Source organism: Mesocryomonas lacus (genome assembly GCF_055730105.2).
This window is the reverse complement of sequence record NZ_JBUZWF020000002.1, coordinates 340,626-395,894: the sequence shown is the minus strand read 5'-3', so window position 1 is coordinate 395,894 and position 55,269 is coordinate 340,626. Positions and strand designations below refer to the sequence as shown.

Sequence of the window (55,269 nt, the reverse complement as noted above, 5' to 3'; positions counted from 1 at the left end):
AAAGGCGCTCGCCACCGACATCGAGCGCAACCTGCAGAAGCCAGTGGCCGAGATCGGCATAGCGGTGACCCTTGAGACCCGCACCGGCGACACCAGCCAGTCGAAGCGGCAGCGCCAGAAGCTGAAACCGCCGGATATCCTTTTGACGACGCCCGAGCAGCTGGCGCTGCTGATCGCCTCGAAGGACGCGCGCAGCTTCTTCTCGGACCTGCGCTACGTCATCTTCGACGAGCTGCACTCGCTCGTCACCTCGAAGCGCGGCGAGCTTCTCTCCCTCGGTCTGGCGCGCCTTCGCATGCTGCAGCCGGCGCTCCAGACGATCGGCCTGTCTGCCACCGTTGCCGAACCGGACGATCTGAGGGCCTGGCTGGTCGCGCAGGCCCCGGGTACGTCGCCGCTGTCCGACCTCATCACCGTCGAAGGCGGCGCGCGGCCGGAGATCACGATCCTCAAATCGAAGGAGCGCGTGCCGTGGCAGGGGCATACCTCGCGCTATGCGATGCCGGAAGTCTATGAGGCCATCAAGGCGCACCGGACGACGCTGCTGTTCGTCAACACCCGCAACCAGGCGGAAAACCTCTTCCAGGAACTCTGGCGCATCAACGAGGAGACGCTGCCGATCGCGCTGCACCACGGCTCGCTCGATGTCGCGCAGCGCCGACGTGTTGAGGCGGCGATGGCGGCGAACAAGCTGCGCGCGGTGGTCGCGACCTCGACGCTGGACCTTGGCATCGACTGGGGCGATGTCGATCTCGTCGTGCACATCGGCGCGCCGAAGGGCGCCTCGCGACTCGCGCAGCGCATCGGCCGCTCCAACCACCGGATGGACGAGCCATCGAAGGCGATCCTCGTTCCCGCCAACCGTTTCGAGGTGATGGAGTGCCAGGCGGCGCTCGACGCCAACTATCTCGGCCACCAAGACACGCCGCCGATCCGTATTGGAGGCCTCGACGTGCTCGCACAGCACGTGCTCGGCATGGCCTGCGCCGAGCCTTTCCGGACCGAGGACCTCTACCGCGAGGTGACTTCGGCCGCGCCCTATTGCGATCTCAATACCGAGACCTTCGAGCGTGTCATCGACTTCGTCGCGACCGGCGGCTACGCGCTGAAGGTCTACGAGCGCTACGCCAAGATAAAGCTCGCCGAAGACGGTACCTGGCGCATCGCGCACCCGCGCGTCGCCCAGCAGTACCGGATGAATTCGGGGACCATCATCGAGGCCGAGTCGCTGAATGTCCGGCTGATCGGCAAGAAAACGCGCGCCACCAACAGCCGCGGCGGTATGGTGCTCGGCAAGATCGAGGAGGGTTTTCTCGAGACGCTGTCGATCGGGGATACGTTCCTGTTCGCCGGCAAGGTGCTGCGCTACGAGGGCATTCTCGAGAACGTCTGCCTGGTCACCAAGACGGTCGCCGACGACGCGAAGGTCCCGTCCTATGCCGGCTCGAAATTTCCGCTGACGACCTTTCTAGCGGCGAAGGTCCGGCAGATCCTCGCCGATCCCGAGCGCTGGGGTGCCTTGCCCGAACAGGTGGGTGACTGGCTGAAGATCCAGAAGCGCAAGTCCATCATCCCGCGCGCCGACCAGCTGCTGATCGAGACCTTTCCGGTCGGGCGGCGGTTCTTCATGGTCGCCTACCCGTTCGAGGGCCGGCTGGCGCACCAGACGCTCGGCATGCTGCTGACGCGCCGTCTGGAGCGCGCGCGGGCCAAACCCCTCGGCTTCGTCGCCACCGACTATGCCATCTCGATCTGGGGGCTCGGCGACATCGGCGGGATGATCTCGAGAGGCGCGATCTCGCTCGACGAGCTCTTCGACGAGGACATGATGGGCGACGATCTCGATGCCTGGATGGCCGATTCCTACCTGCTGAAGCGGACCTTCCGTCAGTGCGCGGTGATCGCCGGGCTGATCGACCGTCGGCATCCCGGACAGGAGAAGACCGGGCGGCAGGTGACCGTCTCGGCCGACCTCGTCTACGACGTGCTGCGCCAGCACGAGCCGGACCATATTTTGATGCGGGCGACATGGGCAGATGCGGCGAGCGGGCTTCTCGATGTCGCGCGGGTCTCGGACCTCCTGGCGCGCATCAAGCACCACATCGTCCATCAGGATCTTGCGGAAATTTCCCCGCTGGCGGTGCCGATCATGCTGGAGGCCGGGCGCGAAAGCATCGTCGGCGAGGCGCAGGACGAGCTTCTGTCGGTCGCGGCGGAGGCAGCGATGATCGAACGCGCGTTGAGCTGAGATACAGCGTTACAATTCGCCTCGGCCCGTTACCCGAAATCCGCCACTGAAAGGCAGATCGAAGGATGTTTCCGGACGAAAAGCGCGTCTCTTTCGGCTGCGATTGAGACTTTCGGGAATCGTTAATAGGCTTCTGGTTGTCGCCGTATTGCCGTATTATTGGGCGCGCCGATGACCGGCGCGCCGGATCAGGCCTTGCCGGCCTGAAGCTGTTCGCGCACGAAGGCGATCGCCACGTCCATTGCTTTAAGCGAACGATCGATCTCTTCCTTCTGTTCGAGAAGCACCTCCTGCTGCTCCTCGAACCGGCTCAGCGCCGTCTCCATCTGACGGCGCTTGCCATTGGCCTCGTGGTAGATTTCGATCAGCTGCTTGGCTTCCGTCAGCGAGAAGCCGAGTGTTTTAGCCAATAATATCAAGCGCAAGCGCGCCCTGTCACGGCGCGAATACAGACGCGTGGTCCCGCGACGCTCGGGATTGAGCAGGCCCCGATCCTCGTAGAAGCGCAGCGTCCGCAGCGTCACGTCGAACTCGCGCGCGAGGTCGCCGATCTTGAAAACACTCTTCTGGGGCTGCTCCTCGAGATTGCGCCCGAGGAGAAAGTCGATGTCGAGAGGCACGGCTTGAGCGTCGCTCATCTCATTTTCGGTCAATTTTTTCATCAGCAGTCCAGAACGCAGCACTGACAGGAGTCGGGAGAACCTGTGAGCGATAGGGGCGGGAAATCAGGCAGTCCCCGGGACTATTGCAGCAATTGCGGCGCTTACAAGACAGGTTGCCGTCTACGGCAATCCAGCTTCGCTCCTTCCTCGCGTCCTAAACCCGCAGAATGTAATGGTCATTAACCGACTGTTTACCCTGTTCGAAGATTTCTGGTTTCGGCGGGTATCGATGCAAAAAAATGTCTGTGGCGAGAGTCAACGGGCTCGAGAGCCTCAAGGGATCTGACGATGGTCAAGTCGAATACACCTTTGAAACTGCCACAGAGAGACGACGACCATTCGCCCCTGGCATCGCTCAGCCGGACCCTCGAAGCGCTCGAGATCCGGCTCGCCAAGATCACCCCTGCCAAGACGAGAACGGAGACCGGCTCGGTCGTGCCGTCCTTCGCACCGACGGTCGATGCCGCTCCGGCCGGCCAGCCTGCGCCTGCGCCCGCCGCCGCCGGCGAGAAGCGCCGCTCGACGCTGGCGGACGCCGTTTCCGAGATCGTCATGCGCCGGCAGATGCTGGACCAGGCGCCGCATCTGGCAGCGCCGGTGCGCCAGCCTGAGCCGCGCTCCCAGGCCAGCGTCGCGGCACCGGCAACCGGTGCCGGCATCGGCCAGCGCTTCGAGGCGCTTGCCGGTGATGTCGAGGCACTGCGCCGCGAAGGCAGCAATTATTCGCTGATGGCCGAGGTCGCCGAGGAACTGCAGCGCCTTCGCCAGGAGATGAAGGCCGAGGCCACGCCGCGCAGCGACCCGCGCTTCGATGCGATGCGCGAGGCCTTCGACGCGCTGCGCCAGATGATCGAGACCCGGCAGAGCCCGGAAGCGATCGACGGCGGCATGAGCGAGATTTCCGAGTCGCTCGCCCGCATGACCGAGGAAGGCGCCGACCGCTCGACGCTGAACACACTGCGCGCCGAGCTCGAGGAGTTGCGCGGCCTCTTCGGCGAACTCGCCAAGGAGCGCACGCTGGCGGCCGTCGGCCGGCGCTGGGACGCCTTTGAGAACCGCTTCTCGGTGCAGGCCGAGCGCGAGACCGAGTCCCGCAGCGATCTGAAGAACGAGCTCGAGCGGCTGCGCGAGTCGCTGCGCTCGCTCGCCAGCGAGGATCAGGTCCGCGCCGTCGAGAAGCGCTGGGACGAGTTCGAGGACCGCTACCTCGGCGCCACCCTTGCGGCACCGCAGGATCCGGCGATCTCGCAGCACCTGCGCGATGAACTCGAGGGCCTTCGCGAGAAGCTCGAGGGCATGAGCGATGCCGCCGCCGTCTACGGCGATCCCGACCGCTGGGGCGCGATCGAGAAGCATCTCGACTCCAAGGATGTCGAGCTCAGCATCCAACGTCTCGCCGACCGCATGGCCGACATTGAGACCGTCCTCGCCCGTCTGCCCCAGAGCCTTGGCATCGGGCCTCTGGAGGAGCGGATCCACTCCCTGACCGTCGGCGTCGACGCGCTGGCCCGCCGCAGCAACGAAGCCGACCTCGAGAACTTCGTGTCCCTCGAGGAGAGGCTCGACGAGATCTCGCGGGCGATCGTCGCGACCTCGCTGCAGCCGGCCCCCATGCTGGACATGGCCCCGATCGAGCGGATCGAAGCCCGCATCGCGACCTTGACCTCACGGGTCGACCGGATTGCCGACGAGGGCGACGCGGAAGTCCTGTCGCTGCGCATCGCCGAACTGTCCGATCGCGTCGAGGAACTGGCCATCAACCCTGCCGCCGATGCGCTGGCGCAGCGGATGACGGATCTTGCCGACCGGCTGGAGCTCGCCTTCACCGAGATGGAGCAGCCGCGGATCGACACCGAGGCCATCGAGCAGCGCCTCTCGGCCCTCGCGCTGCGCCTCGAAGATGCGGTGCAGCCGCGCGCCGACAACGAAATGATGCGCTCGCTCGAGGCCCAGATCGTCCGCCTGTCGGAGCATCTCGGCAACTCGGCTGGCCTGTCGGACGAGTTCGAGATCGAGTTCGATCGCCGGCTTGCCGCCGTCGAGCAGCGGATGGAGGAAAACCGCGAGGCTCTGATCATCGCCGCCCGCGAGGCCGCCGACGAGACCGCCTTGCGCATGCAGGCCGCCGGCGACCGCCGCCAGGGCGAACACGTCGCCCAGCTGTCGGAGAACCTGCGGTCGCTGGAAGCCCTGTCGCGCGAGACCGACGACCGCTCCAACAAGGTATTCGAGGCGGTCCACGCGACACTCCTAAAGATCGTCGACCGGCTGGAGCAGATCGAGACCGACATCAGCGGCAAGGCCGAAAGCGAAGACGACCTCGAGGACGCCCGGCATGACCGCGTCGCCGCGCACAAGGCGGCGGCAAGTCTCGACCTTGCGGCCGAGAGCCGCGAGCCCGCCGGCTTGCGCAGCCCCCCGATGCAGCCGATGCGGACGCGTCCCCAGGAAGCGTCCGAGACGATCGTCGCCGAGCGCACGGTCGGCCTTTCGGCCGGTACCGCCGACGACCGTTCGCTGGAACAGGTGTCCGCGCCGTCGATCGACGCGTCCGACATGATCGACCGGAGCGAGGTCAACCGGCCGCTGGAGCCGGGCTCGGGCGCGCCCGACATCGGCGCCCTCCTGGAGCGCGTGCGCCTGCAGCAGCGCAGCAAGCTCGAAGGCACCAACGAGCCAACGGGCGAGGCCGAGACCCGTGCCGCCGCCCGGCGCGCGGCGCAGGCCGCTGTCGCCGAGGCCGAGATGCTGCGCTCGCCGGCCGGCGGCATCGGCGCTGCCAGCGGCAAGCTCTCGCTGGTGCAGCGCATTGCCCGCCGCCGCAAGACCATCCTCACCGGTGTCGTCGCGGTGCTGGCCGCGCTGGCAGCGCTGCCTGTCGGAAAGACGCTGATGGACAATTATGGATCGGGCGAAGGCGTCCGCGTCGAAAGCAATGCCGCGCCGACGCCGACGTCGATGCAGACCGCCATCGTCGAGACACCCTCTTCGGTTAGCGTCCCGACCGTGGCTGCTTCCGACACGATCGAAACCGCGTCGGTCGCGGCACCGCCTCAGGCGATCGCTGGACCGCTGGCGCCGACCGTCAGCGCCCGCGGCTCCGCTTCCCCTTCCGCCCGCAGCGCGGCGACGGTCAGCTATCCCGCTGCCGCCACCGTGGCCCCGCAGGGAGCGGCAGACACAGGAGCAACGGTGCTTGCATCTGCCAAGACCGAAATGACCGGCAACAGCGATCCCCAGATCATCCTTGCCTCGGCGGTGGCCAAGCTGCCGGCCTCGGCGAGCGGCGCCGCCCCTGCCTTGCCGGCAAGCATTACCGCGCCCGCGCTCATCGAGGCCGCGGGTAAGGCCGATCCGATGGCGCAGTTCGAGATCGGGCTGCGGCTGCTCGAAGGCCGCGGTGCCGAGCCGGACGCGCCTGCCGCGCTGAACTGGTTCGCGCAGGGTGCCCGCAACGGCTTCGCGCCGGCGCAATACAGCCTCGGCACGCTGTTCGAGAAGGGCAACGGCGTCACCCGCGACACCGGCGCCGCCCGCGACTGGTATCTCCTCGCTGCCAAGCAAGGCAACATTCGCGCCATGCACAACCTCGCCGTCCTCTACGCCACCGGCATCGAGGGCAAGTCGGATCCGGAAACCGCAGCCACCTGGTTCGAGAAGGCCGCCGACTACGGCATGCGTGACAGCCAGTACAACCTCGGCATCCTCTACGCCCGCGGCTCGGGCGTCGAGCAGAGCCTCGTCCAGTCCTACAAGTGGTTCGCCATCGTGGCCGCGGCTGGCGACAAGGATGCCGAGTCCAAGCAGAACGAGATCGGGGCATCGCTGTCGGCGGACGAGCGCAAGGCGGCGGACGCCGCGGTCGTGTCCTGGACGCCGATGGAGCGCAACGAGCGTGCCAACACGGTGGAAGTGCCGCAGGAATGGACCGAACTGAAGGCGGAGAAGACCGCCTCCGTCGACATGAAGCGCGCCGTGCGCAACATCCAGGCGATCCTTTCCAAGCTCGGCTACGATGCCGGAACACCCGACGGCGTGCTCGGCGGCAAGACCGTCAGCGCGATCTCCAAGTTCCAGAAGGAAGCCGGCCTCGACGCCACCGGCAAGATCGACGAGCCGCTGATCCGCGCGCTGCTCGCCCGCAAGAACGGTTAAGGCTCGGGGCCTCCCGGTTAACCCTTGGGGCACACCGGAGACCCGCTGGAAATTGACATGTGGAAGGGGTCAGGCCAAGACGGTCTGGCCCCTTTGTCGCATTGCGGCAAAGCACCGAGACCGTGCCCTTGAACCTTTACCTGCCGATTGCCGAGATCTCCGTGAACATGCTGGTCATTATCGGCATGGGAGCGGCCGTCGGCTTTTTGTCGGGCATGTTCGGGGTGGGCGGCGGCTTCCTGATTACCCCGCTCCTAATCTTCTACAACATCCCCCCTGCGGTCGCGGTCGCCACCGGCGGCAACCAGGTGATCGCCGCATCCTTCTCGGGGGCGCTCGCGCACTACAAGCGCGGCACGATCGACCTCAAGCTCGGCAGCATGCTGCTGATCGGCGGTGCGCTCGGCTCGGTCGTCGGCGTTGCGATCTTCACCCTTCTGCGCCGGATCGGCCAGCTCGATCTCGTCGTGTCTATCCTCTACGTCGTGATGCTCGGCACCGTCGGCGGGCTGATGCTGGTTGAAAGCATTAACGCCATGCGCCGGGTCGGCGCCGGCGGCTCCGGCGAGGTGGCGGGGCATGGCCGCAACAACTGGGTCAACAAGCTGCCGCTGAAGATGCGCTTCCAGCGCTCCAAGCTCTACGTGTCGATCATTCCCGTGCTCGGCCTCGGCTTCGCCATCGGCATTCTCGGCGCGGTGATGGGCGTTGGTGGCGGCTTCATCATGGTGCCGGCGATGATCTATCTCCTGCGCGTGCCGACGAGCGTCGTCATCGGCACCTCGCTGTTCCAGATCATCTTCACGGCGGCCATCTCGACCGTGCTGCAGGCGGCGACCAACACGACGGTCGACGTGGTGCTGGCTTTCCTCCTGATGGTCGGCGGCGTCGTCGGCGCGCAGTTCGGCGCGCAGGCCGGCCGCAAGCTGCGCGGCGAGCAGCTGCGGGCGCTCCTCGCGATCCTGGTCCTTGCCGTCTGCGCGCGCCTCGGCGGCGAACTCATCGTCGGTCCCGGCGACATCTACTCGATCAGCCTGCCGAGCGGCGAGGTGAAGTGATGCGTCCGGTGGTCGGCAAGGCGCTTTTCACCCTCGCGGTCCTGCTGCTGCCTTCGACCCTTGCGGATGCTGAGACGCCGGCCCCGTCGACGCCGCCGCCGCCAGCCGCGCGGGCGCCCGGCGCGCCGCCGGTCAGCAGCCCCTCGTCGCCCGAGGTCACCATTCGCACCACGCCGAAATTTGTTCCGCAGTCACTGCCCGAACCCGGCAAGTCGGCAGCAGCGGCAGGCCTTCCCGAGACCTTCGAGATCGGCCTCTCGACCGAGCAGATCGTCATCGCCTCCAACTTCAGCGGCGCCCGTCTTGTGGTCTTCGGCGCGCTCGACAATGCTGACGGGCGGGTGCTGCGACAGGGCGGCTACGACATCGTCGTCGCGCTGGAGGGCCCGAAGACGCCGCTGGTGGTGCGCGAGAAGGAACGCGTGCTTGGCCTCTGGATCAACCGCGGCTCGGAGAGCTTCTCCAGCGCCCCGGCCTCCTACACGCTTGCATCGACCCGGCAACTGAACGACGTCGCCCCGCAGAAGACGCTGGAGCAACTGTCCATCGGCATCGACAACCTGCGCACCGATATCGGCCGCGACCCGCTGGTCAACTCGCCCAACCGCGACGAGTACGCGACGGCCCTGCGCCGCATCCGGATCAGCCGCGGCCTCTACGCGCAATCCTTCGGCGCCGTCGAGTTCGTCAGCCCGACGCTCTTCCGCGCCGACTTGGCGCTGCCTGCCGATCTGCCCGTCGGCCTGCACACGGCGCGCGCCTTCCTGTTCCGCAACGGGGTCTTTCTGCGCGAGCGCGACGAGAAGCTCTGGGTGGTGAAATCCGGTTTTGAGACGACGGTATCGAACCTTGCGGAGCGTTACGGCGTTCTCTACGGCGTGTTTGCCGTGGCGCTGGCCATGGTGACCGGCTGGCTCGGCCGGCTGATCTTCAAACGGGACTGATGCCATGACCTTGACTGCCGACGACGCCGCGCCGGCCCAGAGCCGGATGCTCTGGATTCTTGGGCTGGGTGGCCTGATCCCGTTCATCGTGATGACGGGGCTGCTCGCCTATGCCGGGACCGCGTTCATCGCCTTCGACATGCTGATCAAGGCGCTGTCGGGTTACGGGGCGGTGATCCTGTCCTTCCTCGGCGGCATCCGCTGGGGCGCCTCGCTGATGCGGGCGAGCCGCGGGCGGCTGACGCTCGGGCTGTCGGTCCTGCGCTCGCTGTTCGCCTGGTTCTGCCTGTTCCTGCCCGCGCCTTGGTTGTTTGCGGCCCTTGCCGTCGGCTTCCTGGCGCAAGGCGCATGGGACGTCACGGCAATCCAGCGCGGCAAGCTGCCGCTCGCCTTCCGCACCTTGCGGATCGTGCTGACGGCCGTCGTCGTCCTCTGCATGATCGTCGCGTTCTTCTCGACCTACTGACGCGTCAGCGGCAGAGGCTCGAGAAGGCGATGGGATAGATGCTGCGGATGCCGATCACGTAGGCCTTTGCGCAGCCGGCCCGGAACAGGCCGTGAAACGCCCGGTCCAGGACGTTCAGGCCGCCGGTGGTGACGCCGAAGGACGGCATGATCATCCGCTCGCCATCCGAGGCGAAACAAGCCCCCCGAACGCTGCGACCGCCGCCGCCGACGCGGGCGACGGGATGGAGATGGCCTGCGATCTCACCCGGCACATGGCCGGCGCTCGGCTCGTGCCGGAAGGTCCAGGGACCGATGGTAACGCATTCCAGCGTCTCGCCACCGACAAAGGCCGGCGGCTCGGGATCGTGGTTTCCCGAGATCCAGATCCATTCGCGTCCAGCCATCAGGCTCACCAGCACCTCGCGAAACTTCGCGGGCATGAAGGCGGCGCCGTGCCGGTCGTGAAAACTGTCGCCGAGGCAGACGACGCGTTTCGGCTGGTAGCGCTCCAGCGCCAGACCCAGCAACTCGAGCGTTGCCGCCGTGTCATAGGGCGGCAGCATCATGCCGCGGCGCGCGAAGGCTGCCCCCTTTTCGAGGTGCAGGTCGGAGACGATGAGCAGGCTCTCCGCCGGCGCAAAGAGAACGCCGGAGGGGTCGCAGACCAGCGCACCGCCGTTCAGCGATGTCTCGATTCCCTCGCACTCCGCCTGCCGCATCCGGCGCAGGATCGCATTCATCCGCTGTCGCATATCCGTTGATTCGTCGGGGCACAGTCGAATCCGCTTTGCTTTTCAAAGCAAGTGCGACCGAAAGGCTCGCCGCGTCGATAGAGGCTGCAGCAGGCGCTGTCACGGGCGATGAGAGCACAAGTCGGTCATCCCTCCAGCCGCATTGCGCACAGACGAAGGTCGGGCATGCGGCGCAGCCCGTTGTTTTGGTCAATGATTTCCCTTCGAAGTCGTCATCCATGGTCATGGGGGAAATCCCGTATCTGGGGCCCGGCGCCCCGCCTGCGCTTAACTCCGTCGGAAGCACGCCTCCCCGCTTGCCACGGTCCTGCCAGCCCCCACCGGCTCCCATTTCCATCCCGCCCTTGAAAGCGCCCAACCGAAACGGTATGTCTTGCACGTTGACGTAAACGTCAAAGTTTGCGCCTTGGAGGAGGACAAGCATGCCGGTCTACCAGGCCCCCGTCGCCGATACGCTCTTCGTGCTGAACGACGTTCTTGGCATCGATCGCCATTCGAACCTTCCGGGCTTTGCCGATGCCTCCCCTGATATCGTCGAGGCCATTCTCGGCGAGGCCGGACGCGTCGCCTCCGAGGTCTTTCACCCGCTGAACCAGATCGGCGACCGCGAGGGCTGCACCCGGCATGCCGACGGCTCCGTGACGACGCCTGCGGGCTTCAAGCAGGCCTATGCCACCTTCCGGGAAGGTGGCTGGGGCGGCCTGTCGGCTGAAGCGGAGTACGGCGGCCAGGGACTGCCGCACACCCTGTCGGCGGCCGTCAACGAGTTCATGTCCTCGGCCAACATGGCGTTTGCGATGTATCCCGGCCTCACCGCCGGTGCGATCGCTGCCATCACCATCCACGGCACGGACGCGCAGAAGCACGCCTACCTGCCCAGCATGATCGACGGCATCTGGACCGGCACGATGAACCTGACGGAGCCGCATTGCGGCACCGATCTCGGCATGCTCCGAACCAAGGCCGTTCCGAACGGCGACGGCAGCTATGCGCTCTCCGGGCAGAAGATCTTCATCTCGGCCGGCGAGCACGATCTGTCGGAGAACATCATCCACCTCGTTCTCGCGCGCATCGAGGGATCGCCTGCCGGCACCAAGGGCATCTCGCTGTTCATCGTGCCGAAGTTCGTGCTCGATGCCGACGGCAAGCCCGGGGTACGGAACGGCGTCTCCTGCGGATCCATCGAGGAGAAGATGGGCATCCACGGCAACGCGACCTGCGTGATGAACTACGACGGCGCCACTGGCTATCTCATCGGCGAGGCCGACAAGGGCCTGCGGGCCATGTTCACGATGATGAACGAGGCGCGGCTCGGCGTCGGCATCCAGGGCCTCGCCATCTCCGAGATCGCCTACCAGAACGCCGTCGTCTATGCCCGGGACCGCATCCAGGGCCGCTCGCTTTCGGGCGCAAAGGCGCCAGAAAGACAGGCCGACCCGATCATCGTCCACCCCGACATCCGCCGCATCTTGATGAGCATCCGCGCCGTCAACGAGGCCGGCCGGGCGCTGGTGCTGTGGACGGCGCTGAAGGGTGACCTGTCACACCGCGCGGCAGACGAGAAGGAGCGCCAGGCCGCCGACGACTGGATGGGCCTGATGACCCCGGTCATCAAGGGCGTGCTCACCGACAAGGGCTTCGACAACGCCGTAATGGCGCAGCAGGTCTATGGCGGGCACGGCTACATCCAGGAATGGGGCATGGAGCAGTTCGTCCGCGATGCCCGCATCGCCCAGATTTACGAGGGCGCCAACGGCATCCAGGCGCTCGACCTCGTCGGCCGCAAGCTGGCCCTGAACGGCGGCCGTGCGATCCAGGCCTTCTTCGCCGAGGTCGGCGCCTTCTGCGAGGGACACCGCGCCGACGAGAAGATGGCACCCTTCACCAAGGGCATCCACAAGGGATTGAAGGACCTGCAACAGGCGACGATGTGGCTGATGCAGAACGCCATGATGAAGCCCGACAATGCCGGCGCCGCCTCGACCGACTACATGCACCTCTTCGGCCTCGTTTCGCTCGGCTACATGTGGGGCCGGATGGCGAAGGTCGCGCAGGACAAGCTCGCAAGTGGCGACGGCGATGCTGCGTTCATGGAAAAGAAGCTCGTCACCGCCCGCTTCTTCATGGAGCGCCTGATGCCCGAGACCGCGGCACACCTCGCCCGGATTTCTTCCGGCGCGGACACGATGATGGCGCTGGACGCGGAGGCGTTCTAGGGGCGCGGCATGCGGACGCCAAGCCGTGAAGCGCGAGGCGTTCTTGCGGGAACTGCGCAAAGAGGCCCGGCGACGCGGTCTGGATTTCCGGATCGTTGAAGGAAGTGGCAAGGGTAGCCATTATCGTGTGCATCTCGGGGCTCGGTTCACGACGGTTCAAAGCGGCGAACTGACCCCGACGATGGTACGAAACCTTCGCAAGCAACTGGGACTGGAGGACGGCCATGCATGATTACCGCTACCTCGCCATTCTCACGGACGACCCGGACGGTGGCGTCAACGCGACATTTCCGGACGTGCCGGAAGCGATGACGTTCGGGCGCGACCGGGCCGATGCGCTGCGCGCTGCCGCCGAAGCGTTGGGCTTTGCGCTCCGCGGGTATCTTTCTGCTGGTCTCGCCTTGCCGAAGTCCTTCTCTCAGGGAGACATCATGGTGTCTCCTCATGCCGATGACCTTCTGAAGATCGCCTTCATTGAGGAATTCCGGCGCTCCCATTTGTCGAAGGAAGCGTTTCACGGGCTGTCCGGCCTAAAACCGTGGCAACTCGATGCGCTTCTGGATCCGGATCATGCCGATGCCGTCAGCGATCTTGAAAATGCGCTGACGGTGCTCGGACGCAAACTCCGCCTCGTCGTCGAGGCAGCTTAAGTAGAGGCCGCGGGCGAGCCTGCGGCAATGCCAATCAGCCTGGGAGGCTCCAACATGGCCGAAGCTTACATCTACGATCACGTCCGCACCCCCCGCGGCCGCGGCAAGAAGGACGGGGCGCTGCACGAGGTGCCGGCCGTTCGGCTCGGCGCCAAGGTGCTCGAGGCGCTGCGCGACCGCAACGGCATGGACACGTCGAAGGTCGACGACATCGTCTATGGCTGCGTCGATCCGGTCGGCGAGGCCGGTGCCGTCATCCCGCGCGCGTCCGCCTTCGAGGCCGGCTACGACGTCAAGGCGCCGGGCATGCAGATCTCGCGCTTCTGCGCCTCGGGCCTCGATGCGGTGAACATCGCCGCCGGCGGCATCGTCCAGGGCGCGCATGACCTCGTCATCGCCGGCGGCGTCGAATCCATGTCGCGCATCGGCATGGGCATGGCCGGCGGCGCCTGGTTCATGGACCCGTCCGTCGGCATCCCCTCCTACTTCATGCCGCAGGGCGTCTCGGCCGACCTCATCGCCACCAAATACGGCTTTAGCCGCGACGATGTCGACGCCTATGCCGTCGAGAGTCAGAAGCGGGCGGCGACCGCTTGGTCGGAAGGCCGCTTCGACCGTTCCGTCGTGCCGGTGAAGGACCAGAACGGCTTGGTGATCCTCGCCAGGGACGAGCACATGCGCCCCAGCACCGACATGCAGTCGCTGGGCGCGCTGAACCCCTCCTTCGCCATGCCGGGCGAAATGGGCGGCTACGACGCCGTCGGCATCCAGGCGCATCCGGAGGTCGAGGCGATCCACCACGTGCACCATGCCGGCAATTCCTCGGGCATCGTCGATGGCGCCGCGGGCGTCCTCCTCGGCTCCAAGGAAGGCGGCGCGATCCTCGGCGCCAAGCCGCGCGCCCGCATCCATTCCTTCGCCAATATCGGCTCCGATCCGGCGCTGATGCTGACCGGCCCGGTCGACGTCACCAACAAGCTCCTCGCGCGCTCAGGCATGACGCTCGCCGACATAGACCTGTTCGAACTGAACGAGGCCTTCGCCGCCGTGGTGCTGCGCTATATGCAGGCCTTCGACATCGACCACGCCCGGATGAACGCCAACGGCGGCGCCATCGCCATGGGCCACCCGCTTGGCGCCACCGGCGCCATGATCCTCGGCACGGTGCTCGACGAGCTGGAGCGCACGAACAAGACGACCGCGCTCGTGACCCTGTGCATCGGTGCCGGCATGGGCACCGCGACCATCATCGAGCGCATCTGATGGCCGGCACAGGATCCATCTCCGAAGAGTTCGGCGCGGTCACCGATCACTGGTCGCCGCGGGTCATCGCCGACCTCAACGGTCAGAGCGTCAAGGTCGCCAAGATCGAGGGTGAACTCGTCTGGCATGCGCACGCGGAAGAAGATGAGCTCTTCCTGGTCTGGAAGGGTGAGGTCACCATCCGCTACCGCGACCGGCCCGACGTCCACTTGCGGGAGGGCGATTTCCACGTCGTGCCGCGGGGCATCGAGCACCACCCGCTGGCCCCGTCGGAATGCTGGATCCTGCTCTTCGAGCCTGCGGAAACCAAGCATACCGGCGATACGGTTAGCGACAGGACGCGCAGTCTCGGCTCGCAGCGGGCGCACCTGACGATGGATGCATAAAGTCCGAGATCGGATGCCGGCATCCTGCCGCCGGCAGGCCGACGCATCGCAAAAACATTCGACAGACACCGCCGTCGCCTGACGGCCAGGAGATCGCCATGACGAACTTCACCATCTATACCGATAGCGACGGCATCGCCCTCGTCACCTGGGACATGCCGGACCGCTCGATGAACGTCTTCACCGAGGAGGTGATGGGCGAACTCGACGCGCTGATCGACCGCTTCGCCGGCGACGCCGCCGTCAAGGGCGTGGTGATCACGTCGGGCAAGGAAGGCAGCTTCACCGGCGGCGCGGACTTGAAAATGCTGCGCGGCATGTTCGACCAGTTCGAGGCGAAGAAAGCGGCCGATCCCGAGGGCGCGATCGCCGAGCTCTTCGAGCGTGCGGGCCGCATGTCGTGGATCTATCGCAAGCTCGAGACCGCGGGAAAGCCGTGGGTAGCCGCGATCAACGGCACCTGCATGGGCGGCGGCTTCGAACTGGCCCTGGCCTGCCACGGCCGCGTCGCCGCAGCCACCGCCAAGATGGGTCTGCCCGAGGTGAAGGTCGGACTCTTTCCAGGGGCCGGCGGCACCCAGCGCGTGCCGCGCATGACCGACACCCAGTCGGCGCTGCAGATGCTGCTGAAGGGGGAGACGCTCTCGGCCTCGAAGGCGAAGGCGATGAAGCTGATCGACGAGGTCGTGCCGCAGGCCGAACTCGTCGCCAAGGCCAAGGAGATGCTGAAGGCCGGCCTCTCGCCGGTAAAGGCTTGGGACCAGAAGGGCTTCAAGCTGCCGAACGGCATGGTCTATTCGGCGCAAGGGGCGCAGCTCTGGCCGGCCGTTTCCTCGCTCTACCGCAAGGAGACGTCCGACAACTATCCCGGCGCGCGCGCGATCGTGAAATGCGTCTATGAAGGCCTGCTGCTGCCGATCGACCTCGCGCTGAAGGTCGAGCAGCGCTGGTTCACGAATGTACTGCAGACCACCGAGGCGGCGATGATGATCCGCTCGCTCTTCGTCTCGCTGCAGGAGTTGAACAAGGGCGCCCGCCGGCCGAAGTCGGTCGCGCCGCAGACGCTCACCACCATCGGTGTCGTCGGCGCCGGCTTCATGGGCGCGAGCATCGCCTATGTCACCGCCAAGGCAGGCTTGAAAGTCATCCTCGTCGACCGCGACCAGGAAGCGGCCGACAAGGGCAAGGCGCACAGCCAGGGCCTGATCGAGAAGCTGGTTGGCCAAGGCCGCGCCACCAAGGACGAGGCCGCCGCCCTCCTCGGCCGGATCACCCCGACGCCGGACTATGCCGCGCTTGGCGAGGCCGATCTCGTCGTCGAGGCGGTGTTCGAAGACCGCGAGGTGAAGGCCGATGTCACCCGCAAGGTCGCCGCCGTGCTGAAGCCGGGTGCGATCTTCGCGTCGAACACCTCGACCATCCCGATCACCTCCCTTGCCGAGGCCTTCCCGGATGCGGCGCGGTTCATCGGCATCCACTTCTTCTCCCCGGTCGACAAGATGATGCTGACCGAGGTGATCATGGGTGAGAAGACGGGCGATACCGCTCTGGCGGTTGCGCTCGACTTCGTCCGGGTGATCAAGAAAACCCCGATCGTCGTCAACGATACCCGCGGCTTCTTCGTCAACCGCTGCTTCCTGCGCTACATCTCTGAAGCCTACGACATGCTGATCGAGGGCGTGCCGGCGACGATGATCGAGAACGCGGCGAAGTTCGCGGGCATGCCGGTCGGCCCGCTCGCCCTGAACGACGAGACGGCCGTCGACCTCGCGCAAAAGATCATGAAGGCGACGATCCGCGACGAGGGCGAAGGCGCGGTCAACCCGGCGCATTTCGCGCTGATCAACAAGCTCGTCGACGACGAGGGACGGCTGGGGCGCAAGAACGGCAAGGGATTCTACGACTACCCCGCCAAGCCCGCCAAAAAGAGCCTGTGGCCGGGCCTGAAGGCGCTCTACCCGCAGAAGAAGGCAGAGGACGTCGACTTCCCCGAACTGAAGCAGCGCTTCCTCGTCACCATGGCGCTGGAAGCCGCACGGACCATGGAGGAAGGCGTCGTGACCGATCCACGCGAGGCCGATGTCGGCTCCATCCTCGGCCTCGGCTTTGCGCCCTATACCGGCGGCATGATCTCCTACATCGACGGCATGGGCGTGAAGACCTTCGTAGCCCTTTGCGAGCGGCTGGCGGCGAAGTACGGCACGCATTTCGCCCCGACGCCGCTGCTGCGCGACATGGCCGCCAAGGGCGACAGCTTCTACGGCCGCTTTGCGCCGGCGGAAGCCCAGGCCGCTTGAACGCAGACGCAGACTGCAGGCACAAACAAAAAGGGGCGAGCCACCCGGCTCGCCCCTTTTTGTTGAACAGTCCCGCGGTCTTTAAACGCTCTGCGTCTTGCGCACCCGGCGGAAGAGGCCGCGCTTTTCGCTGGTCGCCGGCTTTCCCCGAGAAGCGCTCTTGCCGATGGTATCGGCGACCCGCGCCCCGCGCTCGCCGAGCGGCTTCGCCGGCAGGTCCGTGGTATCGAGCGCCGTCTGGTGCTCGAGCTCGGCGTTGATCTCGGCGCCGATGATGAAGATCGTCGAGGACACCCAGACCCACATCATGAAGCCGATGACGGCGCCGAGCGAGCCGTAAGTCGCGCCGTAATTGGCAAAATTCTGGAGATACCAGGAGAAGGCGATCGAAGCGGCCAGCCAGACTACGGCGGTCAACAGCGCCCCGAGAATCACCCAGCTCCAGCGGGCGCGGTTTCGGCTGGGACCATAGCGGTAGATCATGGCGATGGAGCCGACAATCAGCGCGAACACCACGGGCCAGCGCAGCGAGGCGATCAGCACGTCGCTGAAGCTCGACAGGCCGAAGATCTTCATGATCACGGGCACCACGCCGACGGTGACGATCAGCATGATGCCGATGAACACGGCGCCGAGGGTGAAGCAGAAGGCGACGAGGTTCAGTTTGATAAAGCTGCGTTGCTCCTGTTCGCCATAGGCGACGTTCATCGCCTCGAACAAGGTCTTGATGCCGTTGTTCGCGCTCCACAGCGCGACGGCGAGACCAATGATGAAGCCACGCGACAGCGAGGCCGGGTCCTGGCTGACCAGCGTCTCCAGCTGATTCTGCAGAAGCTCGGTTCCCGCCTGCGGCAGGAACTGCCCGATGAAGGCGATGTGCTCGGAAATGGTCGAGGGATCGGCGACGAAGCCGTAAGCGGAGACGAAGACCGCGAAGGCCGGGAACAGCGCCAGCAGCAGATAGAAAGTCGCACCCGCCGCGATCAGCAGCACACGGTCTTCGAAGAACGAGACATAGAGCCGGACAAAAACGTCCTTCCAGCCCTTCCAAGGGATTGCCGTCGGATGTGCAGCATCCCTCCCCCGTCCGGGCTCGCTCGCCCGCCGGCGCATTTCCTCGCTGGTACTGGTGCCGAAACGAAGGCTCATGATCTGTTACTGTCCTGTTTCGGCGCGTCTATCGCACATGCGCCTACAGCTCATTGCCCACAGAGCACAGCGCAGAACGCTCCACAACAATGCCATAATTCGGCCGAGGTTCCTGGAGGAAACACTTGCTGTCACGGCCCCGAGAGGGATAAGGCGAGCGGATTGACCGGCAACGAGGAGCGACCGATGACGATCGACTACTATTACAGCTCCTCCTCCCCCTACGCGTATCTCGGGCACGAGGAAATTCGCTCCGTCGCCGGCCGGCACAATGCCAAGCTCAATCTCATCCCGGTCGATCTCGCGGCGATCTGGGCGGTATCTGGCCAGGTCCCGCTCGCCAAGCGGCCGAAGATCCGCCAGGACTACCGACGAATCGACCTGCAGCGGGTGGCCCAGCGCCGCGAGTTGCCCTTGAATATCGAGCCCCGGTTCTTCCCGGTCGATGCTTCCTTCGCCGACCTCTGCGCTGTCGCGCTGATCGCGCTGGGCGAGAACCCGATCGACTTCGTCGAGAAGGTGTTCACCGGCGTCTGGGTCCGCAACGAGGACATCGCCGACCGCGTGCAGATCGAGGCCTATCTGAGAGAGCTCGGCTTCGACGCCGCGACGGTCATGGCGAAGGCCCAGGCCCCGGAATCGGCGGCCACCCGCAAGGCGAATGCCGACGCCGCAGTCGCGGCCGGCATTCCGGGCGTTCCGGGCTATGTCCTCTCCGGCGAGCCCTTCTTCGGCCAAGACCGCATCGACGACCTGGAGCATGCGCTGGACAGCGGACGCCGACCGCTGCGCATCGGCGAGTAGCGGCCGCGCCGAAACGTGGTTGGCAATGAATCCCGCCACTGGACAAGCTGAGTTGCGGCCACTACACAAGGGTTCTCGGAGGTATATATTCCTCCATTCTTGTAGCGACGGACGGTCACGATGTTATCGCATGAGCGCATCTGGGCAGCGATAGATACCCTTGCCAAGCGGCACCGGCTGTCGCCGTCCGGCTTGGCCAAAAAGGCCGGCCTCGACCCGACGACGTTCAACAAATCGAAGCGGAACAGCGTCGATGGTCGTCCGCGCTGGCCCTCGACCGAGTCGATCTCCAAGATCATGGCGGCCACCAGTTCGACGATCGAGGAATTCCTGACAGCCATGCCGGGTCCCAGCGCCGGTTCGAGCGGGTCGCGCGCGCCCTCCTCGGTGCCCCTGCTGGGCTTCGCCCAGGCCGGTGCCGGCGGCTTCTTCGACGATAGCGGCTTTCCCGTCGGCCAGGGCTGGGACGAGATCGTGCTGCCGCAGGCGGGCGGGACGGAGCCTGTCTATGCCCTGGAGGTCGCGGGCCAGTCGATGACGCCGCTCTACCGCGAGGGCGACATCGTCATCGTTTCGCCCGGCACGTCCGTGCGCCGGGGTGACCGCGTGGTGGTGCGCACCAAGTCCGGTGAGGTGATGGCGAAGATTTTGCAGCGGCAAACTGCACGAACGATCGAGCTCGCCTCGGTCAACCCTGACTTCCCGGACCTGCAGTTCGGGGTCGACGAGATCGAATGGGTTGCCCGCATTGTCTGGGCCAGCCAGTGATCGCTGGCAGTTCTCTCCTCGCCCACAGACGGGCGCAGACGGACCCCAAGGCCTGATGTCTCTGGATGCCGGCAGCGCCTCTTCGCGCGCGGACGTCGAGCGCGGCCTGAAGATCGCACTGGCCCTGGCCGTTCTTGTGATCCTGGTGTTTTCGCTGGTCGGTCCAGAGGGCCGGCGGGCGCAAGCCACGGCGGAGGCGCAGGCAGCAGCAGAAAGCCGGCCTCCAAATACCGACACCCGCAGGCCATCTACCTCGACAGCCCCCAAGGCAGGAGCGGCACCACCGGCCTCGCTGGCGGAAGCCCCCGCCGGCCGCGTCCTGCCGCCGCCCCCTGTGGCAATGCCAGCGCCCTCCTCCAACCGGCTTGGCGGCCCGCGTCCGACCAGCGTCACCGCACAGGCCGAAATGATGGGGCCGCCGGCGCCGCGCCTGCGGCTCCTGCCGCGGCCGATCGCCGTCGACAGCGCGACCTTCCAGGTCGGCAGTGGCAGGCTCCGCCTGGTCGGCATCGAACCGCTGGCGACGTCGGCGGTATGTGGCGAGGGTGGGAGCGCCTGGCCCTGCGGCATGCAGGCCCGCACCGCCTTGCGCGGCTGGCTGCGCTCGCGTTCGATCCTCTGCAGCGTGCCAGATGGTTTCGGCCGGCGCGACGAGACCATCGCCGCCCGCTGCCAGCTCGGCGACGCGGATATCGCGCTGTGGCTGGTCGAGAACGGCTGGGCCCGCGCGCGGGACACCAGCCGCTATACGATCGTCGAGGACAATTCGCGCAAGGCCGGGCGCGGCATGTGGCGGACGGGTGGCCCCGCCGCTCCTTGAAGCGCCGTCCGTAAGGACGCTCTAGGCGGAAAGCGACTTCAGCCGGCGGCCAGCTTGCCGTCCAGCGCGTCGCGGATCAGCCGGCGCGTTTCCGGAATGCCGTAGAGTGAGACGAAGGAGCCGAAACGCGGGCCCCGCTCCTGGCCGATCAGCGTCTGGTAGAGCGCCTGGAACCAGATGCCGGAAACGCCCGGGCCGCCGTTCGGACCGGTCTTCCTCAGGTCCTGGTAGCGCTCGATCGGGCGGGCGACGTCGAGGATCGCATCCTGGATCGTGTCACTGTCGACCGTCCCGCCGCCGGCCTCCTCCTGCAGGACGCCGAGCTTCCCGTCCAGCGTCTCCAGCGCCGCGCGCTCGACCTCGTCGGGGGCACGGAACACCTTGGACGGCGCGACGAAGTCGGTGAAGTAGCGCAAGGCATAGCCGACCATGCGGTCGAGTTCCGGCGCGGTCTCGGCGGTGACGCCCGGGGCGTAGCGGGTGATGTAGCCCCAGAGGGTGCCGGCGTCGCCGGCGTTCGACGCCGAGACGAGGTTCAGGAGCATGGCGAAGGGGACCGCGATGCCCTCCGTCGGCGGCACGCCGCCGTGGATATGCCAGACCGGGTTCTGCAGCTGCTGCTGGAGCGTCTGCCGGCCGAAGGCGTCGAGGAAGGAATAGTACTCGTCGACCGCCTTCGGGATCACGTCGAAATGCAGGCGCTTGGCGGCTCGCGGCTTGCCGAACATGTAGAAGGAAAGGCTCTCCGGCGAGGCGTAGGCGAGCCAGTCCTCGATCGTCAGGCCATTGCCCTTCGACTTCGAGATCTTCTGGCCCTTCTCGTCGAGAAAGAGCTCGTAGTTGAACCCGTCCGGCGGCAGCCCGCCGAGCGCCCGGCAGATCTTCGAGGACAGCGTGACGCTGTCGATCAGGTCCTTGCCGGCCATCTCGTAGTCGACGCCGAGCGCTGTCCAGCGCAGGGCCCAGTCGGCCTTCCACTGGCACTTCACGGCGCCGCCGGTGACTGACGTCTCGATCCGCTCGCCGGTGTCGGGATCGGCATAGGTGATGGTGCCGCGGTCGGCGTCGCGGTCGATCATCGGCACCTGCAGCACGATGCCGGTGCGCGGATGGATCGGCAGGAAGGGCGAATAGGTGGCACGGCGCTCGGCCCCGAGCGAGGGCAAGATCACCTCCATCACCTCGTCATAGCAGCGCAGCATGGTCAGCAGCGTCTCGTCGAAGCGGCCGGCGGCGTAGTAGTCGGTGGCCGAGGCGAACTCGTAGTCGAAGCCGAAACGGTCGAGGAAGGCGCGCAGCCGGGCGTTGTTCGCCGCGCCGAAGGACGGGTACTCGTTGGAGAACGGGTCCGGAATGCGGCTCAGCGGCTTGCCGAGATGCGTCAGCATCATCTCGCGGTTCGGCACGTTCTCCGGCACCTTGCGCAGGCCGTCCATGTCGTCGGAGAAGCAGAGGAGCCGCGTCGGCACGGCGTCGGCGGTCAGCGCCCGGAAGGCGGTGCGGACCATTGAGGTTCGAGCGACTTCGCCGAAAGTCCCGATATGCGGCAGGCCGGAGGGACCATAGCCGGTCTCGAACAGAACTGGACCCGTCTTGCCGGTCTTCTCCCGCCGCTCGACCAGCTTGCGGGCCTCCTCGAACGGCCAGGCGTTCGAGGTCTGAGCCTGCGTGACCAGCTCGTCGGTGACAGTCAGAAATTCGTGCCGGGCAGCGGCCATGAGATCCTCGGTCTTGTCGGTCGGTGAACGGCACCGATGCGAACCCCGGCGGGGCCGCAGCGCTCCAGCCGCTGGGATCGTCTATGGCGGGGCGGGCGCGCCGTCAACAAATCCGGAGATCGATCGCCGTCAGAACGCGCTGAGCGGGAAATAGCGCAGCATCAGCTCCGAGAACCGCCGCTTGGCGACGACCTGGCCGATGGCATAGTCGAGCGCCTTGGCGAGATCGGCGTTCTTCTTGTCGACGGCGATGGCCAGCCCTTCGCCGAGGAAGCGCTCGGAGAAATACGGCCCGCCGGAAAAGCTGCAGCAGTTCTCGGCCGCATCGCTCTCCAGCCAGAACGCGAAGCCAACGCCATCGCCGAAAACGGCATCGACTGTCCCGCCTCGGAGGGCGGCGAAGGCCAGGTCGCGGCTGTCGAACGGCACCGGTTCTGCCACCGGGAAATAAGCCTTCAGCATGGCCTCATGGCCGCTGCCGGCAACGACGCCGATGCGCTTTTGCGCAAGCGTCGTGGCGAACGGTGCGGCCAGCGGCCGATCGTTGCGCGTGACGAAGCGTGCAGCGAAACGAAAATAGCTCTCGGTGAAGGCGAGTGTGCCGCGGCTTTCAGGCGTGACCGCGACGCCGGCGATCACCGCTTCGGCCTCGCCCCGCCGCAGCGCCGGAAGAAGGTCAGCGAACGGCCGCGCCTCGATCTGGCACCGATCGATCAGGCCCAATTCCTCGCAGGCAGCGCGGACGAGATCGACGTTGAAGCCGCCGAGCCTGCCGCGCGCATCGAGGAAGTTGAAGGGCGGATAGTCAACGCTGGTCAGGAACCGCACCCGCTCCAACGCCGGCAGGGCAGGTTTAGCAAGGCGCTGGCGCTGATCCCAGAAGTTCGGCGTGGCTGCTTCCTGCGCGCCGGCAACAACCGCCGTTAGCAGAAGCATTCCCGCACAAGCAACCTTGAATAGAAGTCGAGACACCAATCATTCCCTCAGCGGTTTGTTCACGCCATCCGCGCTTCAGTGGAGGATCACCGCCGTAGGGTTGCGTCAACGAGCGGTGGCACACCATGCCGTTTTCAGCAGGATACGCTGATATGCGTGACGAGGGGACCCTCACAAGGCCCTCCTTGCGATCTCTCGACGATCCGTCCCCTGCAAGATCTGCCACGCTAGCGGCAGAAGAGGCGCCCAACCAGGCCGATGGCGCATCTAGCCTTCCCGCCGGCCGACTGCCGAGCCTTCTCGGCCAGCTCGGCATTACCCCCGCCGACCTCGCCAATGCACGCCTTGCAGCTCGGCTGAACGGCTCGGACGTCGGGCTGGAGTTGATTTGCGCCGGCAAGGCGAGCGAGGAGGACCTTGCCGAGGTCATCGCCAGGGCGCTGTCGATCCCGGTCGCGCCGATCACCTCGGGCGATGCCATCGTCGGAAAACCGAGATGGCCCTCCCCCGAAATTGCCGCCTGCCCGAGATCGCTGCGGACCTGCGACGAGGATCTCAGCGGGAAACTCTTCGTTGCGCCGCGCTTCGAGGACATCGGCACCTTGCGCGGAATCCTCAGCCGCCATCCCGCACGCCGGTCCTCGTTGCGCGTCACGACGCCGACGGCAATCGCCCGCCATTTCGCGGAAGCATCGGCAAAGTCCCGCAGCGACGCTGCCCGCCTCAGCCTTGCCGCCTGGTCACCGGCGCTGTCCGCGCGCGAGGTGCTCACCGGACCACAGGGGCTGGCCTGCGCGGGCGCACTGGCGCTTCTCATCGCCGCCCTTTGGTTTGCTACCGGCGCGGTGATCCTTGCCGTTCACCTGCTGATCGTGCCGCTGTTCCTCGTCGGCAACCTCTGGCGGTTGAGGGCGGCGGCCGACATTTTCCGCGGTCGCCCGATCGCCGCCGACCGCGACGATCACAGCCCGCCCCCGCGGCATCCCGTCTACTCCGTCCTCGTCGCCCTTCGCCGGGAAGCGGAGATGGTACCAAGGCTGGTTGCCGGCCTGGCGGCGCTGCGCTGGCCGCGCTCGCGCCTCGAGGTGTTGCTGGTATGTGAGGCCGACGACCCGGAGACCATCTCGGCCGTCGAGGCAGCCATTCGCGGGCAACCGGGTTTCCAGATCGTCCAGGTGCCGCCCTCCTTGCCCCGCACCAAGCCGAAGGCGTTGAACGTCGCGCTGCCGCTCGCCACCGGCGAATTCCTGGTTCTCTATGATGCCGAAGACCGGCCCGATCCCGAACAGCTGCACGCCGCCTGGCAGGCGTTCCGGCAGGGCGGCCCGCGCCTTGCCTGCGTTCAGGCGCCGCTGGTCATCGGCAACGGCAGCTGCAGCTGGTTGTCGGGGCATTTCGCGCTGGAATATGCCGCCCTCTTCCGGGGCTTTCTGCCTTGGCTTGCCCGCGAGGGCCTTCCGCTGCCGCTCGGCGGGACCTCCAACCATTTCCGGCGAGAAGCGCTGGTTGCGGTCGGCGCCTGGGACAGCCACAACGTCACCGAGGATGCCGACCTTGGCATCCGCCTCGCCCGCCGCGGGCTGATGGTCGGAACGATCGACGTGCCGACCGGCGAGGATGCACCGGAGCGCTGGAGTATCTGGCTGCGCCAGCGGACCCGGTGGATGAAAGGCTGGATGCAGACCTGGCTGGTCCACATGCGCCAACCCATCCGGCTATGGCGCGAACTCGGTCCCCGTGGGTTCCTCGCCTTTCAGGTCCTGTTCTTCGGCATGGTGGGGTCCGGGCTCGCCCATCCGCTCTCCCTCGTGTTCATCCTCTATTCCTTGAGCTCAGCCGTTGGTTCTACTCTGCTTCTAAAGGCGCTGGTCGTGGCGGACTCCGTCATCCTGGTCCTCGGATATCTTGCCTACGGCGTGCTACTCCTGAGATCGCTCTCTCCGAAGGAAAGATACCTGTTTCGGCCACTGTTCGTGTCGGTCTATTTCTACTGGATGCTCGTCAGTCTTGCCGTGCTGCGCGCCATGGTCCAACTGGTGGCCGCCCCGCATCGTTGGGAGAAGACGCCGCACGGCATGGCCGCCAAGGCAAAGGCCGGGCTCCCGTCAGCTCCAAGGTTGGCCGCTCCTGCAGCAGACTGAACCGCCGCGTTCCGCCATTTTCGCCCGGCCAAACGCCGGCTGAACGCCCGAAGCGCTTGCCTCGCCCGTCGCATCGACGCTTGATGCTCCAGAACGGCGCATGACGAGATGGGCATTCGGGTGAACGTTCTACCTCGATTGGGGGAGGCCAGATGATCTCTTGATGCCCCGCACGCGCGGACGGAAAGAATTGCACGGGCGGCGTTCGGGAGGGATCTGCTGCGGCGGCTGACGCGTGTTATCCTTCAGCTGTCGCCTGAGCTCGTTCGACCTTACCGTTCCTCCAGCAAGACAGGGCTTGCTGTCCATTGGTGTCGCAACGGACTTCGAAAACGACCCAGCAAAATGCAATTTCCGCGCGCTGTTGGCGACAGCATGCATCCGGCGACGAGAATGAACGTACCTGATTATTCGACAACGAGAATGATCGACATGACGCCTCGGCTCAACCCTTTACAGATCCTCCACCTGATCTCGCGGCTACGAAGGTCCGCCGAGGAAGGTCAGCAACGCGTTGACGACTATGATGATGACGGCCTGCAGTTCTGCCTTGCCGCCGGGTTGATGGTCGATGCCGCCGATACGCTGGAGGCTTTGCTGTCCGAGTGGCCCGCCAACGACGACCGGTCGGAGAGGAAGCTGGATGATCTTCAGCAATAGCACCGGGCGAACGTTGAGCGGCGGCATCCCCGCGTCAAGCCGAATGGCCGCGTCCAAAATATCGACCTTCGTGCGCTCCCGTTTGCGAATGACGGCGCTTCATGTCCGCCCCCGCATCGCCGCGCAAATTTAGTCGACCGCTATCTCCGTTATTCCTGCTGCCACATGGGCTCGTTCAGCCGCGCTGAAATCCACTCCTGCGCGTGATCGATATCATCGAAGACCTGGTCCGGCGGATAGGGCAAGGTCCCGAAGGTCGCCTCAAGGTTCCACTTGCCGGCATAACGAACGCCATGGACGTGTTCCTCCAAACGCACGATCACCGCCACGAGGTGGTCGCCCTCGTAGACCAGAAGGCCGTTCTCATCCGTGCTGGTCGTCGCGACCTTTACCGGCTGCAAGCGCAAGGCCTCTCTCCCCAGCCATAGTGTGACAAAGGACGCCTCGAACCATTGAGCGTCTGTCTGTCCTCACGGGGGATACGGATGATAGGCAGCAACAGATGCGCTGTCACGAGAACGTGTTTCCGAGGGTGCACGTCGAAGTCCGGGGGTAGCAAACCTAACCTTCCACGTGCGGTGATGCTCTTCTGAAACGTGTCCGGCGAATTTCACTCCTGGACCAGCTGGATATGAAAACGGGGGCCTCAGCCCCCGGATGTCATCGCCTGGAAAAGGCCTCGGTTAAGAAGAGACTTCCTCGTCTTCCATCTCTTCGCTCTTCGAAGCTTCAACCTTGGCCGCCTTTTCGGCCGCAACCGCATCGCGCTCGACTTCGCGCGCGGACGACTGGTCAGCCATCAACAGCCAGGCAGCCTCGGCGCGCTTGCTGCGGTCCCTGACGTTCTCGAGCTTTGTCTCGGACGCCTCGCGGGCACATTCGGCCGCGCGTGCCAGATAGAATTCGCTAGCCAAAGCCACCGCATGCTCCTTGATCGACGAACCCAACACAACCCGGAAAACCCGCCGATCAGGGGTCCAAGGCGACCGTCGCTCGCAGCGTGGCCTGCACACCGAGATCCCATAGGTGCAGATCTCGTGTGTTCAAGAGTAAGAGATGGGGCAATCGGCAGAAAAAACAAGCATGACGATCGATTGACCGTCCCGGCATTGCCTTAATTACCGGAGGGCAGCTTCGCGGCGTCGCTATCTCAGATCATCGGTCCGGATGGAACCGGAAGCGCCAGCCCCAGAGAAACTCTCCGATAAAATGGCTGAATGTCGGATGCCGTTGATCTGCGCGCGTGTGCGTTTTCTCAGTCGAAGGCTGCCGAAGCTGAGCAGACCGCCAGGCATGCCCCATTCGCTGTAAGGTCAAGCGGGTGCCCAACCCCGACGGCAAGCCGCCGAGGCTGGGCGGAACTTCAGGCCGCGCCGTAGCCGACGACGCCCTTGATCTCCAGAAACTCGTCGAGGCCAAAATCGGCATATTCCCGGCCGTTGCCGGATTGCTTGTAGCCACCAAACGGGGCACTGGCGTCCCAGGCGGGGTAGTTGATGTAGACGTTGCCGGCGCGCATCTTGGCCGCCATCCGGCGTCCGCGGGCGAGATCTGCCGTCTGGACATAGGCTGCAAGGCCATAGACGGTGTCGTTGGCGAGCTCGGCCACTTCGTCCTCGCTGTCATAGGTCAGGATCGACAGGACGGGACCGAATATCTCCTCCCGCGCAATGGTCATGTCCGGTGTGACGTTGCTAAACACCGTCGGCTTGACGAAATATCCTCGGTTCAGACCGTCCGGACGGCCGAGACCGCCGGCGACGAGGTTCGCCCCTTCGGAAATGCCGCTCTGGATGAGCTTCTGGATCTTGTCGTACTGCACCTGGCTGACGACCGGGCCGAGCGTCGAACTGTCGGCATCGGCCGGCCCCACCTTGAAACCCGCTGCAGCCTTCGCCGCGATCGCCGCCGCCTCGTCGGCGCGTGCCGCGGGGACGAACATGCGCGTCGGCGCATTGCAGGACTGGCCGGAATTGCCGAAACAGCCGGCAACCCCTTTGCTTACCGCCGCATCGAGATCGACGTCGTCGAGGAGGATGTTGGCCGACTTGCCGCCGAGCTCCTGGTGAACACGCTTGATCGTATCGGCGGCGGCCTTGGCGATCAGGATGCCGGCCCGCGTCGAGCCGGTGAAGGAAACCATGTCGATGCCGGGGTGCTTCGAGATCGCCTCGCCAACGCCGGGGCCATCGCCGTTGACGAGATTGAACACGCCCTTCGGCACACCGGCCTCGTGCATCATCTCGGCAAACAGCAGACCGCTCATCGGAGCGATCTCGCTCGGCTTCAGCACCATGGTGCAGCCGGCCGCAAGCGCCGGCGCGACCTTGCACATGATCTGGTTCATCGGCCAGTTCCACGGCGTGATCATGCCGACGACGCCGATCGGCTCCTTGGCGATCAGCGTGGTGCCTCGAACTTCCTCGAACTGGTAGGTCTCGAGCGTCTCGATCATCTTCTCGAGGTGCAGCGAGCCCATGGCCGCCTGCGAAGAATTGGCCATCGCCAGCGGCGCGCCCATCTCCTGGCTGATTGCCGACGCCATCTCGCCATAGCGCGCCTTGTAGACCGCCAGCAGCCGGCGCATCAGCGCCAGGCGCTCTTCCCGGCTGGTCAGCGAAAATGTCGCAAAGGCACGGCGCGCGGCTGCAACCGCCTTGTCGAGGTCGGCCGCGGTGCCGATGGAGATCTCGGCAAAGGCCTCCTCGCTCGACGGGTCGATCACGGCGAGCGTTGCCGGGACGATCGGGTCGACCCATTCTCCGTCGATATAGAACTTCAGCGCGTTGGCCATGGCTGTTCCCTTCCGGTGACGATCTAGCCCCCATGGCGTAGCGCGCGCCCGGCTCGGGGGTCAACGCATCGCCGCAGCCGCCTGCGTGGCGGCACTTCGATCGAAACCGTACCAGACCGGATTTGTCGATGGCCGGCTGCATCCCCCGCCGCCGGATCCCGTAGCTGCCGTCATGACACAGCAGAGCAGCATGATGACGGCAGACGAGGAAAGCATTTCGCAACGAGCGGCGGCAGCCCTGGCGGAGGGGGCTTCGCCGACACGGGTGTTTCGACTGGAAGCCGGACTTCCCCTCGCGCACCTCGCGGCGCGCGCCAACCTGTCGATCGAGCGCCTGGAGCGGATCGAAAGCGGGTCTCCCCCGCGTCTTGATGAGCTGCTGGCGCTGGCGAGGGTTCTTTCGATTCCGGCCGAATGGCTGTTCGACGAAGAGCGCGAGTACGGGCCTGCCTAGCGCCTTCCCAGAAGTGAATGAGCGCAGTCGCTTTGCCAACGCCTCACGGGTGGTTGCGGCCTACCCCGCGAGCGCGCCGAAACCCTTGCGCTGGAATGCCTGACCCTTTATGAAAATCTGGCGAGCGCGGGCGTAGTTCAGTGGTAGAACGCCAGCTTCCCAAGCTGGATGTCGTGGGTTCGATCCCCATCGCCCGCTCCATACTTTGCTGAACGACACACCTGCTGTGATAAAACGACAGATGGTGTGATATGTTGACAGGATGCGCGCGGTATGCCTGTGCCGAATCCCCTCGGTCAGTTTGCGCCCGCCAGTCATATGCTGAATGCATATCCGCCCCAAAGTTTGCGGAGTATTCGCCTGTATCAGGTCCGCTTGTCAGCGCTTTCGCGGAAGCATCCTCGACACGACCCCGTCGCACCTGACGAGATGGTACGCCGCACCAGCAACGTGGAGCGCCACCAGAACGAGGATCACGTTCCAGAGCAGCACATGGATGCGAGCGGCGCCTCCGAACAGGTAGGTCGCCGTAAATCCGGTGGCGGCCTGCGCCAAGAGGGCGACGTACAGTCCAGAATGGACCGTCATGGAGAGCACTCGTCGCCAGCCCCGGTCCAGCGAAGGCGGCGAGCCCCGCAAGAACCTGATCCCAAGGAGCGTAACCATCAGCGCCCCGATCGCGATGCCGGAATACGTGTGCACGGCATGCTCAATGAGATCGATGCGCCTAGGCGGGAGAATCGTCCGGTGGGTGCGATGGATTGCGTCGAAGGTCATCCATTGCACGAACACCAGCGGGACCACGGTCCAGTGGATCACCATTTGGGAGAGTGAGTAGGCTCCGTCAGCCGGGCCGGAAGGTTTCTTTCGATCTACGATGCCCGTTCGCTCCCCCACTGCGACCATGATCCCACCTGAAGGTGAACATCCAGGGACCGTCTACTCTTTATGCGACGGAGAGCAGCCGCCTGCGTCGTGGTTCCTCGTCGGTGCTCGGGACCACGCGACCGTCGCCGATACCTGCGCTCGACTACGTTCCAACGGACAAAAACCTGCCGTAGGAAATGTGCAGGTTTTCAGGTAGGTCCCGGCCACCATGCGGCGATCGTCTCCATCGCGATCGCACGCCGACTGCCGCTCGAATCCTACAGGGCCAAGTTCTCGCATATCCATGACCTCTCCCACCTCACGATTGAGGTCGAGGCCCGTTCGGCGGCCTGAAGCGTGACGCCCCGATGCGTAGCGTACGCCGCTGAGGGTCGACGGCAGCAAGAATCACGGCTAGCAGACGCGCTTCCATTACACGTTCGAGTGCCATGACCGTTCCAGCAGACGCACCCAGAACAACTCGCCCCCCAATCCCAGGCGGCATTTGGGCGCTTGGCTTCGTCAGCATGCTGATGGACATTTCGTCGGAGATGATCCACTCGCTCCTGCCCGTCTACATGGTCGCCGTTCTAGGCACGTCGGCCTTCGCCGTCGGCATCATAGAGGGGATCGCCGAGGCCACCGCTTCGATCGTCAAGGTCTTCTCCGGCGCCCTCAGCGACTGGCTCGGCAAGCGCAAGCTCCTCGCCGTGATCGGCTACGGGCTGGGTGCCCTGACGAAGCCCGTCTTCCCGATGGCCTCGGGACTGGAGGCGCTGGTGGCGGCACGGTTTGTCGATCGCGTCGGCAAGGGCATCCGAGGTGCGCCCCGGGACGCACTAGTGGCGGACCTCGCGCCGCCCGAGATCCGCGGAGCAAGCTTCGGCCTGCGCCAGTCGCTGGACACGATCGGCGCCTTCTCCGGACCGCTCCTCGCAGTCGGCCTGATGTGGCTTTTCGCAGGGGACTTCCAGACAGTGTTCTGGGTTGCGGTGGTCCCCGCTTTTCTGTCCGTCGCCGTCCTGATCGCCGGGGTCCATGAACCCGCAGGAGTGCGAGAGCGCCGTCCGGCACGCATGCCCCTGCACCGCGCCGAGCTCGCCCGCCTTGGCCGATCGTACTGGAGCGTCGTCGCGGTCGCGTCCGTGTTTACGCTGGCACGGTTCAGCGAGGCGTTCCTGCTCCTGCGGGCGAGCGAGTTCGGCATGCCAGTCGCGACGGTCCCGCTGGTGCTGGTGCTGATGGGCGTTTCCTATTCCATCTCGTCCTATCCCGTCGGCATCCTCTCGGACCGGATGGACCGAAAGCGGCTCCTGATGGTGGGCATGCTCCTGCTTGCGGCGGCCGACGTCATCCTCGCGCTCGCCCCCAACGTCGTCGTCGCTGCCATCGGCGTAGTGCTCTGGGGCCTGCACATGGGCTTCACCCAGGGAATCCTGGCGACACTGGTGGCAGATGCCTCGCCCAAGGACCTGCGCGGCACCGCCTTCGGAGTCCTCAACCTTGTCACGGGCCTTGCCCTCTTGGCAGCCAGCGTCTTGGCTGGGGCGCTATGGCAAGCGTACGGCTCGTCGGCCACCTTCCTAGTCGGAGCCGCCTTCGCGCTGGCGGCCAAGTTCACCCTCGGTTCCGACCGCAGGGCATCCCGGACGTAGAGTACTTCCGCTACGGCGAGGCGAGCTGGGTTCTCAACATCGTGCTTTGCCGCGTGTTCGACGCCCTGGCAGAGCAGTTTCGGTTCCGGCATCGTTGCAGTCGATCGAACACAGGGAAACGCACCATGAGAAACCTTATCTTCGCCGCCGCCGCCTTCACGGCGATCGGCACCTTTCCGGCGGCAGCGGCGGGTTGCGGCATGATGGAGCAGACGGCGGCGAAGGAAGCGACCCAGGATGCCACCGCCGCCGGCGGCATGATGTGCGGCGCGGCCAAGGCCGAAGCCCCGCAGTCCACGCCTGGGCAGTCGCCGCAGGCCGCGGGCGGGTGCCCCTGCTGCGCCAAGATGGCGTCGATGAAGATGCCTGAGGCCAAGGACGACTCGATGCCCGGCATGGAGATGCCCGCCACGCCCCCCGCGCCCGGTCAGTAGGTCACGCTACGCCCCGAGGGAGCGGCTCGAAGCCGCTCCCCATCCTTCTCTGCCCTACTTGGCGAGGGTCTCGACGCGAGCGGTCATCTCCTCGATTTCCTTCTTTTGGGCGTCGATGATCATCTGGGCCATCTTCTTGGATTCCTCGTCCTTGCCCATCTTGAGCTCGACCTCGCTCATCGCGATCGCGCCTTGGTGATGGGCAATCATCCCGCAGTTGAAGGCAAGGTCTGGGTCCTTGATCATTGCCGCCTTCATCATCGGGCCATGCATCTTCATCATGGCCTCGTGGTTGGCCTTCTGGGCCTCGTCCATGCCGGACATCGCGCTGTCCATGCTTCCCATCATCTTGGACATGTCCATGGTCGATCCCGCGGCGACTTCACAGGCTTTCGGAAGCGCCATGCCCCCGGACATGGGGTGGCCCTCCTGTGCATGGGCCGTCAGCGGGAACGCGGCGATCGCTGCGGCGATGAGAATCTTACGCATGGTGGTTCTCCTTGGGTGGCCCTCGAGCCGTTGGGTTTGAGTTTTGGGCGGCGACAAACCGCCGCCCCCGGTGATCAGTTGAACTTCGCCTGAGAGGTCTTGCCGTCGGGGCCCGTGAGCTGGACCGCACCCTTGACGGGACCCTCGGACGGACCCGCCAGCGTCCCCGACAGGAACGGGCCGGACGGGGCGAGCGTGACGCGGGCCGGCTTGCCGCCGACCAGGAGGACCGCGGTCCCCTTGAAGCCGTCGACCGCAACCGGAGCGTCGGCGGCGTCGCTGACGAACACCTTCACCTCGCTTCCCGCGGTGACGAGCTCGACATGGTGGGCCCCGGCGTCGACGAGCGTCCCGCCGTTCGGTCCCTTGCGGGGTTCGTGGGCCTGCGCGGCGCCGGACGCGAGGAGTGCGGCGGCGATGATCAGCGTGCGGATGGTCATGGTTCAGGTCTCCGGTTGAGGTCAGAAGGAATGGGCGGCTGCCGCGCCGGGTGCCGCCTCGGCGGTCCCCGACGTTGCTTGGCGGGCGGCGTCGACCAGGCGCTTCAGCGGCTTCTCGCCATAGCGCAGGAAGAGGACGGGGGTCAGGAAGGTGTCGAGCAGCGTCGAGGAGACGAGGCCGCCGAAGATCGTCACCGCGACGGGGTGGAGGATTTCCTTGCCCGGCGCCGACGCGTCGATCATCAGCGGCACCAGCGCGACGCCCGCAGATAGCGCCGTCATCAGGACGGGGGTGAGCCGCTCCAGGCTGCCGCGCATCACGAGGTCGCGCCCGAAGGGCATTCCCTCGTGGATCGACAGGTTGATGTAGTGGCTGATCTTGAGGATGCCGTTTCGAGCCGCGATGCCCGTCAGCGTGATAAAGCCGATCATCGACGCGACCGACAGCGGCTGCCCGGACAGCCAGAGCGCCGCGACCGAGCCGATCAGGGCGAGCGGGATGCTGCCAAGGATGATCAGCGTGAACACGGCCGAGCGGTAGCGGCTGTAGAGGATCGCGAATATCATCGCGAGAGAGACCAATGACAGGAGCCCGATCGTGCGACTGGCCTCCTCCTGGGCCTGGAAGGTCCCCTCCAGGCTGGTCGAGAATCCAGGCGGCAGGGCCGCCGCGGCGACCTCCGCGCGGATCCGCTCGATCACCTCAGCCATGTCGGCGTCGCCGGCGGCGTTTGCGAGCACGACGACGCGCCGCTGCCCGTTCTCACGAAGGATCTGGTTAGGCCCGTCGGTCTCGCGGACATCCGCGAGTTGGCGTACGGGTATCCAGCCGGCGGGCGTTTCGATCAGGAGATCGCCTAGCGCCTGAGTGGTGCGCTCGGTGTCGCGGAGCCGCATGACGACGTCGTAGGTCCGATTGCCATCGACGAGTCGGGAGACGACGCGTCCGTTGGAGAGCTGTTCCAGCTCCTCGGTGACCTTCGCCGGCTGGATCCCGAAGAGAGCGGCCCGTGCGTAGTCGATCCGGATCTCGAGCTGCGGGATGCGCACCTGCTTCTCGACCTGGAGGTCGACCACTCCCGGGACGGTCGCGAGGCGGCCCCTCAGGCTCTCCGCCACGGTGCGCAGCGTGTCGATGTCGTCGCCGAACACCTTCAGCGCGATCTGCGCCCTCACGCCCGACAGCATGTGGTCGAGGCGGTGCGAGATCGGCTGGCCGATGTTGATTGACACCGGGAGGACCGAGAGGCGCGAGCGGATGTCCGCCTCGATCGCCGTCTTCGGTCGGCCCGTTTCGAGGTCCACCTCGATCTCGGAGGAGTGAACGCCTTCCGCATGCTCGTCGAGTTCAGCGCGTCCGGTTCGCCGTCCGACGACGGAGACCTCCGGAACCTCCATGATGAGGCGTTCGGCGATGAGGCCGACACGGTGCGACTCTGCCAGCGAGATGCCGGGGTTGAAAGCCATGCTGATTGTCAGCGTGCCCTCGTTGAACGGCGGCAGGAACGCACGAGGCAGGGCCGTCGCGCCGACGGCCGCAAGACCGACAGCAAGCACGGCACACGCCATCAGCATCCGCGGCCAGCGGAAGGCCCGGTCGAGCAGCACCCGGTTGCCGCGCTTCAGCCACCGCACGAGGAAGCTCTCGTGCTCGTCGAGGCGCTTCAGCCCCGGCAAGAGGTAGTAGGCCATGACCGGGGTCAGCGTGATCGACACCACCAGGCTGGACAGGATCGACACGATGTAGGCCTGCCCAAGCGGCGCGAAGAGCCGTCCCTCGATGCCCGACAGGGCGAAGAGCGGCACGAAAACGAGGACGATGATCACCGTCGCGTAGACGATGCCGGATCGCACCTCCTGCGAGGCCGAGACGACGACGTCGAAGACGGACCGCGGGTTGCCCAGCTCCCGGTTCTCGCGCAGCCGTCGGAAGATGTTCTCGACGTCGACCACGGCGTCGTCGACGAGCTCGCCGATCGCGATGGCGAGGCCACCGAGCGTCATCGTGTTGATGGACAGGCCCATGAGGTGGAACACGATCCCTGTCGTGAGGATCGAGACGGGGATCGCCGTGAGGGAGATGACCGTCGTGCGCACGTTGAGGAGGAAGGCGAAGAGGATGATCGCCACCACGACGATCGCCTCGAGGAGCACCGTCTCGACGTTCTTGACGGAGGTCTCGATGAAGTCTGCCTGACGGAACAGGACCTGGTCGGCCTTGATGCCGTCCGGGAGCGAGGCGCTTACCTCGCCGAGTGCCGCCTCCAACTGGCGGGTCAGGGTGACGGTGTCGACGTCCGGCTGCTTCTCGATCGAAACGATCACCGCGGACTTGCCCATGTACCCGGCCTCGCCACGCTTCTGCCGTGCGCCGAACGATACGTCCGCCACCTGGTCGAGGAGGATGGGCTGCGTGCCGACGGTCGCGACGACGAGGCTCCGCAGGTCGTCGAGGCTGAGGCTACGGCCGACGTTCCGGATCAGGAACTCCCGGGCGTACTGGTCGGTGAACCCGCCGCCCGTGTTCGCGCCGAAGGAGGTCAACGCAGCCTCGACCTGATCCAGCGTGACGCCGAGCGCACGCAGGGCGGCCGGGTTCGGTGCCACGCGGTACTGGCGGACCTCGCCGCCGATCGGGATGACCTGCGCGACGCCGGGAACGGAGAGGAGGCGTGGCCGCACGACCGCGTCCGCTACCTCGCGCAGCGCCATCGGAGACACGCCGTCGGGTGCCGTCATGGCGACGAGCATGACCTGCCCCATGATCGAGGAGATCGGGCCCATCTGCGGCGACACTTCGGGCGGGAGCTGGGTGCGCACGAGCGCCAGCTTCTCGGCGATCTGCTGGCGGTTCAGGTAGATGTCGGTGTCCCAGTCGAACTCGACGTAGACGATGGAAAGGCCGACGCCCGAGACGGACCGCACGCGAGACACGCCCGGCAAGCCGTTCATTTGCGTCTCGAGCGGATAGGTGACGAGCTGCTCCACCTCGGGCGGCGCGAGGCCTTCGGCTTCCGTCATGATCGTGACGGTCGGCCTGTTCAGGTCGGGAAAGACGTCGACGGGCAGGCCCATCGAGACGAACGCGCCGTAGAGAACGAGAACCGCCGCGATCGCGAGGACAAGCATGCGGTTGCGCAGGGACTGCGTGACGAGGAACGTGAACATGGGCGCGCCCTCAGCGGATCTGGTTGAGGAGTTCGGCACCCGCGGTCACGACGCGGCTACCCGCTTCGATACCCGCGGCGACGAGGACCCGGTCGCCGTCGAGCGGCAGGACACGCACCTCCCTCGGCTCGAAGCGCTCGGCGCCCGTGTGCAGGAAGACGATGTCCTGGCCGTTCGCGCTACGCAGGATGCTCGTGCGCGGCAGGGCGACGCCCGTCTGCGTTTCCTCGGTCTGCGCGAGGACGGTCAGCATCTGACCGGGACGCAGCCCCTTGGTGTCGCCCTCGACGCTGAACTGGACGGGCAATGCCTGCGAGCGGTCCGCGAAACCTGCACCTTCGAACTTCAGCGCCAAGGCCTGCACGCCCTCGCCTTCGGCCGACGCCGCGGAGAACGCTCCGGAGGAGCCGTAGGCCAGCGCCTCGACCCAGAGGCGCGTAGGGTCGACGATGTGGAAGACGATCGCGTTGCTTTCCGCCATCTGGCCCGCGATCGCGCTGGATGCCGCTACGACACCGGAAACCGGGGCGACGAGCGCCTCCGGCTTCACCTGTACCTGGTCGATGGCGGCGCGTCGGTCCTGAAGGCCCTCGAGTTCGATCTTCGTCTCGTCGAGTGTCGTCTTCGCGACGGCCCCGCTTTTCACCAGAGTCTCGGATCGGCGCACCCGCTGCTCGGCGATCGCGATCGCCTGGTCTAGTTCGCTACGGCTCTGGCGCAGGTCCGACTGGTCGATCGTCTGAATCGGCGAGGCGACGAAGGCGAGGATGTCCCCGGCCTCGACTTTTGCGCCGAGCCGCGGGAAGCCCCCCGGGGGTGGTGAGAGGCGCCCGGCGATCGAGGCCTGGACGTAGCCGCTGGCGTTCGGGTCGGGGATCACTCGCCCAGGCATCTCGACACTGCGGCGGTGCTCCTCGGGGGCGGTCATCACCGTGCGGATGGCAAGGATCCGCTGCGAGGGTTTCGGGATGAAGACGGTGCCGTCGGGGAGCCGTTGCGCAAGGTCTCTGGCCGCGGCCGTCAAGCCTGTGCCCGTCTCCTGCGCCATCGCGAGCGATCCCCCGAAGATGAGGACGAGCCCCGCCACCGCTCCGGCGGCGACGACGGTCTTGCGGCGGAAGATCGCCATCACGAGAAGGCCAAGCGCGAACCCCAGCGCCCCGACCGTCAGGAGGGCGGGGTCGTTGCGCGACAGCCTGTCCTTCAGGTCGACGGAAAGGGCATCCCGCATCTCCGTCGCCAGCGCGGATCCGACCAGCCAGCCTGAGCTTGCCGCCACGATCGGCGCGGGAGCCTCCGGGATAGTCAGGGCCGCGGTCAGGAAGTCGACGTCGCTCCCGCTCGTGACGGTCGCGATGAGGTCGTAGGTGCCAGGTTGCAGCGCCCACGCCGCGTCGAGGCGGTAGATGTCGCCGTCTACGGCCGCGGTCGCAGGGCCGGCAGGTGTCTCGATCTCGATCGTGGCGCCGACGACGGGCTCGTTGGTGTCGAAGCGGTCGAGGTGGATCTCCAGCGACGACCCCCGCGCTACCGCGACGAGTTCGAAGAGCGCGCTCTGCGCCTCGGCGCGGGGAGCGGCCTGCGCCGACACAGCCGGCGGAGGTCCGCCGTGGTCGTGCCCCCCGTGTGCCAGGGCCGACGACGCAAGCGTCAGGGCGGCCATCACGGCCGCGATCATGATACGAAAGCTCATTTGGAAAGCCCAAGTTCTGGAACATCACCTGGGACGCGCGGACGCGCCCGTTCAGAATGTCAGACGAGGGTTCTCGGGGGCCGGATCAGACCGTCTACGACGGTGCCGAGCAACAGGGCGGATTGCCGGGCTGGGCCGTGACCGCCCAAAGGCGGCGTCTGGAAAGGTTCGAGGGCGGTACCAACCGCCGCCGCCATACAGTTCGACATGCCCGTTCCGCAGCAGGATGACCCGGGAACGCGGTGGCCACCAATTTGGCCGTCCTTCTTGCTGGCGACGGCCTGCGTGTCCGCGTCACCGCCGGCGTCGGAAGCCGCCTCGACCTCGATGGTGTCCGACGTGACCTCTACCGACGTGTCGGGAGCCACCGGGCCGTGGTTGCCATGGGCCTGCGCCGCCGAGGAACAGAACAGCACGATGCCGGCAACCACGAGGGTCGCGAGCAACGAGGCCATCTTGTTCAGGACGAACGACATGCGGTCTGGTGTACCTTTTGGAGCGGTGACGGGCAACGACACCCTGGAACTACGGCTAATATGGGATGACGGACCTCAGGTCGGCACGCTTTCAGTGCCTCATGTAGACGAGGTGCGTTTCCCGGGCCTGTTCAGGCAGCCATCCGTTCGGCCGGGTAACCGGCGGAGCGGATGGCATCGGTGATTGCAACCTCGCTGGCGGCGCTCTCGACGGTCACCGTTCCCATAGGCAAGTCCACGCTGACCTGGGCGGTCGGATCAACGGTCTCCACCGCCTTCCGGACGGTCGAGACGCAGTGGCCGCAGCTCATCTCATCGACTTTCAGCTTCAACATGTCGAACTCCATCAGTGTCGATGTCGGGAAGATGGGGCTTCCCAGTGTTGGAAGGTCAAGGGGCCCTGCGAGCGGTGATCGCGTCGAAGCCCTTGCGGCCCTTGTTCGACGGAACCGGGTCGGATGCCGCCGCCAGATCGCGGATGATCGGGCAATCGGGCCGGTCGTCCCCATGGCAGTGGTCCGCCAGGTCGCGAAGCGTGGTCGCCATCTCCTGGAGCTGGCGCATGCGCGTCTCTAGCTCCTCGACATGCCGGAGTGCCAACCGTTTCACGTCGGCGCTCGCGCGGTTCCTGTCCCCCCATAGGCCGAGGAGGTCCTTGATCTGCTCGACCGAGAAGTTCAGGTCCCGCGCCCTTCGGATGAACCGAAGCGTCGACACCTCGGTGGCCGAGTACACGCGGTAACCCGAAACAGCCCGCTCCGCCGGGACGATCAGGCCGATGGTCTCGTAGTAGCGGATCATCTTGGCGCTGACGCCCGACGCCTTCGACGCCTCGCCGATGTTCATGTCCGTCCCTCCACCCCGGGGAGAGCCGCCCGGGCTCCGGTCCCATAGCCCACCGCATTCGGCGACCGTTCTGCGAACGGTGGCTCGAAGAGCCGCAGCCGCAGCGCGTTCCCGAGCACGAAGACGCTGGAGAGGGCCATGGCACCCGCGGCGAGGATCGGGGACAGGAGGATCCCTGTGAACGGATACAGCGCCCCCGCGGCGACCGGGATCAGGACGACGTTGTAGCCGAACGCCCAGAAGAGGTTCTGCCGGATGTTGGCGATGGTCGCCTTCGAGATGGCGATCGCGTTCACGACACCCATCAGGTTGCCCGACATGAGGACGACGTCTGCGCTCTCGATGGCGACGTCGGTTCCGGTGCCGACGGCAAGCCCGGTGTCCGCCTCGGCCAGGGCCGGCGCGTCGTTGATGCCGTCGCCGACGAAGGCGACGTTACGGCCGCCCTCTCGAAGCCGCTTCACCGCGTCCACCTTGCCCTCGGGCAGCACCTCGGCGACGACCTCGTCGATCCCGAGCTGCGCCGCGATGGCGTCGGAGGTGCGCTTGTTGTCGCCCGTGATCATCGCGACGCGCAGGCCCATATCATGGAGTGCGCGAACCGCAGCCGCGGAACTCGGCTTCACCGGATCGGCGACGGCGACCATGGCGGCCAGCCGACCGTCGACCGCCACGTAGAGAGGCGACTTGCCCTCCCGTCCGAGACGCTCGGCAGTGGACGCGAAAACGGCGACGCTGAAGCCGAGCCGCGCCATGAAGCGGTCAGCGCCGACGGCGACCGTACGTCCCGCCACGAGGGCCTTCGCACCGTAGCCGGGAATGGCCTCGAAGCCTTCCGAAGCCAGCCGCTCGAGGCCCTCGCGATCGGCGGCGGCGACGATGGCGGCGGCGATCGGATGCTCGGAGCGCGCCTCGACGGCGGCGACCAAGGCCAGCACCCCGGCGCGGTCAAAGCCCTCCGCGACGACAAGGTCAGTCAGCTCGGGCCGTCCCTCTGTCAGCGTCCCCGTCTTGTCGAGCGCGACGACATCCGCGTCCCGCAGCGTCTGGAGGGCCTCTCCCTTCCGGAACAGCACGCCGATCTCGGCCGCGCGCCCCGTCCCGACCATGATCGACGTCGGCGTGGCGAGGCCCATCGCGCAGGGACAGGCGATGATGAGCACGGCCACCGTGTTGACGAGGGCGAAGGCCAGGGCGGGGTCCGGACCGAAGAGCAGCCAGACGAGGAAGGTCAGCGCCGCCGCCGCCATGACCGCCGGGACGAACCACTGGGTCACGCGGTCGACGGCCGCCTGAATCGGCAGCTTGCCGCCTTGGGCGGTTTCCACGAGCTTGATGATCTGCGCCAGCATCGTGTCGGCGCCGACCTTCTCGGCGCGGTAGGTGAAGCTGCCGTTGCCGTTGATCGTGCCGCCAGTGACCAGGGCGCCGACGGCCTTTTCGACGGGGACGGGCTCGCCCGTGATCATGGACTCGTCGACGAACGAGGCACCTGACAGGACCGTCCCGTCCACGGGGATCCGTTCGCCTGGTCGGACCTCCACCCGGTCGCCTACGACGACGGCGCCGAGATCGATCTCGACGGTCCGCCCCTCGCGCTCGACCCGCGCCGTCTTGGGCTGGAGACCGACGAGTCGCTTGATCGCCTCGCTCGTGCGTCCCTTCGCCCGCGCCTCCAGAAGCCGTCCGAGTAGGATCAGCGTCACGATCACGCTGGCCGCCTCGTAGTAGACGTTCGCCGTCCCAGCGGGCAGGACCGCAGGCCAGAAGGTCGCGACGACGGAGTAGGCATACGCGGCACTCGTGCCGACGACGACCAGGGAGTTCATGTCGGGTGCGAGGCGCCCGAGCGCCGGAACGCCCTTCCTGAAGAAGCGGAGCCCGGGTCCGAACAGGACGGCCGTCACCAGGACGAACTGGAGGACTCGGCTCTGCCATTCGCCGATCGTGTCCATGACGAACATGTGGATCGCTGGCACGAGGTGGGATCCCATCTCGACCGCGAAGACCGGGAGCGTCAGGATCGTCGCGATCGCGAAGTCGCCCTTCAGGCGGGCGTACTCACGCTCCTTCTCCTCTGCGCGGACATCGCCGGCGTCCACTTCGGATCCCACCCTCACGGGCTCGTAGCCGGCCTTGCGCACGGCCGCCTCGACCGCGGCACGGTCGGTCCCGCCAACAGTCGTGACACTCGCCCGTTCGGTCGCGAGGTTCACGCTGGCACTCGAGACGCCGGGGACAGCGGCGATCGCCTGCTCGACACGCCGGACGCACGAGGCGCAGGTCATGCCCCGAACCTCGATCTCGAACGTGTCGGAGCGGACCTTGTAGCCCGCGGACCGGATGGCAGCCACGACGGCACCCGCATCGCCCGACCCAAGCGAAACATCGGCCCGCTCCGTGGCGAGGTTGACGTTGGCGGACACGACGCCTGGGACCTCGGCGATGGCACGCTCAACGCGCCGGACACAGGACGCGCAGGTCATGCCATCGACTTGAAATGAGATGGGAACGGCGGGCGACGTTTCCGCGCGCGCCAGGGAGACGATCTGGTTCATCGAAGTGGCTCCATTGGCCGTTTCGATGAAGATGGGGCTTCCCACCATGGGAAGGTCAAGGAGCGGAAGCGCAGAATAATACGCGAGGGGAATGCGTGCCCGGCGACGTCGGCTACGCGTCGAGCAACGCGTCATCGGCTATCAGATTTTGCCGCTAAGCCGAGGAGGATAGCCACTTTGTGCTCGAGACCTTGAAGTCGGCGTATCTCGCCGACCCATCCGAAAAGACGCTTGAATGCTACAACGATATTTGCAATATCGAACTCATGATCGATGATGCAGCCGTTTCCGCCCTCTCCGCCCTTGCCCATGCAGATCGTCTCGCGGCCTTCCGCATGCTCGTCCGCGCGGGTCCGAACGGCATGCCGTCCGGCGAGATCGCCGAGGCCCTTTCGATCCCGCCGACCCGTATGTCCTTCCACCTCGCGACATTGGAACGCTCCAAGCTCCTGCGGTCGTGGCGTGACGGTCGCCGCATCCTCTACGCGGCGAGCTACGACGACATGCGTCAGCTCCTCGCCTACCTCGTCGACGACTGCTGTTCCGGCAATCCGGAGATCTGCGCCAACCTCACCGACCTCATTCCCTCCTGCACCTCGGAGACCTGCACATGAGCCTCGTCGCACCCCTCAACGTCCTCTTCCTCTGCACGGGCAACTCAGCCCGCTCGATCCTTGCCGAGAGCATCCTGCGCAAGGACGGCGCCGGACGCTTCAACGCCTTCTCCGCGGGCAGCCGCCCGAAGGGCGAGGTCAACCCGATGGCGCTGAGCGTCCTCGAGGAGTTCGGCTACCCGACCGACAACATGCGCTCGAAGCCGTGGGATGAGTTCGCAACGCCCGAGGCACCCGTCATGGACTTCGTCTTCACCGTCTGCGACCAGGCGGCGGGCGAGTCCTGCCCGATCTGGCCGGGACAGCCGATGACGGCGCACTGGGGCATCGAGGACCCGAGCCACGAGAACCGAAGCGACATCTGGAAGCGGGCCGCGTTCACGACGGCCTTCCGCTACATGAAGAACCGGATCTCGGCGTTCGCCGCGCTGCCCCTTGAAAGCCTCGAGCGCACTCGCCTTGCCGTGAAGGTCCGCGAGATCGGCCAGCTCGAAGGTGCCTCGTTCCGCCCGTCCGACGTCGCCTGAGGAACCACTATGACCGTCACGATCTACCACAACCCCGATTGCGGCACGTCGCGCAACACGCTCGAGATGATCCGGCAGTCCGGTGAGGAACCGCAGGTCATCGAGTACCTGAAGACGCCGCCGAGCCGTGAGACGCTGATCGAGCTGCTCGACGTCATGGCCATGAAGCCCCGGGACATCCTGCGGAAGAAGGGCACGCCGTACGCCGAGCTCGGTCTCGACGACCCGGCGCTCGGCGACGAGGAGCTGCTCGACGCGATGATGGCGCACCCGATCCTGATCGAGCGCCCGATCGTCGTGACGGACAAGGGCGTGGCGCTCTGTCGGCCTTCGGAGAAGGTGTTCGACCTTCTCGACAAGCCCGTCGCCACCTTCACCAAGGAGGACGGCGAGACCGTGTCGGCCGGATCCGCCTCGTGAGCCTTGTCGGCACCGTTGCCGATGCGGACGCGGATCTCGTTGCCCTACTGTCGTCGGCAGGTCTTCCGACGGAGGACGTGCACGAGGCGGGCCGTGTGTTCCTTCGCTTCGTCGATCCGTCGGACCGGGTCGTCGGCATCGGCGGCTACGAGCCGCTGGGCGACGTCGTCCTGCTACGGTCCATCGTCATCGCGCCCGAGCGCCGTGGCGAAGGGTTCGGGAAGCACATCGCCGAAGAGCTGATGCGTCGGGCAGCCGGATACGGAGCTCGCGGGGCCTACGCACTGACGACGGGACCGGAGACGTTCCTGACGACGCTCGGCTTCGAGCGCGTCGACCGTGCATCGGCACCGATGTCCGTCCTCGAAACGAGGCAGGCGCACGGCCTCTGCGCCGCTTCCGCAGTCCTCTGGCGTAAGGAGATCGGCGAATGACCGACCCGGTATCGATCGACCTTCCAAACGTCGACCTGACGCAGCTCCAGCCGATCGACTTCGCGGCGCTGGCGGCCCCCGGGGAACCGACGCACCCGCCGCGCATCCTGGTGCTCTACGGTTCGATCCGCGAGCGCTCGTTCTCCCGGCTCCTGTCCGAGGAGGCCTCGCGCCTGCTTCGCTGGTTCGGCTGCGAGGTTCGCACCTTCGATCCGCGGGACCTGCCGCTGCCCGACGGCGCCGGGACGGACCATCCGAAGGTCAAGGAGCTGCGCGACCTCGCCGAATGGTCCGAGGGCATGGTCTGGGTCAGTCCAGAACGGCACGGTGCGATGACGGGGATCCTGAAGGCGCAGATCGACTGGATCCCCCTCAGCGACGGGGCTAAGCGCCCGACGCAGGGAAAGACGCTCGCGGTCATGGAGGTGTCGGGCGGCTCGCAGAGCTTCAACGCCGTGAACCAGATGCGAATCCTCGGCCGCTGGATGCGCATGGTGACGATCCCCAACCAGTCGTCGGTGCCGAAGGCCTTCCTGGAGTTCGACGAGGCCGGACGCATGAAGCCCTCCGCGCTCTACGGCCGCGTCGTCGACGTCTGCGAGGAACTGGTGAAGTTCACCTGGCTCGTCAGAGGACGTTCCGCCTACCTGACGGACCGATACTCGGAGCGCGTCGAAAGCGCCGAGGAACTGTCCAAGCGCGTCAACCAGCGCTCCCTCTGATCCTCTCGCATCCGGACATTCCATGCTCGCCCTCGCGATCTTCGTCGCTACCCTCGTCTTCGTCATCTGGCAACCGCGGGGTCTCGGCATCGGCTGGTCGGCGCTCGCCGGCGCGGCCGTCGCCCTTGTCACGGGTGTCGTCGGCTGGGCGGACGTCGGCGTCGTCTGGGACATCGTCTGGGACGCGACCTTTACCTTCGTCGCGCTGATCGTCATCTCGCTGATCCTCGACGAGGCCGGGTTCTTCGCCTGGGCCGCACTTCACGTCGCGCGCTGGGGCGGCGGCAACGGACGGCGGCTGTTCCCGCTGGTCGTGCTGCTCGGCGCCGCGATCGCCGCCGTCTTCGCCAACGATGGCGCGGCACTGCTGCTGACGCCGATTGTCCTCGCCATCCTCCTGCGGCTGAACTTCCCGCCCGCCGGGGCTCTTGCCTTCGTCGTCGCCTGCGGCTTCGTCGCCGACACGACGTCGCTCCCGCTCGTGGTGTCGAACCTCGTGAACATCGTCACCGCCAACTACTTCGACATCAGCTTCGGCCGATACGCCGCGGTCATGGTTCCGGTGAACCTCGTCTCGCTGGCGTCGACGCTCCTCGTCCTCTGGCTTTACTTCAGGCGGGACATTCCCGAGCGCTACGACACGTCCGCGCTGGAGGACCCGGGACAGGCAATCAAGGACCGCCAGGTGTTCCGCGCCGCCTTCCCGCTGCTCGGCCTCCTGCTCGTCGCCTACTTCGTCACCGGACCGCTCGGCGTGCCGATCTCGTTCGTGACCGGCGCGGCTGCCGTCGTCCTGATGGCGGTCGCCGGGCGATGGTTCGCGGGGGGGCGTGGTGCCGTCGTGCCACTAGCCAAGGTGCTGCGCGAGGCGCCTTGGCAGATCGTGCTCTTCTCGATCGGCATGTACCTCGTCGTCTACGGTCTCGGGAACGCCGGGCTGACCGACATCGCCGCCGGGGTACTTGTCTGGCTTGGTCAACAGGGCACGTTCGTTGCCACCGTCGGGACGGGCTTCGTCGTGGCAGTGCTCGCCTCCGTCATGAACAACATGCCCGCCACCCTCGTCGGGGCGCTCGCCATCGACCGCGCTGCGCTCGATCCGCTGACGAAGGAGCTGATGGTCTACGCCAACGTCGTCGGCAACGACCTCGGGCCTAAGTTCACGCCCATCGGCAGCCTGGCGACGTTGCTCTGGCTCCACGTCCTTGCGGGCAAGGGGCAGACGATCACCTGGGGCCAGTACATGAAGGTCGGCCTCGTCATCACGCCGCCGGTCCTCCTCGCGACGCTGGTGGCACTGTGGCTCTGGCTCCCGGTCGTCTCGTGAGGCCGCGCTGGCAGGTCATCTCGGCACTCGGCGTCTTCGAGATCCTGGCTTGGGGATCGTCCTACTACCTGCCCGCCGTCCTCGCGCTTCCCATCGCGAAGGAGACGGGGTGGCCGCTGCCGTGGGTGATCGGCGGCGTGAGCGTCGGGCTGCTGGTATCGGCCGCCATCTCTCCTCGGGTCGGCGCGACGATCGGGAAGAACGGCGGGCGCCCGGTCCTCGCCGTCGGTGCCCTGCTACTGGCGTTTGGACTGGCAACCCTCGGCCTCTCACCGAACCTTCCGGTCTTCCTGCTCGGATGGGCCGTCGTCGGTCTCGGGATGGGCATGGGCCTCTACGATCCCGCGTTCGCCACGCTAGGGCGACTCTACGGATCCGACGCTCGATCCGCGATCACGACTTTGACGCTCTGGGGCGGGTTCGCGAGCACGGTCTGCTGGCCCCTGTCCGCCCTGCTGGTGGACCAACTCGGATGGCGCGGCGCGTGCCTCGTCTACGCCGCCCTGCACCTCTGCGTGTCGTTGCCGTTGGCCCTACTATTCGTGCCGTCGCCTGCGGCGCCGGTCATCCGTCGGGCGCATCTCGATCGTCCCGGCCTGCCCGGGCCCGGGGAGCGACGCGCCTACCTTCTCCTGGCGGGGCTTCTCGTCGTCTCCGGAACGATCTTCGGCCTCGTCTCCGTCCACCTCCTGACGCTTCTGCAAGCCCGCGGCGAGACGTTGGCGGCCGCCGTGTCGCTTGGCGCGATGGTCGGCCCGTCGCAGGTCGCCGCGCGCGTCCTCGAGATGGCTGGCCGCGGCCGGCACCATCCTTTGTGGACGCTACGCGTCGCCGTCGTGCTGATCGCGGCGAGTGTGTGCCTTCTGGCCTTCGACACCTTCCCGATCGTGGTGGCGATCGTCCTCTACGGCGCGGGCAACGGCGTCTTCTCGATCGCCCGTGGGACGGTGCCGCTGGCCCTGTTCGGGCCGGACACCTATGCCGTTGTCATGGGACGGCTTGCGCGCCCGGCACTCGTCGCGCAGGCGCTGGCACCTACAGCAGGCGCGGCGATCATCGCCTATGCAGGAACCTCGCAGACGTTCCTCGTCCTCGCCGTGCTCGCTGTCGTCGCCGTCGGACTGGTTTTGTTTCTCCGGGAACAGCAGCCTGCGTCAAAGCCACGCCTGCGGCAGGGGGTATGACGGTCTCGATGGCTCGACAGGCGCTATGTTTCGTCGGATAGATCGCCCATGAGTACGATCGATCCTCCCGTCACCCACAGCCGCCCCGCAGCCTTCGGAGGCGGTGCCGTGATCGGCGCCCTCGGCGGGCTGATCGGCCTCGGCGGGGCCGAGTTCAGGCTCCCGTTGCTCATCGGCTTGTTCCGCTTCGCGGCGCTGGAGGCCGTCATCCTGAACAAGGCCATGAGCCTCGTCGTCGTTGCCAGCGCGCTCCCCTTCCGAGCGGGAACGGTGCCGTTCGGCCAGATCGCCGCACACTGGCCCATCGTCCTTAACCTGCTCGCCGGAAGCCTGCTGGGGGCGTGGCTCGGGGCTGGCTGGGCGACGCGGCTCCGGTCGGAGACGCTGTACCGGATCATCGCGGTCCTGCTCGTGGCGATCGCCGGCATCCTGCTCGTCGGGCACGAGCTGACCGCGGGGCAGCCCCTCGTGACAGGCTGGGCGCAGGTGGTCGCCGGCGTCGTCGCCGGGTTCGGGATCGGCGTCGTCGCGTCCCTCCTAGGGGTCGCCGGCGGCGAACTCCTGATCCCGACGCTGGTCCTCCTGTTCGGCGCCGACATCAAGCTCGCCGGGAGCTTGTCGCTCGCCGTGAGCCTGCCGACGATGATCGTCGGGTTCACCCGCTACAGCCGGGACCAGAGCTTCGCGGTATTGGGCCGGAACAGGACGTTCCTACTCGTCATGGCCGCTGGCTCGGTCGTCGGCACGTTCATCGGGGGGCGGCTGCTCGGGATCATTCCGGAAGGCATCCTGCTGCCTGGCCTAGCGGCAATCCTGCTCATCTCGGCCTGGAAAGTGTGGCGGCACGTCTAGTGTCGACCGTTCAGGCCTTCGTCGCCAGCAGCCGTTCCACCTTCTGCCGCCGCACCTTCATGGCTTCGTGCATGTCGAGCGTCCCGACAAAGCCGCCGTCGCGGTCGTAGAGGTAGACCCCGGCCGAGTGGTCGACCGTGTAGTCGCCACCCTCCGTCGGCACCTTCTTCCGGTAGGCCTTGAAGGCGCTGAACGCCCGGTCGACCTCTGCCTCCGGACCCGTCAACGCGACGATCCTCGGGTCGAAGGACTGGAGGTAGGCATTCAACACTTCGGGCGTGTCCCGTTCGGGATCTCCGCTGACCAGCATCACCTGCAAGTCGCCGCCCCGTTCGCCGAGATCGGCGAGGAGCACCGACAGTTCGGCGAGCGTCGTCGGGCAGATGTCGGGGCAGTGCGTAAAGCCGAAAAACACGGCAACGGGCTTACCCCGGAAGTCGGACCACGTCCTCGGGCGTCCTTTGTGGTCGACCAGCGCGAACTCGCCCCCGATGGGGACCGACACGGAGGCTGGGCTGGTGCCAGACCTCATGTCGAACTGCATGACGGTGCCGATGACGACGAACATCGACATCGCGCCTGCGAGGCCCCAGAGGATGTAGCGAAGTCCCGCCAAGGTCACTTGGCATGACCCTCATGCGGAGGCGCGGCGGCCGCGGCACCGAAGCCCTCGACCGAGAACCTGACTGGGACGGACCCGGCATGCTCGAAAACGAGGGTGCCGTCGAACGAAGCGCCCTTCACGATCGGCTCCTTGAGGTCGAGCAGCATGACGTGCGTGCCGCCGGAAGCGAGGTCCACGGTCGCCCCGGGTGTGAGAACGATGCCGCCCTCGACGCGTCGCATGCGGGCGACGCCGTTCTCGACGGTCGTGGCATGGATCTCGAAGCGCCCGGCTACGGTCGCGGTCCCGCCGACCAGTCGATCCGGCTCGGTCCCGTCGTTGCGGATCGAGAGGTAGCCAACCCCAACCTTCGCGTTCGGCGGCGTCGGGCGAGAGGACGGATGGTCGATCGTGAGGCTGCCGGCCTTGAACTCGTGCCCGCTGGCCGGCCCGAGCAGGACGGCAAAGCCAAGGGCGGTCGCCGTCGCGGCCGTGAGGAACCTCACTTCGGGTACCGCGCGAACACTGTCGACGTGCCGTCGCGCGCGACGAGGAGCACCTCGTAGGGCTCGCCGCTCGTCCCCATGCCCGGGCTGCCCATCGGCATGTCGGGCACGGCAAGGCCGATCGCGTCCGGCTTCTCCACGAGCAGGCGCTTGACCTCCGCCGCCGGGACGTGGCCCTCGACGACGTAGCCGCCGACGAAGCCCGTATGGCACGAGGTCTGTCCCGGCTTCAGTCCGGCACCCGTCTTCTTCGCCTGGAGATCGGCCATGGCGAGATTCTCGTTCGAGACCTCGAACCCGGCCTCCTCGAGGTGCTTCATCCAACCGATGCAGCAGCCGCAGCCCGACGTCGAGAACACGTCGACGGTCTCCGCTGCCATGACAGTCGTGGACAGGAGCGCCAGGGCGCCGGCGAGGAACGTCGTCCGCTTGGACATCATGGCTTCGTTCTTCCCTAGGTCTTCAGATCCAGCGCCGGACGGCGCTTCGGTAGGCGACGTATACCGGACCGAACGAGTGCTGAAGGAAGCGCTCCTCGTCCCGGACCTGGATCTCGCAGGCGATCCAGAAGGAGACCGCGCAGGCGATCATCGCGGGCGACGGGACCGCCACCGCCAGTCCGACCGCCATCGCGAGCATCCCGAGGAACACGGGATTGCGAGACAGGCCAAATAAACCCGTCGTGACCAGCGCGTCAGGTGCCATCTCCGGGACGCCGACTCGCCATCGACGCCCCATGTCCCCCTGGGCGAACAGCGTCAGGGCCTGTCCGCCCATGGCCAGCACCAACCCGGCAAGGCGTACGATCAAGGCCTCGCCCGCCATCGAATTGAGGAACGGCGTGGTGGCTCCTATTGCATACGCCACGAGCGCCAGGGCGGCACCGACGATCGATCCGGCGAACAGCAGCCGCGCGAGCCGCTGGCGGACGCTCTGCCCGAAGCCGTAGGCACGGCTGCCGATGGAGGCCGACGTCCGACGGGTGGCGAGCGCCAGCAAGGCCGCGGTGACGATCAGCACGATAGGCGGGCCGAACCGCAGGAGTGGCTCGACGGCTTCGTTCACCGCGGCTTCCATCCGAGCAGCCGCATGGCGTTGGCGGTGACGAGGACGGTGGCGCCCGTATCGGCGAGGATGGCCGGCCAGAGGCCCGTGATGCCGACCACGGTCGTGACGAGGAACACAGCCTTCAGGCCGAGCGCGATGGCGATGTTCGTCCGGATGTTGCCCATGACGCTCTTCGACAGCGCGATCATGTCCGGGATGTCCTTGACCCGTCCGTGCAGCACGGCGGCGTCCGCCGTCTCCAGCGCGACGTCGGTCCCACCGCCCATGGCGATGCCGATGTCGGCGGCGGCGAGCGCTGGCGCGTCGTTGATGCCGTCGCCGATCTTGGCGACCGTGAAGCCCTCCGCCTGAAGCTCGCGCACGATACGCTGCTTGTCCTGCGGCAGGAGCTCGGCGCGCGCCTCGATCCCAAGCCCGGCGGCGACCGCCTCGGCAGTGCGCCTGTTGTCGCCCGTCAGCATGACGGTCCGGATGCCCGACGCCTTGAGGCTAGCGAGCCCCTCCACCGCATCCGGCCGTGCCTCGTCGCGCATGGCGATGAAGCCCGCCACGGCACCATCGACGACCACCACCGACACCGTCTTGCCCTCGGCGTTCAAAGCCGCGATCGCATCCGTCTGCTCGGCCGAGACGGTCGTGCGCTTGGCGGCCGCCTGCGGCGATCCGAGGAACACCCGCTCCCCGCCGACGCCGCCCTCGATGCCCTCGCCGGGAACCGCGTTCGCGTCGAAGGACGGCGGGGTCGGAACCTTGTCGGCATTGGCGCGATCGAGGATCGCTACCGCAAGCGGATGGCTGGAGCCCTTCTCGAGCGCCGCCGCCAGCGAGAGGACGTAAGGTCCGGTGCGGCTGCCCGCGACGATGTCGGTGACGACGGGCTTACCCGCCGTTAGCGTGCCCGTCTTGTCGAAGGCAATCGCGGTGATCGCGCCGAGGCTTTCCAGCACGGCGCCGCCCTTCATCAGAAGGCCACGGCGGGCGCCCGCCGACAGGCCGGCGGCGATGGCCGCGGGCGTCGAGATCACCAGTGCGCAGGGGCAGCCGATCAGCAAGATGGCGAGGCCCTTGTAGATCCATTCGTCCCAGCTCCCGCCGAAGGCGAGCGGCGGGACGACGGCCACCAAGGCACCGACGGCGAGCACTGCTGGCGTGTAGACCTTCGAGAAGCGGTCGATGAAGCGCTCGGTCGGCGACTTCGACTCCTGCGCCTCCTCGACCAATCGAACGACGCGCGCGATCGTGTTGTCGGAGGCCGCAGCCGTCACCCGGACGCGTAGCACGCCGCCAGCATTGATCGTGCCGGCGAAGACGGGATCGCCCACGACCTTGCGCTTCGGCACGCTCTCGCCCGTCACCGGCGCCTCGTCGATCTCGCTCGCCCCTTCCGTGATCGTCCCGTCGGCGGGAACGCGGTCCCCCGGACGCACCAGGATGATCGCACCGACGAGAAGGCTCTCGGCAGGCACCTCGGTCGTCTCGCCGTTCGCCTCCACGATCGCGGTCTTCGGCACGAGCGCGGTCAGGCCCTGGATGCTGGCCCGGGCACGTCCGGCGGCGACGCCCTCCAGCATCTCGCCGACGAGGAACAGGAGGACGACAGTCGCGGCCTCCTCCTCGGCTCCGATGAAAACGGCGCCGATGGCGGCGATCGACATCAGCGTCTCGATCGAGAAGGGCGTGCCGAAGCGGGCGGCCGTGATCGCGCGCCAGGCGACGGGGACGAGGCCGACGGCAAGTGCCGCGAGGAATGCCGGACGTTCGAGCGAGGGAACGAGATGGCCGAGGATGTAGGCGACAACGAGGGCTGCGCCGCAGGCCGCCGTCAGCCGTGCCTTGCGCGTCCGCCACCAGGGCAACCCAGCCTCGCTCGGATCGTCGTGGGTATGGCTGGCATGATCGTGTCCGTCAGCCTCAGGACTGTCCGGTGCCCGGTCAACGGCAGCCTCGGCGCCATATCCAAGGTTCCTGACCTGTTTCACCACGGCGGTGCCGTCGAAGCCATCGGCGTGGCTGACCTTGACCGTTCCCGCAGACACGGAGACGGCGACGTCCTTTACCCCCGGAAGCCGACGGATCGCGGTGTCGACCTTGTTGCCGCAGGCGGCACAGTCCATCCCGGTCACCCGATAGCGACTTTCGTTCGTCACGGCGCTCATGACGCTCTCCTTGCATCGATCTCGACGCAGGCTTACTTCCTCAAGTGGCTAGAGGAGCAAGCGGAAAAATGACGAAGGGCGTTCCGATCGGAGAGGCGTCGCGCGCAAGTGGCATCAAGGTGCCGACGATCCGCTACTACGAACAGATCGGCCTCCTGCCGACGCCACCGCGGACGGAGGGCAACCGCCGCCTCTACGACCCGGCAGACCTGCGCCGCCTGCGCTTCATCCGCCATGCCCGCGAGCTTGGCTTCGAGGTCGGCCCCATCCGCGAACTGCTCGCGCTTGCGGGCGAGCCGGACCGTCCCTGCGAGAGCGCGGACCGGATCGCGACGGCGCATCTCGCCGACATCGACCACAAGATCGCGCGGCTGACGGCGCTGCGCGCGGAGGTCGCGCGGATGGCCGACTGCACGAACCAGTCGGTTGCCGAGTGCCGGGTGATCGAGGTGCTCGGCGACCATGGCGAATGCCTGCATGCCACCCATTGAGGCTCCTTCCTGTTGACGTCGCAGCCTTGGTCAGGATCATGGCACGCATGAAGTTTGCCGCCCTCGCGCTTGTCCTGCTGGCCTCCCTCTTCGCTTCCCTCACCCATGGGATGGCGGCAGCCCCGGCTTGCGTCGAGATGCTGGCGGTCGAGGGCCATGCAGACGTGGATAGCGGCGACGCGTCCGAAGCCGACGGCGCCGCTGCCTCCCCGGACGACGCACACTGCGGTTTTGGGATGATGGCAAGCCGAGGAGCGCTTGTCGGCCCTCGCGACCTTACTGTCGCCTGCGTCGGCGGCCACCCTGCCGATCTCCTCCTCGGGCGGGACCGCATGCCCGATCAGCGTCCTCCGGACCTCACGCGGATCTGAAGCTCGGCCGCCACATCGGCCGGACCAGCCATCCCCGTCACCTACGACAGCCGCAGCGCGGCCGCTCGCGCCATTCCAGGACCATACCATGACCCGAACCACCAACGGCGCCCGCCAGCGCCTGCGCCCGCTTGCCCTCGCCGTGATCGCCGCCGCCGTTCTGGCGCTTGCCGGGTGCTCGGACGAAAAGTCGTCGCCGACCGTAGCGGCTGGCGATGTACCGCCGCCTGCCACACAGGCACAGGCCGCCCCGACCTCCGTCGCCCCCGCGCCCGACGGCGAGGTCGACGTGGCCGCGCTGATGTCGGGCCAAGTGCTGCCCGACGTCGTCGTCGGCCGTCCCGACGCGCCGATCACCATCGTCGAGTATGCGTCGATGACCTGCGACCACTGCGCCGCCTTCCACGCGAACACATACCCGAGCCTCAAGCGGGACTACCTCGACACGGGCAAGGCCAAGCTGATCGTGCGCGAGTTCCCGTTCGACCCCCGCGCCGTCGCCGCGTTCATGCTGGCGCGCTGCACGCCCGGCGACAACGGCCGGACGGCAATGGTCGACACCCTCTTCGCGCAAGGCGAGAGCTGGGCGCATGCGGAGAACGCGTCGGAGAAGCTGCTGGCGATCGCGAAGATGGCGGGGATGACGAACGACACGTTCAAGGCCTGCCTGTCGGACACCGAGCTCCAGTCGAAGGTCGTGGCGACGAAGGACCGCGGCGAGAACGAGTTCGGCGTGGACTCCACACCGACCTTCTTCATCGACGGCAAGAAGTACCGAGGTGCCCTGCCGCCCGAGCAGATGGCGGCGATCCTCGACGCGGCGGGAAGGTAGGCCGGAAACCCTCAGCGCCCTTCCGCTGCTGTGGAAGGCCCTGGCGTGGTCCCGTGGCGGCGGCTCCGCCTGCGTTCTGGGACGATCCGGGTTATCCTGACAGGAAACAACGAAGTCGCACCTCCGCCCGACGACATCGGTTCGCGCTTGCGACTTTCGCATTTCGATCCTGGCAGTCGCAGGACCACCCCCCCCACAGGAAACGGTAAATGGCCACGATCCACCACGAAGCCTGGCAGCCTGACTGGGCGACACACCCTGGTGAGCATCTCGCTGAACACCTCAAGGAGCGGGGCGTGTCCAGCGCGGAGTTCGCCCGACTTTCGGGCATTTCGCCCGAACTCATTGCCGCGATCGTCGCTGAATCCGCACCCGTCACCCCGGAGATCGCCTCGAAGCTACAGCATTCCTTGGGGCTGAAGGCCGACGTCTGGCTGTCGCTACAGACGGCATGGGAGCGGCATCAGGCTAGCGAAGCCAAACGGGCCAACTGACGGCCCGAAGCATCCCGAGCCTGAGATCCGCCGCCCAGCCGTCAGGCCGCGTGCGACGCCGCGTTGGGCTGGGGCAGAGTGGGTGATCCCCAGTCGCCGAGCAGCTTGCAACGCATCACGGACCGCACGGCTACCTTCGCGGTCTCCTCGTCGAGCGAGCGGATGTTCTTCAGGACGGCGGCGGGGGCACCCGATGCCTTCGCGATCGACGCGAGCCTCTTCGGATCGGCGTGGTCGGCCTTGAGATAGCCGTTCGCGAACGCGTTCTCGACTAGGAACGAGCGGTCGCCCTCCCTGACCGCGATGCGGGCGAGCAGACACAGTTTCTCGACGTTCTCGGCAGCCGCCGCCGGACGCAGGCGGTCGAAGAGGGTCGAACCGTCCGCCGCGAGGAAGTCGTCGTCCTCGTCGACACCGAGGATGTCCGCCTTGTCCTGCCCGTCCAGATGGATTGCCTCGGCGTCGAGCCGGGCGACGACCCACTTGGTGACGGTGTCGTGCGTCTCGTCGCCCGCAAGCGAGGGATCGTCCGTCGCCGCCCGCGCCGCAGCCGCGTACGGGTATTCGGCGTGCAGTATCGGCTGGCCGTCCAGCATGTAGCGGTAGGCGAACCCGCCGTCCGGACCGTCGTCCTCTTGCCAAGAAGCCGGGCCGAAGGCGTTGTGGACGATGTCCCGGTCGTCCAGCACGACGGCGCCGTCGTCCAGCTCCCACTCCCC

At 66.6% G+C, this 55,269-nt stretch carries 54 protein-coding genes and 1 tRNA gene (2 of these 55 running past the window's edge); 32 read left to right on the top strand and 23 right to left on the bottom strand.

Annotation, left to right across the window (positions count from 1 at the left end; all coding sequences use genetic code 11):
- Nucleotides 1-2,248 carry the 3' portion of a ligase-associated DNA damage response DEXH box helicase gene (locus ACZLZQ_RS06910; protein WP_472948735.1) on the top strand. Its footprint begins 269 nt before the window's first position, so 2,248 of the gene's 2,517 nt are visible here — the last part of the coding sequence; its start codon lies beyond the left edge, outside the window; the stop codon is at nt 2,246-2,248.
- 188 nt (nt 2,249-2,436) lie between these two features.
- On the opposite strand, the gene ACZLZQ_RS06905 is transcribed toward ACZLZQ_RS06910, so the two are convergent.
- Nucleotides 2,437-2,910: a MerR family transcriptional regulator gene (locus ACZLZQ_RS06905; protein ID WP_472933747.1), complete on the bottom strand. Its 474-nt coding sequence runs from the start codon at nt 2,908-2,910 to the stop codon at nt 2,437-2,439.
- 288 nt (nt 2,911-3,198) lie between these two features.
- On the opposite strand from ACZLZQ_RS06905, the gene ACZLZQ_RS06900 reads away from it, so the two are divergent.
- From ACZLZQ_RS06900 to ACZLZQ_RS06885, 4 genes are all read left to right on the top strand, one after another.
- Nucleotides 3,199-7,065, top strand: a complete 3,867-nt coding sequence (locus tag ACZLZQ_RS06900; protein ID WP_472948734.1) for a peptidoglycan-binding protein — start codon at nt 3,199-3,201, stop codon at nt 7,063-7,065.
- A gap of 128 nt (nt 7,066-7,193) precedes the next feature.
- Complete coding sequence (locus ACZLZQ_RS06895; protein WP_472933749.1) at nt 7,194-8,123, top strand: sulfite exporter TauE/SafE family protein; 930 nt, start codon at nt 7,194-7,196, stop codon at nt 8,121-8,123.
- Nucleotides 8,123-9,067: a TIGR02186 family protein gene (locus ACZLZQ_RS06890; RefSeq protein WP_472948733.1), complete on the top strand. Its 945-nt coding sequence runs from the start codon at nt 8,123-8,125 to the stop codon at nt 9,065-9,067. Before ACZLZQ_RS06895 ends, ACZLZQ_RS06890 begins: the two co-directional genes overlap by 1 nt.
- A 4-nt stretch (nt 9,068-9,071) precedes the next feature.
- Nucleotides 9,072-9,533, top strand: a complete 462-nt coding sequence (locus tag ACZLZQ_RS06885) for a DUF3429 domain-containing protein (protein ID WP_472948732.1) — start codon at nt 9,072-9,074, stop codon at nt 9,531-9,533.
- Nucleotides 9,534-9,537: 4 nt separating this feature from the next.
- On the opposite strand, the gene pdeM is transcribed toward ACZLZQ_RS06885, so the two are convergent.
- On the bottom strand, nt 9,538-10,254 hold the full coding sequence (gene pdeM, locus ACZLZQ_RS06880) for a ligase-associated DNA damage response endonuclease PdeM (RefSeq protein WP_472948731.1): 717 nt from the start codon (nt 10,252-10,254) through the stop codon (nt 9,538-9,540).
- A 434-nt stretch (nt 10,255-10,688) separates the two neighbouring features.
- Between pdeM and ACZLZQ_RS06875 the strand changes: the two genes are divergently transcribed.
- From ACZLZQ_RS06875 to ACZLZQ_RS06850, 6 genes are all read left to right on the top strand, one after another.
- Complete coding sequence (locus tag ACZLZQ_RS06875; RefSeq protein WP_472948730.1) at nt 10,689-12,482, top strand: acyl-CoA dehydrogenase C-terminal domain-containing protein; 1,794 nt, start codon at nt 10,689-10,691, stop codon at nt 12,480-12,482.
- A gap of 25 nt (nt 12,483-12,507) precedes the next feature.
- Nucleotides 12,508-12,714, top strand: a complete 207-nt coding sequence (locus tag ACZLZQ_RS06870; RefSeq protein ID WP_472948729.1) for a hypothetical protein — start codon at nt 12,508-12,510, stop codon at nt 12,712-12,714.
- On the top strand, nt 12,707-13,132 hold the full coding sequence (locus ACZLZQ_RS06865; protein ID WP_472948728.1) for a type II toxin-antitoxin system HicB family antitoxin: 426 nt from the start codon (nt 12,707-12,709) through the stop codon (nt 13,130-13,132). The genes ACZLZQ_RS06870 and ACZLZQ_RS06865 overlap by 8 nt, the downstream gene beginning before the upstream one ends.
- A 54-nt stretch (nt 13,133-13,186) precedes the next feature.
- Nucleotides 13,187-14,395, top strand: coding sequence for an acetyl-CoA C-acetyltransferase (locus tag ACZLZQ_RS06860; RefSeq protein WP_472948727.1), 1,209 nt, complete (start codon nt 13,187-13,189; stop codon nt 14,393-14,395).
- Complete coding sequence (locus ACZLZQ_RS06855; RefSeq protein WP_472933756.1) at nt 14,395-14,781, top strand: cupin domain-containing protein; 387 nt, start codon at nt 14,395-14,397, stop codon at nt 14,779-14,781. Before ACZLZQ_RS06860 ends, ACZLZQ_RS06855 begins: the two co-directional genes overlap by 1 nt.
- Before the next feature lie 98 nt (nt 14,782-14,879).
- Nucleotides 14,880-17,078, top strand: a complete 2,199-nt coding sequence (locus ACZLZQ_RS06850) for an FAD-dependent oxidoreductase (RefSeq protein ID WP_472948726.1) — start codon at nt 14,880-14,882, stop codon at nt 17,076-17,078.
- A gap of 81 nt (nt 17,079-17,159) precedes the next feature.
- On the opposite strand, the gene ACZLZQ_RS06845 is transcribed toward ACZLZQ_RS06850, so the two are convergent.
- A complete protein-coding gene (locus ACZLZQ_RS06845) occupies nt 17,160-18,227 on the bottom strand; it encodes a YihY/virulence factor BrkB family protein (protein WP_472948725.1) in 1,068 nt (355 codons plus the stop codon).
- A 186-nt stretch (nt 18,228-18,413) separates the two neighbouring features.
- Here ACZLZQ_RS06845 and ACZLZQ_RS06840 point away from each other — a divergent pair, with 186 nt between their 5' ends.
- The 3 genes from ACZLZQ_RS06840 (at nt 18,414) to ACZLZQ_RS06830 (ending at nt 20,619) form a co-directional block, all read left to right on the top strand.
- A complete protein-coding gene (locus ACZLZQ_RS06840) occupies nt 18,414-19,031 on the top strand; it encodes a 2-hydroxychromene-2-carboxylate isomerase (RefSeq protein ID WP_472948724.1) in 618 nt (205 codons plus the stop codon).
- A 120-nt stretch (nt 19,032-19,151) separates the two neighbouring features.
- Nucleotides 19,152-19,799: a S24 family peptidase gene (locus ACZLZQ_RS06835; protein WP_472948723.1), complete on the top strand. Its 648-nt coding sequence runs from the start codon at nt 19,152-19,154 to the stop codon at nt 19,797-19,799.
- A gap of 55 nt (nt 19,800-19,854) precedes the next feature.
- A complete protein-coding gene (locus tag ACZLZQ_RS06830) occupies nt 19,855-20,619 on the top strand; it encodes a thermonuclease family protein (protein ID WP_472948722.1) in 765 nt (254 codons plus the stop codon).
- Between the two features lie 38 nt (nt 20,620-20,657).
- On the opposite strand, the gene ACZLZQ_RS06825 is transcribed toward ACZLZQ_RS06830, so the two are convergent.
- On the bottom strand, nt 20,658-22,337 hold the full coding sequence (locus tag ACZLZQ_RS06825) for a lysine--tRNA ligase (protein ID WP_472948721.1): 1,680 nt from the start codon (nt 22,335-22,337) through the stop codon (nt 20,658-20,660).
- Nucleotides 22,338-22,466: 129 nt separating this feature from the next.
- Nucleotides 22,467-23,273 carry a transporter substrate-binding domain-containing protein gene (locus ACZLZQ_RS06820; protein WP_472948720.1) on the bottom strand — a complete coding sequence of 269 codons (807 nt, stop codon included), beginning with the start codon at nt 23,271-23,273 and terminating at the stop codon, nt 22,467-22,469.
- Nucleotides 23,274-23,425: 152 nt separating this feature from the next.
- Between ACZLZQ_RS06820 and ACZLZQ_RS06815 the strand changes: the two genes are divergently transcribed.
- Both ACZLZQ_RS06815 and ACZLZQ_RS06810 read left to right on the top strand, forming a co-directional pair.
- A complete protein-coding gene (locus ACZLZQ_RS06815; protein ID WP_472948719.1) occupies nt 23,426-25,414 on the top strand; it encodes a glycosyltransferase in 1,989 nt (662 codons plus the stop codon).
- Between the two features lie 423 nt (nt 25,415-25,837).
- Nucleotides 25,838-26,074 carry a hypothetical protein gene (locus tag ACZLZQ_RS06810; protein WP_472948718.1) on the top strand — a complete coding sequence of 79 codons (237 nt, stop codon included), beginning with the start codon at nt 25,838-25,840 and terminating at the stop codon, nt 26,072-26,074.
- Between the two features lie 149 nt (nt 26,075-26,223).
- Here the strand turns inward: ACZLZQ_RS06810 and ACZLZQ_RS06805 are convergent, their stop codons facing one another.
- The 3 genes from ACZLZQ_RS06805 to ACZLZQ_RS06795 all read right to left on the bottom strand — a co-directional run bounded on the left by ACZLZQ_RS06805 (nt 26,224) and on the right by ACZLZQ_RS06795 (nt 28,868).
- Entirely contained in the window at nt 26,224-26,481 is a 258-nt protein-coding gene (locus tag ACZLZQ_RS06805; RefSeq protein WP_472948717.1) for a hypothetical protein, read from the bottom strand.
- Between the two features lie 276 nt (nt 26,482-26,757).
- Nucleotides 26,758-27,021 (bottom strand): hypothetical protein, encoded by a 264-nt coding sequence (locus ACZLZQ_RS06800; protein ID WP_472933767.1) that lies wholly within the window; start codon nt 27,019-27,021, stop codon nt 26,758-26,760.
- Between the two features lie 416 nt (nt 27,022-27,437).
- Complete coding sequence (locus tag ACZLZQ_RS06795) at nt 27,438-28,868, bottom strand: aldehyde dehydrogenase family protein (RefSeq protein ID WP_472948716.1); 1,431 nt, start codon at nt 28,866-28,868, stop codon at nt 27,438-27,440.
- Nucleotides 28,869-29,058: 190 nt separating this feature from the next.
- On the opposite strand from ACZLZQ_RS06795, the gene ACZLZQ_RS06790 reads away from it, so the two are divergent.
- Nucleotides 29,059-29,322, top strand: a complete 264-nt coding sequence (locus tag ACZLZQ_RS06790) for a helix-turn-helix domain-containing protein (protein WP_472948715.1) — start codon at nt 29,059-29,061, stop codon at nt 29,320-29,322.
- Between the two features lie 126 nt (nt 29,323-29,448).
- A tRNA-Gly gene (locus ACZLZQ_RS06785) sits at nt 29,449-29,523 on the top strand.
- A gap of 177 nt (nt 29,524-29,700) precedes the next feature.
- On the opposite strand, the gene ACZLZQ_RS06780 is transcribed toward ACZLZQ_RS06785, so the two are convergent.
- The gene (locus ACZLZQ_RS06780) at nt 29,701-30,228 is read right to left on the bottom strand and encodes a cytochrome b/b6 domain-containing protein (RefSeq protein ID WP_472948714.1); all 528 of its coding nucleotides are present in this window, start codon (nt 30,226-30,228) and stop codon (nt 29,701-29,703) included.
- 410 nt (nt 30,229-30,638) lie between these two features.
- Between ACZLZQ_RS06780 and ACZLZQ_RS06775 the strand changes: the two genes are divergently transcribed.
- Together ACZLZQ_RS06775 and ACZLZQ_RS06770 are read left to right on the top strand one after the other, a co-directional pair.
- On the top strand, nt 30,639-31,844 hold the full coding sequence (locus tag ACZLZQ_RS06775; RefSeq protein ID WP_472948713.1) for an MFS transporter: 1,206 nt from the start codon (nt 30,639-30,641) through the stop codon (nt 31,842-31,844).
- A 125-nt stretch (nt 31,845-31,969) separates the two neighbouring features.
- Nucleotides 31,970-32,278: a hypothetical protein gene (locus ACZLZQ_RS06770; RefSeq protein WP_472948712.1), complete on the top strand. Its 309-nt coding sequence runs from the start codon at nt 31,970-31,972 to the stop codon at nt 32,276-32,278.
- Nucleotides 32,279-32,332: 54 nt separating this feature from the next.
- Here the strand turns inward: ACZLZQ_RS06770 and ACZLZQ_RS06765 are convergent, their stop codons facing one another.
- From ACZLZQ_RS06765 to ACZLZQ_RS06730, 8 genes are all read right to left on the bottom strand, one after another.
- Nucleotides 32,333-32,767 carry a DUF305 domain-containing protein gene (locus ACZLZQ_RS06765; RefSeq protein ID WP_472948711.1) on the bottom strand — a complete coding sequence of 145 codons (435 nt, stop codon included), beginning with the start codon at nt 32,765-32,767 and terminating at the stop codon, nt 32,333-32,335.
- 74 nt (nt 32,768-32,841) lie between these two features.
- Nucleotides 32,842-33,207 carry a hypothetical protein gene (locus ACZLZQ_RS06760; protein ID WP_472948710.1) on the bottom strand — a complete coding sequence of 122 codons (366 nt, stop codon included), beginning with the start codon at nt 33,205-33,207 and terminating at the stop codon, nt 32,842-32,844.
- Between the two features lie 21 nt (nt 33,208-33,228).
- Nucleotides 33,229-36,375 carry an efflux RND transporter permease subunit gene (locus ACZLZQ_RS06755; protein ID WP_472948709.1) on the bottom strand — a complete coding sequence of 1,049 codons (3,147 nt, stop codon included), beginning with the start codon at nt 36,373-36,375 and terminating at the stop codon, nt 33,229-33,231.
- Nucleotides 36,376-36,385: 10 nt separating this feature from the next.
- Complete coding sequence (locus ACZLZQ_RS06750) at nt 36,386-38,068, bottom strand: efflux RND transporter periplasmic adaptor subunit (RefSeq protein WP_472948708.1); 1,683 nt, start codon at nt 38,066-38,068, stop codon at nt 36,386-36,388.
- Between the two features lie 59 nt (nt 38,069-38,127).
- On the bottom strand, nt 38,128-38,544 hold the full coding sequence (locus ACZLZQ_RS06745) for a hypothetical protein (protein ID WP_472948707.1): 417 nt from the start codon (nt 38,542-38,544) through the stop codon (nt 38,128-38,130).
- Nucleotides 38,545-38,675: 131 nt separating this feature from the next.
- Nucleotides 38,676-38,891 (bottom strand): heavy-metal-associated domain-containing protein, encoded by a 216-nt coding sequence (locus tag ACZLZQ_RS06740; protein WP_472948706.1) that lies wholly within the window; start codon nt 38,889-38,891, stop codon nt 38,676-38,678.
- A 43-nt stretch (nt 38,892-38,934) separates the two neighbouring features.
- Entirely contained in the window at nt 38,935-39,390 is a 456-nt protein-coding gene (cueR, locus tag ACZLZQ_RS06735) for a Cu(I)-responsive transcriptional regulator (protein ID WP_472948705.1), read from the bottom strand.
- Nucleotides 39,387-41,948 (bottom strand): heavy metal translocating P-type ATPase, encoded by a 2,562-nt coding sequence (locus tag ACZLZQ_RS06730; protein ID WP_472948704.1) that lies wholly within the window; start codon nt 41,946-41,948, stop codon nt 39,387-39,389. The genes cueR and ACZLZQ_RS06730 overlap by 4 nt, the downstream gene beginning before the upstream one ends.
- 266 nt (nt 41,949-42,214) lie before the next feature.
- On the opposite strand from ACZLZQ_RS06730, the gene ACZLZQ_RS06725 reads away from it, so the two are divergent.
- From ACZLZQ_RS06725 to ACZLZQ_RS06690, 8 genes are read left to right on the top strand one after another with little or no spacing between them, the layout of a single operon-like run.
- Nucleotides 42,215-42,562 carry an ArsR/SmtB family transcription factor gene (locus tag ACZLZQ_RS06725; RefSeq protein ID WP_472949205.1) on the top strand — a complete coding sequence of 116 codons (348 nt, stop codon included), beginning with the start codon at nt 42,215-42,217 and terminating at the stop codon, nt 42,560-42,562.
- Entirely contained in the window at nt 42,559-43,089 is a 531-nt protein-coding gene (locus tag ACZLZQ_RS06720) for an arsenate reductase ArsC (protein WP_472948703.1), read from the top strand. The genes ACZLZQ_RS06725 and ACZLZQ_RS06720 overlap by 4 nt, the downstream gene beginning before the upstream one ends.
- A gap of 9 nt (nt 43,090-43,098) precedes the next feature.
- Complete coding sequence (arsC, locus tag ACZLZQ_RS06715) at nt 43,099-43,509, top strand: arsenate reductase (glutaredoxin) (protein ID WP_472948702.1); 411 nt, start codon at nt 43,099-43,101, stop codon at nt 43,507-43,509.
- On the top strand, nt 43,506-43,943 hold the full coding sequence (locus ACZLZQ_RS06710; RefSeq protein ID WP_472948701.1) for a GNAT family N-acetyltransferase: 438 nt from the start codon (nt 43,506-43,508) through the stop codon (nt 43,941-43,943). Before arsC ends, ACZLZQ_RS06710 begins: the two co-directional genes overlap by 4 nt.
- Entirely contained in the window at nt 43,940-44,665 is a 726-nt protein-coding gene (gene arsH, locus ACZLZQ_RS06705; protein WP_472948700.1) for an arsenical resistance protein ArsH, read from the top strand. The genes ACZLZQ_RS06710 and arsH overlap by 4 nt, the downstream gene beginning before the upstream one ends.
- A 22-nt stretch (nt 44,666-44,687) precedes the next feature.
- Nucleotides 44,688-45,992: an arsenic transporter gene (locus ACZLZQ_RS06700; protein ID WP_472948699.1), complete on the top strand. Its 1,305-nt coding sequence runs from the start codon at nt 44,688-44,690 to the stop codon at nt 45,990-45,992.
- Nucleotides 45,971-47,176, top strand: coding sequence for an MFS transporter (locus ACZLZQ_RS06695; RefSeq protein WP_472949203.1), 1,206 nt, complete (start codon nt 45,971-45,973; stop codon nt 47,174-47,176). Before ACZLZQ_RS06700 ends, ACZLZQ_RS06695 begins: the two co-directional genes overlap by 22 nt.
- A gap of 48 nt (nt 47,177-47,224) precedes the next feature.
- Nucleotides 47,225-48,028: a sulfite exporter TauE/SafE family protein gene (locus ACZLZQ_RS06690; protein WP_472948698.1), complete on the top strand. Its 804-nt coding sequence runs from the start codon at nt 47,225-47,227 to the stop codon at nt 48,026-48,028.
- Nucleotides 48,029-48,038: 10 nt separating this feature from the next.
- Here the strand turns inward: ACZLZQ_RS06690 and ACZLZQ_RS06685 are convergent, their stop codons facing one another.
- Genes ACZLZQ_RS06685 through ACZLZQ_RS06665 form a run of 5 tightly spaced genes read right to left on the bottom strand, consistent with a single transcriptional unit; the run spans nt 48,039 to nt 52,362 of the window.
- The gene (locus ACZLZQ_RS06685; protein ID WP_472948697.1) at nt 48,039-48,644 is read right to left on the bottom strand and encodes an SCO family protein; all 606 of its coding nucleotides are present in this window, start codon (nt 48,642-48,644) and stop codon (nt 48,039-48,041) included.
- Between the two features lie 2 nt (nt 48,645-48,646).
- Nucleotides 48,647-49,138, bottom strand: coding sequence for a copper chaperone PCu(A)C (locus ACZLZQ_RS06680; protein WP_472948696.1), 492 nt, complete (start codon nt 49,136-49,138; stop codon nt 48,647-48,649).
- Nucleotides 49,135-49,578, bottom strand: coding sequence for a DUF411 domain-containing protein (locus ACZLZQ_RS06675; protein WP_472948695.1), 444 nt, complete (start codon nt 49,576-49,578; stop codon nt 49,135-49,137). Before ACZLZQ_RS06675 ends, ACZLZQ_RS06680 begins: the two co-directional genes overlap by 4 nt.
- 22 nt (nt 49,579-49,600) lie before the next feature.
- A complete protein-coding gene (locus tag ACZLZQ_RS06670) occupies nt 49,601-50,203 on the bottom strand; it encodes a methyltransferase family protein (RefSeq protein ID WP_472948694.1) in 603 nt (200 codons plus the stop codon).
- Nucleotides 50,200-52,362, bottom strand: coding sequence for a heavy metal translocating P-type ATPase (locus tag ACZLZQ_RS06665; RefSeq protein ID WP_472948693.1), 2,163 nt, complete (start codon nt 52,360-52,362; stop codon nt 50,200-50,202). Before ACZLZQ_RS06665 ends, ACZLZQ_RS06670 begins: the two co-directional genes overlap by 4 nt.
- A gap of 68 nt (nt 52,363-52,430) precedes the next feature.
- Here ACZLZQ_RS06665 and ACZLZQ_RS06660 point away from each other — a divergent pair, with 68 nt between their 5' ends.
- The 4 genes from ACZLZQ_RS06660 to ACZLZQ_RS06645 all read left to right on the top strand — a co-directional run bounded on the left by ACZLZQ_RS06660 (nt 52,431) and on the right by ACZLZQ_RS06645 (nt 54,550).
- The gene (locus ACZLZQ_RS06660; RefSeq protein ID WP_472948692.1) at nt 52,431-52,853 is read left to right on the top strand and encodes a MerR family transcriptional regulator; all 423 of its coding nucleotides are present in this window, start codon (nt 52,431-52,433) and stop codon (nt 52,851-52,853) included.
- Between the two features lie 47 nt (nt 52,854-52,900).
- The gene (locus tag ACZLZQ_RS06655) at nt 52,901-53,224 is read left to right on the top strand and encodes a hypothetical protein (RefSeq protein WP_472948691.1); all 324 of its coding nucleotides are present in this window, start codon (nt 52,901-52,903) and stop codon (nt 53,222-53,224) included.
- Between the two features lie 88 nt (nt 53,225-53,312).
- The gene (locus ACZLZQ_RS06650; protein WP_472948690.1) at nt 53,313-54,056 is read left to right on the top strand and encodes a DsbA family protein; all 744 of its coding nucleotides are present in this window, start codon (nt 53,313-53,315) and stop codon (nt 54,054-54,056) included.
- Between the two features lie 209 nt (nt 54,057-54,265).
- On the top strand, nt 54,266-54,550 hold the full coding sequence (locus tag ACZLZQ_RS06645; protein WP_472948689.1) for a HigA family addiction module antitoxin: 285 nt from the start codon (nt 54,266-54,268) through the stop codon (nt 54,548-54,550).
- Nucleotides 54,551-54,591: 41 nt separating this feature from the next.
- Here the strand turns inward: ACZLZQ_RS06645 and ACZLZQ_RS06640 are convergent, their stop codons facing one another.
- Nucleotides 54,592-55,269, bottom strand: partial view of a hypothetical protein gene (locus ACZLZQ_RS06640; protein WP_472948688.1) — the 3' portion only. It continues 672 nt past the right edge of the window; the window shows 678 of its 1,350 coding nt (coding positions 673-1,350); the start codon falls outside the window, past its right edge; it ends in the stop codon at nt 54,592-54,594.

Coding starts and splice junctions, on each gene's coding strand:
- ACZLZQ_RS06905 (WP_472933747.1), bottom strand. CDS start 2,910: ATGAAAAAATTGACCGAAAATGAGATGAGCGACGCTCAAGCCGTGCCT.
- ACZLZQ_RS06900 (WP_472948734.1), top strand. CDS start 3,199: ATGGTCAAGTCGAATACACCTTTGAAACTGCCACAGAGAGACGACGAC.
- ACZLZQ_RS06890 (WP_472948733.1), top strand. CDS start 8,123: ATGCGTCCGGTGGTCGGCAAGGCGCTTTTCACCCTCGCGGTCCTGCTG.
- ACZLZQ_RS06885 (WP_472948732.1), top strand. CDS start 9,072: ATGACCTTGACTGCCGACGACGCCGCGCCGGCCCAGAGCCGGATGCTC.
- pdeM (WP_472948731.1), bottom strand. CDS start 10,254: ATGAATGCGATCCTGCGCCGGATGCGGCAGGCGGAGTGCGAGGGAATC.
- ACZLZQ_RS06875 (WP_472948730.1), top strand. CDS start 10,689: ATGCCGGTCTACCAGGCCCCCGTCGCCGATACGCTCTTCGTGCTGAAC.
- ACZLZQ_RS06865 (WP_472948728.1), top strand. CDS start 12,707: ATGCATGATTACCGCTACCTCGCCATTCTCACGGACGACCCGGACGGT.
- ACZLZQ_RS06860 (WP_472948727.1), top strand. CDS start 13,187: ATGGCCGAAGCTTACATCTACGATCACGTCCGCACCCCCCGCGGCCGC.
- ACZLZQ_RS06855 (WP_472933756.1), top strand. CDS start 14,395: ATGGCCGGCACAGGATCCATCTCCGAAGAGTTCGGCGCGGTCACCGAT.
- ACZLZQ_RS06850 (WP_472948726.1), top strand. CDS start 14,880: ATGACGAACTTCACCATCTATACCGATAGCGACGGCATCGCCCTCGTC.
- ACZLZQ_RS06845 (WP_472948725.1), bottom strand. CDS start 18,227: ATGAGCCTTCGTTTCGGCACCAGTACCAGCGAGGAAATGCGCCGGCGG.
- ACZLZQ_RS06840 (WP_472948724.1), top strand. CDS start 18,414: ATGACGATCGACTACTATTACAGCTCCTCCTCCCCCTACGCGTATCTC.
- ACZLZQ_RS06835 (WP_472948723.1), top strand. CDS start 19,152: ATGTTATCGCATGAGCGCATCTGGGCAGCGATAGATACCCTTGCCAAG.
- ACZLZQ_RS06830 (WP_472948722.1), top strand. CDS start 19,855: ATGTCTCTGGATGCCGGCAGCGCCTCTTCGCGCGCGGACGTCGAGCGC.
- ACZLZQ_RS06825 (WP_472948721.1), bottom strand. CDS start 22,337: ATGGCCGCTGCCCGGCACGAATTTCTGACTGTCACCGACGAGCTGGTC.
- ACZLZQ_RS06820 (WP_472948720.1), bottom strand. CDS start 23,273: ATGCTTCTGCTAACGGCGGTTGTTGCCGGCGCGCAGGAAGCAGCCACG.
- ACZLZQ_RS06815 (WP_472948719.1), top strand. CDS start 23,426: ATGCGTGACGAGGGGACCCTCACAAGGCCCTCCTTGCGATCTCTCGAC.
- ACZLZQ_RS06810 (WP_472948718.1), top strand. CDS start 25,838: ATGATCGACATGACGCCTCGGCTCAACCCTTTACAGATCCTCCACCTG.
- ACZLZQ_RS06795 (WP_472948716.1), bottom strand. CDS start 28,868: ATGGCCAACGCGCTGAAGTTCTATATCGACGGAGAATGGGTCGACCCG.
- ACZLZQ_RS06790 (WP_472948715.1), top strand. CDS start 29,059: ATGATGACGGCAGACGAGGAAAGCATTTCGCAACGAGCGGCGGCAGCC.
- ACZLZQ_RS06780 (WP_472948714.1), bottom strand. CDS start 30,228: ATGGTCGCAGTGGGGGAGCGAACGGGCATCGTAGATCGAAAGAAACCT.
- ACZLZQ_RS06775 (WP_472948713.1), top strand. CDS start 30,639: ATGACCGTTCCAGCAGACGCACCCAGAACAACTCGCCCCCCAATCCCA.
- ACZLZQ_RS06770 (WP_472948712.1), top strand. CDS start 31,970: ATGAGAAACCTTATCTTCGCCGCCGCCGCCTTCACGGCGATCGGCACC.
- ACZLZQ_RS06765 (WP_472948711.1), bottom strand. CDS start 32,767: ATGCGTAAGATTCTCATCGCCGCAGCGATCGCCGCGTTCCCGCTGACG.
- ACZLZQ_RS06760 (WP_472948710.1), bottom strand. CDS start 33,207: ATGACCATCCGCACGCTGATCATCGCCGCCGCACTCCTCGCGTCCGGC.
- ACZLZQ_RS06755 (WP_472948709.1), bottom strand. CDS start 36,375: ATGTTCACGTTCCTCGTCACGCAGTCCCTGCGCAACCGCATGCTTGTC.
- ACZLZQ_RS06750 (WP_472948708.1), bottom strand. CDS start 38,068: ATGAGCTTTCGTATCATGATCGCGGCCGTGATGGCCGCCCTGACGCTT.
- ACZLZQ_RS06745 (WP_472948707.1), bottom strand. CDS start 38,544: ATGTCGTTCGTCCTGAACAAGATGGCCTCGTTGCTCGCGACCCTCGTG.
- ACZLZQ_RS06740 (WP_472948706.1), bottom strand. CDS start 38,891: ATGGAGTTCGACATGTTGAAGCTGAAAGTCGATGAGATGAGCTGCGGC.
- cueR (WP_472948705.1), bottom strand. CDS start 39,390: ATGAACATCGGCGAGGCGTCGAAGGCGTCGGGCGTCAGCGCCAAGATG.
- ACZLZQ_RS06730 (WP_472948704.1), bottom strand. CDS start 41,948: ATGAACCAGATCGTCTCCCTGGCGCGCGCGGAAACGTCGCCCGCCGTT.
- ACZLZQ_RS06725 (WP_472949205.1), top strand. CDS start 42,215: ATGATCGATGATGCAGCCGTTTCCGCCCTCTCCGCCCTTGCCCATGCA.
- ACZLZQ_RS06720 (WP_472948703.1), top strand. CDS start 42,559: ATGAGCCTCGTCGCACCCCTCAACGTCCTCTTCCTCTGCACGGGCAAC.
- arsC (WP_472948702.1), top strand. CDS start 43,099: ATGACCGTCACGATCTACCACAACCCCGATTGCGGCACGTCGCGCAAC.
- arsH (WP_472948700.1), top strand. CDS start 43,940: ATGACCGACCCGGTATCGATCGACCTTCCAAACGTCGACCTGACGCAG.
- ACZLZQ_RS06700 (WP_472948699.1), top strand. CDS start 44,688: ATGCTCGCCCTCGCGATCTTCGTCGCTACCCTCGTCTTCGTCATCTGG.
- ACZLZQ_RS06690 (WP_472948698.1), top strand. CDS start 47,225: ATGAGTACGATCGATCCTCCCGTCACCCACAGCCGCCCCGCAGCCTTC.
- ACZLZQ_RS06675 (WP_472948695.1), bottom strand. CDS start 49,578: ATGATGTCCAAGCGGACGACGTTCCTCGCCGGCGCCCTGGCGCTCCTG.
- ACZLZQ_RS06665 (WP_472948693.1), bottom strand. CDS start 52,362: ATGAGCGCCGTGACGAACGAAAGTCGCTATCGGGTGACCGGGATGGAC.
- ACZLZQ_RS06660 (WP_472948692.1), top strand. CDS start 52,431: ATGACGAAGGGCGTTCCGATCGGAGAGGCGTCGCGCGCAAGTGGCATC.
- ACZLZQ_RS06655 (WP_472948691.1), top strand. CDS start 52,901: ATGAAGTTTGCCGCCCTCGCGCTTGTCCTGCTGGCCTCCCTCTTCGCT.
- ACZLZQ_RS06650 (WP_472948690.1), top strand. CDS start 53,313: ATGACCCGAACCACCAACGGCGCCCGCCAGCGCCTGCGCCCGCTTGCC.
- ACZLZQ_RS06645 (WP_472948689.1), top strand. CDS start 54,266: ATGGCCACGATCCACCACGAAGCCTGGCAGCCTGACTGGGCGACACAC.